The sequence below is a fragment of the Roseibium sp. genome, assembly GCF_965233565.1.
Lineage (GTDB): Bacteria > Pseudomonadota > Alphaproteobacteria > Rhizobiales > Stappiaceae > Roseibium.
Window position 1 is genome coordinate 1992918 of the sequence record NZ_OZ247494.1, and the last position, 57316, is coordinate 2050233.

At 60.6% G+C, this 57316-nt stretch carries 52 protein-coding genes (2 of these 52 only partly in view); 33 read left to right on the forward strand and 19 right to left on the reverse strand.

From position 1 onward, the window contains the following. A protein-coding gene (locus ACO6TG_RS09195) for an aminotransferase class III-fold pyridoxal phosphate-dependent enzyme (protein WP_422377899.1) crosses the window boundary here: on the forward strand, positions 1-776 show its 3' portion. The gene continues 580 nt to the left of window position 1, outside the view; only the last 776 of its 1356 coding nucleotides appear in the window; the start codon falls outside the window, past its left edge; it ends in the stop codon at positions 774-776. Between the two features lie 292 nt (positions 777-1068). Here ACO6TG_RS09195 and hpaR read toward each other — a convergent pair whose 3' ends face one another. Next, entirely contained in the window at positions 1069-1521 is a 453-nt protein-coding gene (hpaR, locus tag ACO6TG_RS09200) for a homoprotocatechuate degradation operon regulator HpaR (protein WP_422377900.1), read from the reverse strand. Positions 1522-1623: 102 nt separating this feature from the next. Here hpaR and ACO6TG_RS09205 point away from each other — a divergent pair, with 102 nt between their 5' ends. From ACO6TG_RS09205 to ACO6TG_RS09245, 9 genes are all read left to right on the forward strand, one after another. Further along, entirely contained in the window at positions 1624-2010 is a 387-nt protein-coding gene (locus tag ACO6TG_RS09205; RefSeq protein WP_422377901.1) for a 5-carboxymethyl-2-hydroxymuconate isomerase, read from the forward strand. Positions 2011-2013: 3 nt separating this feature from the next. After that, positions 2014-3528: a 5-carboxymethyl-2-hydroxymuconate semialdehyde dehydrogenase gene (gene hpaE, locus ACO6TG_RS09210; protein ID WP_422377902.1), complete on the forward strand. Its 1515-nt coding sequence runs from the start codon at positions 2014-2016 to the stop codon at positions 3526-3528. Positions 3529-3552: 24 nt separating this feature from the next. After that, positions 3553-4407, forward strand: a complete 855-nt coding sequence (gene hpaD / locus ACO6TG_RS09215; RefSeq protein WP_422377903.1) for a 3,4-dihydroxyphenylacetate 2,3-dioxygenase — start codon at positions 3553-3555, stop codon at positions 4405-4407. A gap of 17 nt (positions 4408-4424) precedes the next feature. Further along, the gene (gene hpaD / locus ACO6TG_RS09220) at positions 4425-5405 is read left to right on the forward strand and encodes a 3,4-dihydroxyphenylacetate 2,3-dioxygenase (RefSeq protein WP_422377904.1); all 981 of its coding nucleotides are present in this window, start codon (positions 4425-4427) and stop codon (positions 5403-5405) included. A gap of 8 nt (positions 5406-5413) precedes the next feature. Next, positions 5414-6832 (forward strand): pyridoxal phosphate-dependent decarboxylase family protein, encoded by a 1419-nt coding sequence (locus ACO6TG_RS09225; protein ID WP_422377905.1) that lies wholly within the window; start codon positions 5414-5416, stop codon positions 6830-6832. Further along, complete coding sequence (locus ACO6TG_RS09230) at positions 6829-7683, forward strand: fumarylacetoacetate hydrolase family protein (RefSeq protein ID WP_422377906.1); 855 nt, start codon at positions 6829-6831, stop codon at positions 7681-7683. The genes ACO6TG_RS09225 and ACO6TG_RS09230 overlap by 4 nt, the downstream gene beginning before the upstream one ends. Further along, a complete protein-coding gene (hpaH, locus tag ACO6TG_RS09235) occupies positions 7680-8486 on the forward strand; it encodes a 2-oxo-hept-4-ene-1,7-dioate hydratase (protein ID WP_422377907.1) in 807 nt (268 codons plus the stop codon). The genes ACO6TG_RS09230 and hpaH overlap by 4 nt, the downstream gene beginning before the upstream one ends. 9 nt (positions 8487-8495) lie before the next feature. Then, on the forward strand, positions 8496-9287 hold the full coding sequence (gene hpaI, locus ACO6TG_RS09240; protein WP_422377908.1) for a 4-hydroxy-2-oxoheptanedioate aldolase: 792 nt from the start codon (positions 8496-8498) through the stop codon (positions 9285-9287). 184 nt (positions 9288-9471) lie between these two features. Further along, positions 9472-9594 carry a hypothetical protein gene (locus ACO6TG_RS09245; protein WP_422377909.1) on the forward strand — a complete coding sequence of 41 codons (123 nt, stop codon included), beginning with the start codon at positions 9472-9474 and terminating at the stop codon, positions 9592-9594. An 82-nt stretch (positions 9595-9676) separates the two neighbouring features. Here ACO6TG_RS09245 and ACO6TG_RS09250 read toward each other — a convergent pair whose 3' ends face one another. The 4 genes from ACO6TG_RS09250 to ACO6TG_RS09265 form a co-directional block, all read right to left on the reverse strand. Beyond that, positions 9677-11329 (reverse strand): ABC transporter ATP-binding protein, encoded by a 1653-nt coding sequence (locus ACO6TG_RS09250; RefSeq protein WP_422377910.1) that lies wholly within the window; start codon positions 11327-11329, stop codon positions 9677-9679. A gap of 2 nt (positions 11330-11331) precedes the next feature. Further along, positions 11332-12396: an ABC transporter permease gene (locus ACO6TG_RS09255; RefSeq protein WP_422377911.1), complete on the reverse strand. Its 1065-nt coding sequence runs from the start codon at positions 12394-12396 to the stop codon at positions 11332-11334. Between the two features lie 10 nt (positions 12397-12406). Continuing rightward, positions 12407-13363: an ABC transporter permease gene (locus ACO6TG_RS09260; RefSeq protein ID WP_094072135.1), complete on the reverse strand. Its 957-nt coding sequence runs from the start codon at positions 13361-13363 to the stop codon at positions 12407-12409. Between the two features lie 179 nt (positions 13364-13542). Continuing rightward, positions 13543-15153 carry an ABC transporter substrate-binding protein gene (locus tag ACO6TG_RS09265; RefSeq protein WP_422377912.1) on the reverse strand — a complete coding sequence of 537 codons (1611 nt, stop codon included), beginning with the start codon at positions 15151-15153 and terminating at the stop codon, positions 13543-13545. Positions 15154-15572: 419 nt separating this feature from the next. Between ACO6TG_RS09265 and ACO6TG_RS09270 the strand changes: the two genes are divergently transcribed. From ACO6TG_RS09270 to ACO6TG_RS09285, 4 genes are read left to right on the forward strand one after another with little or no spacing between them, the layout of a single operon-like run. Further along, positions 15573-17120 carry a trimethylamine methyltransferase family protein gene (locus ACO6TG_RS09270; RefSeq protein ID WP_422377913.1) on the forward strand — a complete coding sequence of 516 codons (1548 nt, stop codon included), beginning with the start codon at positions 15573-15575 and terminating at the stop codon, positions 17118-17120. Positions 17121-17158: 38 nt separating this feature from the next. Then, the gene (locus ACO6TG_RS09275; RefSeq protein WP_422377914.1) at positions 17159-18262 is read left to right on the forward strand and encodes a mandelate racemase/muconate lactonizing enzyme family protein; all 1104 of its coding nucleotides are present in this window, start codon (positions 17159-17161) and stop codon (positions 18260-18262) included. Between the two features lie 15 nt (positions 18263-18277). Further along, positions 18278-19009 carry an SDR family NAD(P)-dependent oxidoreductase gene (locus tag ACO6TG_RS09280; protein ID WP_422377915.1) on the forward strand — a complete coding sequence of 244 codons (732 nt, stop codon included), beginning with the start codon at positions 18278-18280 and terminating at the stop codon, positions 19007-19009. Further along, a complete protein-coding gene (locus tag ACO6TG_RS09285) occupies positions 19006-19740 on the forward strand; it encodes an SDR family NAD(P)-dependent oxidoreductase (RefSeq protein WP_422377916.1) in 735 nt (244 codons plus the stop codon). The genes ACO6TG_RS09280 and ACO6TG_RS09285 overlap by 4 nt, the downstream gene beginning before the upstream one ends. Here the strand turns inward: ACO6TG_RS09285 and ACO6TG_RS09290 are convergent. Then, entirely contained in the window at positions 19695-20594 is a 900-nt protein-coding gene (locus tag ACO6TG_RS09290) for a LysR substrate-binding domain-containing protein (RefSeq protein WP_422377917.1), read from the reverse strand. The genes ACO6TG_RS09285 and ACO6TG_RS09290 overlap by 46 nt on opposite strands. A 138-nt stretch (positions 20595-20732) precedes the next feature. Between ACO6TG_RS09290 and ACO6TG_RS09295 the strand changes: the two genes are divergently transcribed. Further along, entirely contained in the window at positions 20733-21707 is a 975-nt protein-coding gene (locus tag ACO6TG_RS09295; protein ID WP_422377918.1) for a permease, read from the forward strand. Between the two features lie 70 nt (positions 21708-21777). Here the strand turns inward: ACO6TG_RS09295 and ACO6TG_RS09300 are convergent, their stop codons facing one another. Genes ACO6TG_RS09300 through ACO6TG_RS09315 form a run of 4 tightly spaced genes read right to left on the reverse strand, consistent with a single transcriptional unit; the run spans position 21778 to position 26262 of the window. Then, positions 21778-23118, reverse strand: coding sequence for an NAD(P)/FAD-dependent oxidoreductase (locus ACO6TG_RS09300; RefSeq protein WP_422377919.1), 1341 nt, complete (start codon positions 23116-23118; stop codon positions 21778-21780). Continuing rightward, entirely contained in the window at positions 23115-24614 is a 1500-nt protein-coding gene (locus ACO6TG_RS09305) for an aldehyde dehydrogenase (RefSeq protein WP_422377920.1), read from the reverse strand. The genes ACO6TG_RS09300 and ACO6TG_RS09305 overlap by 4 nt, the downstream gene beginning before the upstream one ends. 2 nt (positions 24615-24616) lie before the next feature. Next, a complete protein-coding gene (locus tag ACO6TG_RS09310) occupies positions 24617-25522 on the reverse strand; it encodes a dihydrodipicolinate synthase family protein (protein WP_422378859.1) in 906 nt (301 codons plus the stop codon). Between the two features lie 29 nt (positions 25523-25551). Next, on the reverse strand, positions 25552-26262 hold the full coding sequence (locus ACO6TG_RS09315; RefSeq protein ID WP_422377921.1) for a GntR family transcriptional regulator: 711 nt from the start codon (positions 26260-26262) through the stop codon (positions 25552-25554). 129 nt (positions 26263-26391) lie between these two features. Between ACO6TG_RS09315 and ACO6TG_RS09320 the strand changes: the two genes are divergently transcribed. Next, positions 26392-27369, forward strand: a complete 978-nt coding sequence (locus tag ACO6TG_RS09320; RefSeq protein ID WP_422377922.1) for a GlxA family transcriptional regulator — start codon at positions 26392-26394, stop codon at positions 27367-27369. A 144-nt stretch (positions 27370-27513) separates the two neighbouring features. Here the strand turns inward: ACO6TG_RS09320 and ACO6TG_RS09325 are convergent, their stop codons facing one another. Further along, positions 27514-28176, reverse strand: a complete 663-nt coding sequence (locus ACO6TG_RS09325) for a L,D-transpeptidase (protein WP_422377923.1) — start codon at positions 28174-28176, stop codon at positions 27514-27516. 155 nt (positions 28177-28331) lie between these two features. Next, positions 28332-29024 carry a GntR family transcriptional regulator gene (locus tag ACO6TG_RS09330; protein WP_422377924.1) on the reverse strand — a complete coding sequence of 231 codons (693 nt, stop codon included), beginning with the start codon at positions 29022-29024 and terminating at the stop codon, positions 28332-28334. An 89-nt stretch (positions 29025-29113) separates the two neighbouring features. Between ACO6TG_RS09330 and uxaC the strand changes: the two genes are divergently transcribed. The 3 genes from uxaC (at position 29114) to ACO6TG_RS09345 (ending at position 35810) form a co-directional block, all read left to right on the forward strand. Beyond that, positions 29114-30556 (forward strand): glucuronate isomerase, encoded by a 1443-nt coding sequence (gene uxaC, locus ACO6TG_RS09335; RefSeq protein ID WP_422377925.1) that lies wholly within the window; start codon positions 29114-29116, stop codon positions 30554-30556. A gap of 210 nt (positions 30557-30766) precedes the next feature. Then, on the forward strand, positions 30767-35017 hold the full coding sequence (locus ACO6TG_RS09340) for an Ig-like domain-containing protein (RefSeq protein WP_422377926.1): 4251 nt from the start codon (positions 30767-30769) through the stop codon (positions 35015-35017). 166 nt (positions 35018-35183) lie between these two features. Next, positions 35184-35810 (forward strand): LysE family translocator, encoded by a 627-nt coding sequence (locus tag ACO6TG_RS09345; protein ID WP_422377927.1) that lies wholly within the window; start codon positions 35184-35186, stop codon positions 35808-35810. An 18-nt stretch (positions 35811-35828) separates the two neighbouring features. Here the strand turns inward: ACO6TG_RS09345 and ACO6TG_RS09350 are convergent, their stop codons facing one another. Continuing rightward, positions 35829-36920, reverse strand: coding sequence for a YeeE/YedE family protein (locus ACO6TG_RS09350; RefSeq protein ID WP_422377928.1), 1092 nt, complete (start codon positions 36918-36920; stop codon positions 35829-35831). A 115-nt stretch (positions 36921-37035) separates the two neighbouring features. Here ACO6TG_RS09350 and ACO6TG_RS09355 point away from each other — a divergent pair, with 115 nt between their 5' ends. Continuing rightward, positions 37036-37971, forward strand: a complete 936-nt coding sequence (locus ACO6TG_RS09355; protein ID WP_422377929.1) for an MBL fold metallo-hydrolase — start codon at positions 37036-37038, stop codon at positions 37969-37971. A 17-nt stretch (positions 37972-37988) separates the two neighbouring features. Here the strand turns inward: ACO6TG_RS09355 and ACO6TG_RS09360 are convergent, their stop codons facing one another. The 3 genes from ACO6TG_RS09360 to ACO6TG_RS09370 all read right to left on the reverse strand — a co-directional run bounded on the left by ACO6TG_RS09360 (position 37989) and on the right by ACO6TG_RS09370 (position 40033). Next, positions 37989-39083: a YeeE/YedE family protein gene (locus ACO6TG_RS09360; protein ID WP_422377930.1), complete on the reverse strand. Its 1095-nt coding sequence runs from the start codon at positions 39081-39083 to the stop codon at positions 37989-37991. Between the two features lie 134 nt (positions 39084-39217). Continuing rightward, the gene (locus ACO6TG_RS09365; protein ID WP_422377931.1) at positions 39218-39568 is read right to left on the reverse strand and encodes an ArsR/SmtB family transcription factor; all 351 of its coding nucleotides are present in this window, start codon (positions 39566-39568) and stop codon (positions 39218-39220) included. A 93-nt stretch (positions 39569-39661) separates the two neighbouring features. Beyond that, on the reverse strand, positions 39662-40033 hold the full coding sequence (locus ACO6TG_RS09370; RefSeq protein ID WP_422377932.1) for a transcriptional regulator: 372 nt from the start codon (positions 40031-40033) through the stop codon (positions 39662-39664). 92 nt (positions 40034-40125) lie between these two features. Here ACO6TG_RS09370 and ACO6TG_RS09375 point away from each other — a divergent pair, with 92 nt between their 5' ends. The 11 genes from ACO6TG_RS09375 to ACO6TG_RS09425 all read left to right on the forward strand — a co-directional run bounded on the left by ACO6TG_RS09375 (position 40126) and on the right by ACO6TG_RS09425 (position 50275). Beyond that, positions 40126-40860: a cytochrome c biogenesis CcdA family protein gene (locus ACO6TG_RS09375; protein WP_422377933.1), complete on the forward strand. Its 735-nt coding sequence runs from the start codon at positions 40126-40128 to the stop codon at positions 40858-40860. 20 nt (positions 40861-40880) lie between these two features. Next, positions 40881-41474: a thioredoxin family protein gene (locus ACO6TG_RS09380; RefSeq protein WP_422377934.1), complete on the forward strand. Its 594-nt coding sequence runs from the start codon at positions 40881-40883 to the stop codon at positions 41472-41474. Between the two features lie 178 nt (positions 41475-41652). Beyond that, the gene (soxX, locus tag ACO6TG_RS09385; protein WP_422377935.1) at positions 41653-42132 is read left to right on the forward strand and encodes a sulfur oxidation c-type cytochrome SoxX; all 480 of its coding nucleotides are present in this window, start codon (positions 41653-41655) and stop codon (positions 42130-42132) included. A gap of 22 nt (positions 42133-42154) precedes the next feature. Then, complete coding sequence (soxY, locus tag ACO6TG_RS09390; RefSeq protein ID WP_422377936.1) at positions 42155-42604, forward strand: thiosulfate oxidation carrier protein SoxY; 450 nt, start codon at positions 42155-42157, stop codon at positions 42602-42604. A gap of 30 nt (positions 42605-42634) precedes the next feature. Then, complete coding sequence (soxZ, locus tag ACO6TG_RS09395; protein WP_422377937.1) at positions 42635-42964, forward strand: thiosulfate oxidation carrier complex protein SoxZ; 330 nt, start codon at positions 42635-42637, stop codon at positions 42962-42964. Between the two features lie 47 nt (positions 42965-43011). After that, positions 43012-43872 carry a sulfur oxidation c-type cytochrome SoxA gene (soxA, locus tag ACO6TG_RS09400; RefSeq protein ID WP_422377938.1) on the forward strand — a complete coding sequence of 287 codons (861 nt, stop codon included), beginning with the start codon at positions 43012-43014 and terminating at the stop codon, positions 43870-43872. A 207-nt stretch (positions 43873-44079) separates the two neighbouring features. Next, positions 44080-45774 (forward strand): thiosulfohydrolase SoxB, encoded by a 1695-nt coding sequence (soxB, locus tag ACO6TG_RS09405; protein WP_422377939.1) that lies wholly within the window; start codon positions 44080-44082, stop codon positions 45772-45774. Between the two features lie 32 nt (positions 45775-45806). Continuing rightward, positions 45807-47081 (forward strand): sulfite dehydrogenase, encoded by a 1275-nt coding sequence (gene soxC, locus ACO6TG_RS09410; protein WP_422377940.1) that lies wholly within the window; start codon positions 45807-45809, stop codon positions 47079-47081. After that, the gene (locus tag ACO6TG_RS09415) at positions 47065-48168 is read left to right on the forward strand and encodes a c-type cytochrome (protein ID WP_422377941.1); all 1104 of its coding nucleotides are present in this window, start codon (positions 47065-47067) and stop codon (positions 48166-48168) included. Before soxC ends, ACO6TG_RS09415 begins: the two co-directional genes overlap by 17 nt. Before the next feature lie 124 nt (positions 48169-48292). Beyond that, positions 48293-48946, forward strand: coding sequence for a c-type cytochrome (locus tag ACO6TG_RS09420; protein ID WP_422378860.1), 654 nt, complete (start codon positions 48293-48295; stop codon positions 48944-48946). A 51-nt stretch (positions 48947-48997) separates the two neighbouring features. Beyond that, on the forward strand, positions 48998-50275 hold the full coding sequence (locus ACO6TG_RS09425; RefSeq protein WP_422377942.1) for an FCSD flavin-binding domain-containing protein: 1278 nt from the start codon (positions 48998-49000) through the stop codon (positions 50273-50275). A gap of 49 nt (positions 50276-50324) precedes the next feature. On the opposite strand, the gene ACO6TG_RS09430 is transcribed toward ACO6TG_RS09425, so the two are convergent. After that, complete coding sequence (locus ACO6TG_RS09430; RefSeq protein WP_422377943.1) at positions 50325-51023, reverse strand: FkbM family methyltransferase; 699 nt, start codon at positions 51021-51023, stop codon at positions 50325-50327. 465 nt (positions 51024-51488) lie between these two features. Here ACO6TG_RS09430 and ACO6TG_RS09435 point away from each other — a divergent pair, with 465 nt between their 5' ends. Then, on the forward strand, positions 51489-53222 hold the full coding sequence (locus ACO6TG_RS09435; RefSeq protein ID WP_422377944.1) for a tetratricopeptide repeat protein: 1734 nt from the start codon (positions 51489-51491) through the stop codon (positions 53220-53222). Between the two features lie 8 nt (positions 53223-53230). After that, complete coding sequence (locus ACO6TG_RS09440; RefSeq protein ID WP_422377945.1) at positions 53231-55420, forward strand: hypothetical protein; 2190 nt, start codon at positions 53231-53233, stop codon at positions 55418-55420. A gap of 79 nt (positions 55421-55499) precedes the next feature. Here the strand turns inward: ACO6TG_RS09440 and ACO6TG_RS09445 are convergent, their stop codons facing one another. Both ACO6TG_RS09445 and ACO6TG_RS09450 read right to left on the reverse strand, forming a co-directional pair. After that, positions 55500-56783 (reverse strand): TRAP transporter large permease, encoded by a 1284-nt coding sequence (locus ACO6TG_RS09445; RefSeq protein ID WP_422377946.1) that lies wholly within the window; start codon positions 56781-56783, stop codon positions 55500-55502. Then, on the reverse strand, positions 56783-57316 hold the 3' portion of the coding sequence (locus ACO6TG_RS09450; protein ID WP_094072168.1) for a TRAP transporter small permease subunit. The gene runs 15 nt beyond the window's last position; 534 of the gene's 549 nt are visible here — the last part of the coding sequence; its start codon lies beyond the right edge, outside the window — the gene reads right to left on this strand; it ends in the stop codon at positions 56783-56785. Before ACO6TG_RS09450 ends, ACO6TG_RS09445 begins: the two co-directional genes overlap by 1 nt.

A 57316-nucleotide genomic window follows, 5' to 3' on the forward strand; every position in this document is an offset into this window, starting at 1 on the left:
GCGACCCGGCCAGGCTCGCCCAGCTTTGCGCCGCGGCGCTCGAGGACGAAATCGCCTTCCAGGGCGCCAACACGATCGCCGCCTTCATCATGGAGCCTGTGCTGGGTGCCGGCGGTGTCATGCCGCCCCATCCGAGCTTCATGCCGATGGTGCGCGAGATCTGCGACAGGAACGGCATTCTGCTGATCTCCGACGAGGTCATCACCGCATTCGGCCGCACAGGGTCTGAAAGCGGCGCCCGTCACTGGGGCGTCAAACCGGACCTGATGTGCACCGCCAAGGCGATCACCAATGGCTATTTCCCCTTTGGGGCGGTGATGATTTCCGGACAGGTCGCCGAGGTCTTCGAGAGCGATGCCTCTGGCGTCGCTTCCATCGACAGCGGCTATACCTATTCCGGACATCCGGTCGGTGCGGCAGCTGCGCTCGCCGCCCTTGCTGAAATCAAGCGCCTCAAGGTGCATGAAAATGCCGCCGCCCGCGGCCCGGAGCTGCTGGGCGGCCTGAAAGGGTTGCAGGAACGATACGAACTCATTGGCGACGTGCGCGGTGAAGGCCTGATGTGCGCCATCGAACTGGTTTCGGACCGTGCCACCAAGAAGCCTGTCGGCAAGGATATCCCGCTGAAACTGCAACAGGCCGCCTATGAAGACGGCGTCATGATCCGCGTCTCCGGCAACAACGCCATCTTCTCACCACCCCTCATCCTGACCGCAGAGCATGTCTCGAAGATCCTGTCGGCTGTGGAAACGGGACTCAAGGCCCTGTCGGACTGAACGGCGACGGAGCGGACGATTGCTCTGCCTCCCCACCGGTGGCGGTCCCCGACAAGCGAAGCGCGATCGGGGACCCAATCCTGTCCGCAGCGCTCCGGAGTGGCTAACGATGCGGTGCACCCTGACACTCCTGCTGCCGGCACAAACACCATCGTCATCCTGAGGAGGGCCAAAAGGCCCGTCTCGAAGGAGCGGCAACGTGTTCGGGAGTGTGCAACCGATCCTTCGAGACGCGCGCAGGCGCGCTCCTCAGGAGGACGCTGGGTTGGAAATCGCACCCGGGAAAATCCACCTAAAGCTTCTGAAAGTCCTCCAGAATATCCAGTAGCTGTGCCAGTTTTTCCTTGCCGATGACCTCTTCGATCCTTGCGGCAATCGCCTTCGCATCATCGAGCTTCTCCTCGATGATAGCGCGGCCGGCATCGGTGATGGCCACCGTCTGTTTGCGCCGGTCTTTCTCATCCGCCTGACGCGTGACCAATCCCTTTTCCAGAAGCGTCTGCACGATCCGTGTCTGGCTCGGCAAAAGCAGGCAGGCACGCTCGGCCAGGGTGGACGCGTCCTGCGGCCCGAATTCCTCCAGCACCCGCAGGATCCGCCATTGCTGCTCGGTAATGCCACTGTCGGCCAGCATTTCGCGGATCGGCGTCATCACCTTTTCGCGGGCACGGATCAGCGCAATCGGAATGGAGCGCCGCGTGGAAGGCAGCGCCTGGCCACCCATGGGATTTTCGTTTTCAGTCATGCAAGGTCCATAGCGAGTCTGCCGATTATTTAACATAATAAGTTTGACAAGCCTGCCGGAATATATTTAACATAGCAAATATTGCACTGTTAAGGAAATCCGATGCCGCATATCACGCTGGACTATTCCGCCAATCTGGAAGAGCGGCTCGATATGCAGGCTCTGTGCAATCATTTGCGTGCCGAGGCCGCCTTGATCGACGTCTTTCCAATGCCGGGTCTGCGGGTCCGCGCCATCCGGTGCGAGCACTTTTCCATCGCCGATGGCGACCCGAAACACGGCTTCATCGACATTTCCGTACGCCTGCGCGCCGGGCGGTCGGATGCTGTCAAACAGGAAGCGGCCCAGCGCCTGTTTCAGGCTGCAAAAGCGTTTCTGACCCCCGTTTTGTCCACCAGTTCGCTCGCGCTTTCCCTGGAGATGCGTGACATCGATCCGAACCTTTCGCCCAAGACGGGCACCATTCGCGACCATTTGGGAACTGTCTGAACCATGTCCGACCTTGAGACCAATCTCGGCAAACTGACCGGCTACCTGGCTCGTTTCCAGGAAAGCGGCATCCTCAATCAGATCGGCGGAAAAGCGCTTGCCGCAGCCTCCGGAGAAACCTTTCAGACCCGTTCGCCCGTCGATGAGAGCCTGATCTGCGAGGTCGCAAAGGGCGGCGCAGCCGACATCGACGCGGCCGCTAAAGCGGCAAAAAACGCCTTCCCCGCCTGGCGCGACATGGCAGCTTCGGAGCGCAAGAAGATCCTGCACAGGATTGCTGACGGCATTGTCGAGCGGGCGGAAGAAATCGCGCTGTGTGAATGCTGGGACACCGGCCAGGCGCTCCGCTTCATGTCCAAGGCCGCCTTGCGCGGTGCAGAAAATTTCCGCTTCTTTGCCGACAAGGCACCGGGCGCCCGGGACGGCCAGGCTCTGCCATCTCCGACCCTCATGAACATAACAACACGTGTCCCCATCGGCCCGGTGGGTGTGATCACCCCGTGGAACACACCCTTCATGCTGTCCACCTGGAAGATCGCACCGGCGCTCGCCGCCGGATGTACGGTGGTCCACAAGCCGGCAGAGTTTTCTCCCCTGACCGCGCGCATACTTATGGAAATCGCGGAAGAGGCCGGCCTGCCGAAAGGTGTCTGGAACCTGGTCAACGGTTTCGGAGAGGACGCCGGCAAGGCGCTGACCGAACATCCCGACATCAAGGCAATCGCCTTTGTGGGTGAGAGCCGGACCGGTTCGATGATCATGAAACAGGGAGCGGAGACACTGAAGCGTGTCCACTTTGAACTGGGCGGCAAGAACCCGGTGATCGTGTTCGAAGATGCCGATCTCGACCGCGCACTGGATGCGGCCATCTTCATGATCTATTCGCTGAACGGCGAGCGCTGCACATCGTCTTCCCGCCTCCTGGTGCAGGACACCATTGCCGATGCGTTCGAGGCAAGGTTGGTCGAACGTGTCAACAGGATCAAGGTCGGCCACCCGCTCGACCCGAAGACCGAAATCGGCCCTCTGATCCACAAGACCCACTTCGACAAGGTCACCAGCTACTTCGGCATTGCCAAGGAAAATGGCGCGACCATCGCTGCCGGCGGCGAGCGTCACGGCGATCAGGGCTGGTTCGTCCGCCCGACCCTCTTTACCGGTGCCGACAATTCCATGCAGATCGCCCAGGAGGAGATCTTCGGTCCGGTCCTGACCAGCATCCGGTTTTCTTCCGAAGACGAAGCGCTCCAGATCGCCAATGACATACCCTATGGCCTCACCGGCTATGTCTGGACCAATGACCTGACGCGCGCCCTGCGTTTCACTCACCAGCTGGAAGCCGGCATGATCTGGGTGAATTCGGAAAATGTCCGCCACCTGCCGACCCCCTTCGGCGGGGTCAAGGCCAGCGGCATCGGCCGCGACGGTGGCGACTGGTCCTTCGACTTCTACATGGAACAAAAACACATCGGCCTGGCCACCGGCCAGCATGCCATACCGCGCCTCGGCGCCAACTGACAAACGCCGTTCTGGGAGGACAAAATGGGAGAAATCGTTCTTGCGGCCAAGGTAACGCATGTGCCGACCATGCTCATGTCGGAACAGCCCGGCCCAGTTGAAGGCAAGCGCCAGCCGGCCATTGACGGCCACGCAGAAATTGCCCGTCGCGCCAAGGCACTCGGTGCCACCACGGCCATCGTCTGCGACACCCACTGGGTGATCAATGCGGGGTTCCATATCAACGCTAACAACCGCTTCGAGGGTCTGTTCACCTCGAACGAATTTCCGCATTTCATTCAGAACCTGCCTTACGATTATGAAGGCAATCCGGCCCTGGGCGATGCCATCGCCAAAGAGGCGTCGGACCGGGGCGCCCACACGCTCGCCCATCACCTCGACAGCCTGGAACTGGAATACGGCACCCTGGTGCCGATGCGGTTCATGAGCCGGGAACACAAGATGAAGGTGGTGTCGGTTGCCGCCTGGTGCACGGTCCATGGCCATGATGAAAGCCGGCTCGTCGGCGAAGCGATCCGCGCCGCTGTCGAGGCAAGCGACGAAAAGGTGCTGCTGGTCGCCTCAGGCTCGCTCAGCCACAAGATCTGGGCAAACAGGGACTACGCCGCCAACAACGGCACTTTCACGATCTCGTCGGAATTCAATCGCCAGGTCGATCTGCATGTGCTCGACATGTGGCAACGCGGTGATCACGCCACCTTCCTGAAGATGCTTCCCGAATACGCAGAACATTGCTGCGGCGAAGGATCCATGCACGATACGGCTATGCTTTACGGTGCGCTCGGCTGGGATAGCTATACCGCCGAATGCGAGGTCGTGACAGACTATTTCCCAAGTTCCGGCACCGGCCAGACCAACGTCATCTTCCCGGTACAGTAAGCTTTTCAGGACAGCCCATGCCCATCCCCGCCCCCAATCTCTATCCACCCTTCAACGTTGTCCGTCTGAGCCATGTCGAACTCGCCGTCACGGACCTTCAGAAGAGCCGTGCCTTTTATGTCGACACGCTTGGCCTGCAGGTGACCGACGAAAGCAGCGACGTGATTTACCTGCGCGCCATGGAAGAACGCGGTCATCACTGTCTGGTCCTGCGGAAGGAAGAGGCCGCCTGTGCCCGCGATCTCGGCTTCAAGGTCTTCAGCGAAGAAGATCTCGACAAGGCGGAACATTTCTTCAAGGCAAAGGGACTTCCTGTGGACTGGGTCGAGCGCCCCTATCAGTCGCGGACCTTCCGCACACGCGATCCGCACGGCATCCCGCTGGAATTCTATTCCAGGATGGACCGCCTGCCGCCGATCCATCAGCAATACGCGCTCTACAAAGGCGTGAAGCCGCTCCGGATAGATCACTTCAACTGTTTCTCGCCCGATGTCGATGCGTCGGTTGCCTTTTACAACGAGCTCGGTTTCCGCGTGACCGAATACACCGAAGACGAGGAGAGCGGCCGGCTCTGGGCCGCCTGGACCCATCGCAAGGGCGGCGTCCATGACATCGCCTTTACCAATGGCCGCGGACCGCGCCTGCACCACACCGCCTTCTGGGTGCCGACCCCGCTCAACATCATCGACCTGCTCGACCTGATGGCAACCACCGGATGGGTTGCCAATATTGAACGCGGCCCGGGCCGTCACGGCATTTCCAATGCCTTCTTTCTGTATATCCGCGACCCGGATGGCCATCGAATCGAGATCTACTGTTCCGACTACCAGACGGTCGATCCGGACCTGGAGCCGATCAGATGGGATCTGAAAGACCCGCAGCGCCAGACCCTCTGGGGTGCACCTGCCCCCAAAAGCTGGTTCGAGGAAGGTTCGGTTTTTGAAGGAACCGACGTCAGGGCACCAAGCCTTGCGGCCCAGCCCATCGTTGCGCCATAGGTGGTCATATGAACTGGACCGATTTTGCTTCGTGGAGCCGTCGTTTTGCCGATTGGACGGCGGGCTACCACCGCTCTCTCCGTACCCGGCCCGTCCGCGCACAGGTTGCGCCGGGCCAGATCCTGAATGCGCTGCCGGAGGCACCACCTGAACTCGCCGAAGAAATGGAGCGGATTTTCGCCGATTTCGAAAAGATCGTGCTGCCAGGCATGACCCACTGGCAGCATCCGCGATTCTTTGCCTATTTCCCGGCCAACGCTTCGCCGCCGTCCATTCTCGCCGAGCAGCTGGTCACCGCGATGGCCGCCCAATGCATGCTCTGGCAGACCTCACCGGCGGCAACGGAAATGGAAACGAAGATGATGGACTGGCTGCGCCAGGCCGTCGGTCTTCCGGACAATTTCACCGGCGTGATCCAGGACAGCGCCTCCACCGCAACGCTCGCCGCCGTCCTGACCATGCGCGAAAAGGCCCTCAACTGGGATGGCAATACATCCGGCCTGTCCGGCCAGAAGACGCTGCGTGTTTATGCCTCCAACGAAGTGCACACGTCGATCGACCGTGCCATCTGGATTTCCGGCATCGGTGCAGACAATCTGGTGCGGATCCCCGTCAAGGGACAGAACCGCTCCATGGATCCGGAGGCGCTCCGGGACGCCATCGAAGCTGACCTTGCAGAAGGGTACCTGCCGGCCGGCATCATTGCCTGTACCGGCGGCACCGGCGTTGGCGCGTCAGACGACGTTACCGCCGTAGTCAAGGTGGCCAGGGAACATGGCCTTTATGTCCATCTCGATGCCGCCTGGGCGGGAGCGGCCATGATCGTGCCGGAGTACCGGGAGCTCTGGACCGGTGTCGACGGTGTTGATTCCATGGTCTTCAATCCGCACAAGTGGATGGGCGCCCAGTTCGACTGCTCGGCGCATTTTGTCCGCGATCCGGAAGACCTGGTGCGCACGCTGGCGATCCGGCCGGAATATCTGAAGACACATGGCCATGACGGTGTCATCAACTATTCCGAATGGTCGATCCCGCTAGGCCGCCGCTTCCGGGCTCTCAAACTCTGGTTCCTGATCCGCTCCTACGGACTGGAAGACCTGCGTCAGCGCATCCGCAACCATGTTGCCTGGTCCGGAAAACTTGCCGAGCGCCTGCGCGCCGAACCGGACTTCGAAATCACTTCCGAACCGGTCCTCTCGCTCTTTAGCTTTCGCCATGCACCCGCTGGCGCGGCGGATCTCGACACCCTCAATCAACGCCTTGTCGATGCCATCAACGACGATGGCCGGATCTATCTGACCCAGACTCTCCTCGAGGGCGCCAAGGTCATCCGGTTTCAGGTCGGCCAGTTCGACTGCACCGAAGAGGACGTTGCCTATGCCTTTGACGTCATCACGGATGTTGCCCGCAACCTGGAGCCCTCATGAACCGCCTTGCGACCTACAGCGTCAATGGTGAGACCTTTTACGGCGCGGTGACCGACGATGGCATGATCGCGCTGTCGCCCCAGTTCCTCCATTGGCCGACGCTCTACGACGCCCTGCGTGCAGGCGGCCTACAGGACCTCATCGACGCAGCAGCTGACAAACCTGTCACGCATGCGGACGTCATCTATGAGATGGTTCTGCCCAATGCACCGCGAATCCTGTGTGTCGGCGTCAACTTCCCTTACCGGAATGCGGAATACAAGGACGGCAGCAGCCAGCCGAAATACATGTCCCTGTTTCCGCGCTTTGCCAGCGGGTTCACCGGACATGACCGGCCGCTGATCCGGCCGCCCGAAAATCACACACTCGACTACGAAGGCGAAGTTGCCATCGTCATCGGCAAGGCCGGACGGCGCATCAGGCCCGAAGACGCCTATGACCACATTAGTGCCCTGACACTCTGCAATGAGGGCACCATCCGCGACTGGGTGCGTCACGCAAAATTCAATGTCACCCAGGGCAAGAACTGGGACAAATCCGGTGCCATGGGTCCCTGGCTGGTGCCTTTCGAAAGGGCAGAACAGCTGGACGAGGCGCGCCTCGTCACCCGCGTCAACGGCGAGGTCCGACAGGACGACTATCTGAAGCGCATGACGTTCCCGATCCGGGAAGAGATCGCCTATATCTCGACCTTCATGACCCTTCAGCCCGGCGACATCATCGTGACCGGCACACCGACGGGTGCGGGCGCCCGCTTCGACCCGCCCCGATATCTGAAACCCGGCGACGTGGTCGAGATCGAAGTGGACGGGATCGGTCTTCTGAGGAACGGTGTGGAGGACGAACAATGAGGCTCTCCGACACGGATATCTCACAGGCGGCTGCAGACCTGCTCACCGCAGAGCAGTCTCTGACGCAAATCGGCCTTCTGACGAAACGCCACCCGGATCTCGACATGGACGGCGCCTATGCCATCCAGAATGCCTTTGCCAGGGCCAAGCTGGATGCCGGGCGCAAGGTCATCGGCTGGAAGATCGGCCTGACGTCGAAGGCCATGCAGGATGCGCTCAAGATCGACATTCCCGACAGCGGCGTTCTCTTTGACGACATGCTGTTTGAAAACGCTGGCGCCATACCGAAAACCCGCTTCATCCAGCCACGCATCGAAGCGGAGATCGCCTTCGTGATGAAGGCACCTTTGGGCGGCGACACGGTCACCAGAGGCCAGGTTCTGGCGGCAACCGACTACGTCTGTCCGAGCCTTGAAATTCTGGATACACGCATCCAGCGGGTCGATCCGGAAACCGGTCAGGCCCGCAGGATTTTCGACACGATCGCCGACAACGCCGCCAATGCGGGCCTTGTACTCGGCACGGAAAAACATGATCCGGACACGCTCGACCTCCGCTGGGTCGGAGCAATTGTCTCCCGCAACGGCGAGGTCGAGGAGACCGGCCTCGGCGCCGGCGTTCTCAACGATCCGGTGGAAAGTGTGGTCTGGCTGGCCCGGCGCATGGCAGGATACGGCCAGACGATTGAAGCCGGCCAGGTCATTCTGTCCGGCTCTTTCATCCGGCCGGTAGAATGCCCGTCCGGTACTGAAATCCACGCCGATTTCGGCCTCTTCGGCTCGGTCTCCTGCTCTTTTGCCTGAGGAAAGATAATGCCTGCACCGGTGAACACATTCAAAGCCGCCTTGAAGAACAACGATGTCCAGATGGGATGCTGGGTCGGTCTCGCCGATCCTTATGTCGCGGAAATCACGGCGAGCGCAGGTTTCGACTGGCTGCTGATCGACTGTGAACACGCGCCCAACGACCTGCGTTCCATGATGGCCCAGCTCAGGGTCGTGGAGGCCTCGGACAGCAAGCCCGTCGTTCGGCTGCCGATCGGCGACACCACCTTGATCAAGCAGTTTCTGGATGCCGGCGCCCAGACCTTGCTGATCCCGATAGTGGAAAGCAAGGCTCAGGCCGAAGAACTTGTGCGCGCGGTCCGCTATCCGCCGCAGGGCATGCGCGGTGTTGGGTCAGCCCTTGCCCGTGCTTCGGGATTTTCGGCCATTCCGGACTACCTGAAGACGGCCGACGCCGAAATCTGCCTGCTTCTCCAGGTCGAAAACCGCGCAGGCCTGGCCGAACTGGACGGCATTCTCTCCGTTGAGGGCGTCGATGGTGTCTTCATTGGTCCGGCGGATCTCGCTGCCGACATGGGCCATATCGGTGAGCCCATGCACCCGGACGTCGTCGCCACGATCACGGACGCGCTCACGCGGATCAGCTCGGCCGGCAAGGCGCCGGGCATCCTGACCACCAATGCCGATTTTGCCGCCACCTGCCTGAAACTCGGCTCCCTGTTTGTTGCAACAAGCATCGACGTCACGCTCTATGCTGCGGCAATCCGCAAGGCTGCCGAAGCATCGCGGGAGCTGCGAATAACCCTATCGGCAGAATAGACAGGTTAACCCAACACCCGTTTTGTGCTCTGCAAAAAAGCAGAGCTTTGCAGGGCTGTTATGCGAAATTAGGGGTGAGATTCGCCGAATCCCGCATTGAATTCTTAACTTGTCTCGCTTAAGTGTCGCGAAAGATCAAACAGCCATCATCCTGCACAATCGGCAGGCAGAAGAGGAGATCGGCATGACACGTGATGATCTCATTCGCGAGTACAAGGAGCACAGCGGGACCTGGCCGGCGCTGGTCGGTATCTATGCGCTTATTGTCGGTGCGATGGTTGTTTCCGGCTATCTGATGGTCGGCTGAACCGTCCTGCCACACGCGTGGTTCCGAGTTTTGAACACCCCCGGATCAGCTGATCCGGGGGTGTTTGTTTTTCCGGCCTGCTTCAAACGTCAGCCGCCTCACCAATGGCATCCGTGCCCCGTTCATCGAGCAACGTTGTCAGCCAGTTCGGATCCATCTCGGGAACCGATGACAACAGCAGGTCGGTGTATGGGTGATGCGGCGGCGTGAACATCTTGTCCTTCGGCCCCTGTTCAACCACCTTGCCCTTCTGCATCACCACCACTTCATCGGCGATGGAACGAACCGTCGCCAGATCATGGGTGATGAACATGTAGGCCAGATTGAACTCCTCCTGCAGCCTGTCGAGCAGTTTCAGGATGCCTTCCGCCACCAGCTGATCGAGGGCGCTGGTCACCTCGTCGCAGATGATGAAGGCTGGGTCTGCCGCCAGCGCGCGGGCGATGCCGACACGCTGTTTCTGGCCACCTGACAGTTCGGGCGGATAACGATTGTAGAACTTGGCCGGATCAAGCTCGATCAGGTCCAGAAGCTCGTCCACCCGGTTCTTCAGCTCCGCGCCGTGCAATCCGCTATAGAACTGCGCCGGCCGGCCGATAATGTCGCTGATCCGGATCTTCGGATTGAGCGCGGTGTCGGCCATCTGGTAGATCATCTGCGCCTGGCGCAGCTGATCCTTGCTCCGGTCCTGATAGCGCGGCGGCAATTCCTCACCGTTGAAGAGGATCTTGCCCTTTGTGGGCGGAAGCAGACCCGTGATGCAGCGGGCCGTGGTCGACTTGCCCGAGCCGGAATCGCCCACGACGGCGACCGTCATGCCCGGATAGATGTCGAAGGAGACATCGTCCAGCACCTTGACCTTGCCATAGGCCGCATCAATGCCCTGGACCGAGACGATCGGCACCGCATTTGCTTCCGCCGGACGCGATTTCTGCGGGCGCTTGAAGCTGCGCACCGCCCACAGGCTCTTGGTGTAATCCTGCTGGGGCGTATCGAGCATCTGCGCGGTTGGTGCTTCCTCGACTTCTTCCCCCTTCAGCAGCACCTTGATCGTATCCGCCATCTGCGCCACCACCGCCAGGTCGTGGGTGATGTAGATCGCCGCCGTGTTGAACTGGTCGACAATATCGCGGATCGCGGCCAGAACCTCGATCTGGGTGGTCACGTCCAGCGCGGTTGTCGGCTCGTCGAAGATGATCAGGTCCGGGCGGCAGGCCATGGCCATGGCCGTCATGGCACGCTGCAGCTGGCCACCGGACACCTGGTGCGGATAGCGGAACCCGATCTCCCCCGGATTGGGCAGGCGAAGCCGCTCATAGAGCTCCATGGCATCTTCCTGCGCCTCGACACGTTTCTGGATCCGGTACTGGATCGGTGCCTCGGTATGCTGGTCAATGATCTTGTGCGCCGGATTGAACGACGCCGCCGCCGATTGTGCCACATAGGCAATCCGCGACCCGCGCAGGGCCCGCAGGGCGGATTCCGGCGTTGTCGTCAGCTCCATGCCGTCAAACTCGATCGAACCACCGGAAATCCGGCAGCCGTCGCGCGCAAAGCCCATCGACGCAAGACCAATGGTCGATTTGCCGGCACCGGACTCGCCGATCAGGCCGAGCACTTCACCTTTATGCAGGGTGAGATCGACCCCGTGGACGATCTCGACCCATTTTTCGTCCGAGTAGCCTTCGATGCGCAGATCCTTGATCTGCAGGAGCACGTCTTTCTTCGGAACCATGCTCAAACCTCCTTCAGGCCGGAGGACCGGAACAGCATCCAGTCGACGACAAAGTTGACCGCGACCGTCAGAAGCGCAATCGCGGCGGCCGGGATCAGCGGCGTCAGTTCTCCGAACGAGATCAGGGTCGCGTTTTCACGCACCATGGAGCCCCAGTCCGCGGTGGGCGGTTGAATGCCCAGGCCCAGGAACGAAAGACCTGCGATCAAGAGGAACACGAAGCAGAATTCCAGACCGAACTCGGCAATCAGTGGCGCTGTCGAGTTCGGCAGGATTTCCTTGCGGATCAGGTACCAGGTGCCCTCCCCGCGCAGCTTTGCCGCTTCGATATAGTCCATCACCACAACGTTGCCCGCGACGGCTCGGGTCAGACGGAAAACACGCGGCGCATAGATCACCGCGACCACGATCACGATCACGACGAGGTTCGTGCCGAAGATGCTGAGCATCAGCAGCGAGAAGATCAGCGACGGCACGGACATGATCACATCCGCGAACCGACCCATGAACTGGTCGAACCAGCCGCCCTTGGTGGCGGCCAGCAATCCGGCCATGGCCCCCATGACGAAGGCCAGGGTCGTCGCCATGAGCGCCAGGCCAACGGAGTTGCGTGCTCCGTAGATGATCCGGCTGAACATGTCTCGGCCAAGCTGATCGGCTCCGAGCAGCATGTTTTCATCTGGTGGCGCAAAGGCCGAGGAAATCACTTCCGCCTCGCCGAAAGGAGCGATGACCGGCGCGAATATCCCGGCAATGGCATAGGTGAAGATCACGAACATGCCGAAGGCCGCCGTGAGCGGAGCGGTCCGGAGTTCCTTGGCAACGCCTACCGGCGTGATCAGGATCAGGAATTCGCGGAACGCATAGGACGTTCCGGCGGCAAGCGCCAGAAGGCCCGCCGCCGTGGTGATGAACCGCAGCGCCGGCACGCCGCCGATGATCCCCATCACGAAGGAGATCAGGGTGAGAGAAAAGATCAGCAGGAAGATTTCCCGCCGCTTGTAATAGGCTGCAAGACAGGAGGCCCCGATCAGCAGCGCATAATATCCGATGACGAATGTGCTCATGTCGCTGCCCTCACTTCGGATGCCGCAAGCGCGGATTGGTCAGGATCGCCCCGACATCGGCTGCCAGGTTCAGCAGGATGAAGGTTGCAGCGAAGATGAGGCAGCAGGCCTGCACGATCGGGAAATCGCGTTTGGCCACCGCGTCCACCAGAAGCTGGCCGATGCCTGGATAGACAAAGACCACTTCCACCAGGACCACACCGGTGATGAGGTAGGCAAGATTGAGCGCAACCACGTTGATGATCGGTGCCCAGGCATTGGGAAGGGCGTGTTTGACGATCACCTTCCAGGGCGGCACGCCCTTCAGCCGGGCCATTTCGATATAGGGCGACGCCAAAAGGTTGATGATCGCCGCCCGCGTCATGCGCATCATGTGCGCCGTCACCACCAGGACCAGCGTCAGTGCCGGCAGGAAGGTGCGATGCAGCAGCTCGCCGAAGGTCATGTCGGCGCTGAGGCTGGCAATGGCCGGGAAGTAGTTGGTCTTCACGGCCAGATAGAGGATCAGGATGTAACCGAGGAAGAATTCCGGCGAGGAGATGGAGGTCAGGGTCACGACGTTGGCGACGCGGTCGAACAGCGTGTTGCGCAGGAGCGCGACGATGATGCCGAGAATGATGGAGATCGGAACGGCGATCACCGCGGCATAGGTCGCCAGGAACAGCGTCTGTATGAACCGGTCGCTGATGGCTGCGCTGACCCGTTCGCCGGAAACCAGCGACACACCGAAATCGCCCGTCAGGGCGCCGCCGAGCCATTGGAAGTAGCGCAAAATGGCCGGTTGATCGAGGCCGAGTTTTTCACGAAGCGCCGCAACGGTCTCGGGCGTTGCCCCCTGGCCGAGAACGGCCTGCGCGATGTCGCCCGGCAGAAGCTCGACCGCAAAGAAAATCAGGATTGAAACCACGAAAAGCGTGATCACACCCAAGCCAAGTCTCTTCAAGACCAGCCGTAGGATGTCCCCCATTTGTCCCTCCAGAATAGAAAGCCCGGCACCCCTCTGATTGGCCGGACATCTATCGGGAACACCCTGTCAGCGATTTGAAGTTTGCTTTGGCAGAGGCCCCGACATGAAAACGGTTTTCCTCCTTCAGGAGGTAAAACCAGATCAGGGGCGGCGGTTTCCCGCCACCCCTGTCATCAGGATCAGGACTCGAACCACCAGCGGCTGGCGGCACGGGCGCCGTCATTTTCCCAGCTGGCCGCCAGTTGCTCCGGTGTACCCACCTTTGTGCTGTTGGCGTAGACGAAGTTGTTGAAGAACGGGATCAGCGTACCGCCGTCATCGCGGGCGAGCACAGCCATCTCCCGGTACATCTCCGCGCGCCTGGTGTCGTCCAGCTCGGCTTTGGCCTGCAGGAGCAACTCGTTGAAACGCGGGTTCTTCCAGCGCGACTCGTTCCACGCCGCGTCGTCCTTGTAGGCCAGCGTATACATCACATCCGGGGTCGGACGTGCGCCCCAGGACACCAGGCAGAAGGGCTTCTTCAGCCAGACATCCGAGTAGTAGCCGTCATTGGGCTCACGCACGACATTGATGTTGATGCCCGCCGCCTTGGCCTGCTGCGCGTAGAGCACCGCCATATCGACCGCACCGGCGTAGACGCTGTCGGCAACGCTGAGATTGATCGACAGACCTTCCGCACCTGCCTTTTTCAGAAGCGACTTGGCCTTGTCCGGATCATAGCTGTTCTGCTCGAGCCCTTCCGGGAAATAGGGCTGTGCCGGCGAATGGTGGAAGTCGTTGCCCTTGGTGGCCGCGTTATAGGCAATCTTGAGAATGACCTCATCCCGGTCCATCGCGTGTTTCAGCGCGTTGCGGACGTCGACATTGTCGAACGGCGCCGTGTCGCAATGCATCGGCATGGTGATCGCACCAGCCGACGGAATGTTGTGGATCTTGATGTTCGGATTGCGCTGCAACAGCGCCATCGTCTTGAGTTCGATCAGCGAAACCGCATCCACGTCACCGGTCACAAGCGCGGCCTGACGCGCATTCGGGTCATTCAGGGTGATGATCTCGACCTTGTCGAAATAGGCCCCTTCGCGGTGCCAGCCGTCATGCCGGCTGAGACTGAACTGAACGCCGAAATCGCCACTGTCGATCTTGTAGGGGCCTGAACCATCGCCGGATTCCCAGTCGATCGAACCGTCTTCCTGGGCCGGGCAGATCGCCAGATGGTAGTCGGTCATCAGCCACGGGAAGTCGGCGTTGCCACCGGACAATTTCACGACAACCGTATAGTCGCCGTCCTTGGTGATGTCGGTGACATCCGCCAGAAGGGCTTTTGCCGCTGAGGTGCTCTTGTCGCCGCGGTGATGGTTCAGCGACGCGATGACATCGTCTGCGGTCAGTTTCTTGCCGCTGTGGAACGACGCGTTCTCGGTCAGCTTGAAGGTCCATTCAGACGCGTCCGCGCTGGCTTCCCAGCTGTCCGCAAGGTCCGGACCGAGCGAGCCGTCACCCATAATCATCGTCAGGTAGGACCGGTGAGTGTGGGCCAGGAAGATCATCACGCGGGTCAGATAGGTGCCCGGGTCATGGCTGTCGGAGGTGTTGCCGTCGTGAACGCCCCAGCGGAACGTGCCACCGGATTTCGGCTGCGCCTTGGCCTTGGTGGACCAAAGGCCCGTCGCCGTTGTCGCTGTCAGACCGGCCACGATGGAATAGCGGATGAAGTCTCGTTTGGTGATGCCGCCGGTGCGTGCCGCCTCTTCAAGGCGCTTGATCATGTCTTTGTCGTCGGATTTTGTCATCTGTCTCCCCATCTGGATTATTAAAAGTTGTCGACAGTAGAATTCCCAAACGTAGCATCGGACTTTTTTCGGTATCCGCGATGCTCATTTGCGACATGTAACTAGCAAAACACGAACTCCCCCGCCTCGGCCACCCCTGACGCAAAATTCGTCATTTAAAATAATTAATGTTGACCCAGCGCCCCTTGATTGTGCAGAGCAGCATTATTTTGAAGCATTTTTGAATTTTGACTGATCGGCCAAAAAGCACAGCGCCTATATTTTCATCTGCTTTCAGATTGCTGCAGAAATTCTGTATTCCGGCGAACGAATATTCTCCGCCCATGTCGGAAAATGCTGCTCAAGTTCGGTTTCCGGCACGCTGTTTCTCCCGATGCGCCGCATTCTGGAGGAAAGAAACCTGCATTCCGGAGACCCCCATGAGTGTCGCAACGCGCAACCGCAGCGGCGGTCGTGCCGGCCGCCGCGCCATCCGCACCGCCCCTGATCACGACATGCTGCCGGGCCTGACCCGCAAGCTGCCCTTGTGCGAGCCTCTGGACCAGGACCAGATCGAACGCCTGGACGATGCCTCCATGAAAATCCTGGAAGAGGTGGGCATCGTCTTTCGCGATCCGATTGCGCTGGACGACTGGACAAGGGCCGGAGCCAGGGTCGATGGCGAACGGGTCTATCTTGACCGCGGTCTGGTGCGCGAGCTGATCAGCACCATTCCGTCCAGCTTCACCTACCACGCCCGGAACCCCGACAAGAACGTGCCCCTTGGCGGCAATCGGTCGATCTTCGTGCCCATGACCGGCGCCCCGTTCATCCGCGATCTGAACGACGAACGCCGCAACCCGACGCTCGCCGATCTGGCGATGTTTCACAAGCTCAGCCACATGCTGCCGGCGATGCATTCCAGCGCGCATCACATCGTCGAACCCTATGACCACCCCATCAGCCACCGTCACCTGCGCATCACCTATTCGTCGATGAAGCATTCGGACAAGACCTTCATGGGCATGACGACAAGCCCGAAGAATGCCGAAGACGTCATGGAGATGTGCGCAATTCTCTTCGGAGAAGACTATCTGGAAGATCATCCGGTCACGACCGGCAACTGCAACGGCAACTCTCCCCTAGTCTGGGACGAGACCATGCTGGGTGCCATGCGCGCCTTTTCCAGGCGCAACCAGCCGGTTCTGTGCTCGCCATTCGTGCTTGGCGGCGCCAACACACCGGCGTCTGTTGTTCCGGCCGTTGCCCAGCTCAATGCCGAGGCCCTGAGTGCGCTCGCCTACACCCAGGTGATCCGCAAGGGCACTCCGGCAATCTACGGCCACTACCTGTCGACCGTCTCGATGAAATCCGGTGCACCGATGGCCGGCACACCCGAGATCAGCCTGATGAATTTCCTGATCGGCCAGATGGCCCGCTATTACGGCGTGCCCTGGCGCACCTCCGGCTCTCTCGGCGGCGCCAAGACTTTCGACGCCCAGGCCGGCTATGAAAGCGCTGCGACCCTGAGTGCGGTCATGCATGCGGGCGCCAACTACATCTGGCATGCAGCCGGCTGGAACGAAGCGGGCATGCATTGCTCGGTCGCAAAATTCATCGTCGACGCCGAGCAATGCGCCATGGCTTACCGCATGGCCGAGGGACCCCGCTGGGACGATTTCGACGAAGCCCTGGCAGCAGTTCGCGACGTCGGTCCGGGCAGTCACTATCTTGGCCATCCGCACACCCAGGAGAATTTCCAGCGTGCCTTTTTCATGCCGGACATGTTCGACAACAACTCGATCGAGCAATGGAAGGCGGAAGGCGAAGTGGAAATCACCGAGCGTGCGCTCAAACAGGCCCGCAAGCTCCTGTCGGAATACCAGGAGCCGAAGCTGGACGAAGCAAGGAACGAGGCGCTGCTGGACTATATCGCCCGCCGCGAGCGCGAAATCCCGGCCGAAGATGCCTTGAACCAGGAATACTGACACCACTTGCCATTGCATCTTCCCAGTCAGGACCTTGCATGAAAGTCGCTTCCGTCGAGATTTTCCGGCACGATCTGCCGGTGAAAAACGGCCCCTACAAGATGGCCAATGCCGAGGTCTGGTCGCTGCAAACCACCCTCGTCAAGCTGACCTCGGACACGGGCCTGACCGGCTGGGGGGAAACCTGCCCGGTCGGGCCGACCTATGCGGAGGCTCATGCGGCCGGCGCGCAGGCGGCGTTGCAGCAAATCGCGCCCGCACTGATCGGCAAGCCTATGCAACCGTTGACAATCAACCGGCTCATGCAGGGCCAGCTCAATGGCCACACCTATGCCAAGGCCGCCATCGACATTGCCGTTCACGACCTGCTTGGCAAACATCTTGGCCTTGGTGTCGCAGAGCTTCTCGGCGGCGGCGCCACCGACAGCGTGCCGTCCTACTTTGCCACCGGTGTCGGCGCACCGGACGAGATCGCCCGCATTGCCGCTGAAAAGCAGCAGGAAGGCTATCCGCGCCTGCAGGTCAAGCTGGGCGGACGGCCGGTGGAACTCGACATTGAAACCATCCACAAGGTCTGGGAGAAGATCAGGGGATCGGGCATGCGCCTTGCCGTTGACGGCAATCGTGGCTGGACAACTCGCGATGCGCTTCGCATCTGCCGCGAGTGTCCTGACGTCCCCTTTGTCCTGGAACAGCCCTGTAACCGGCTCGAGGATCTGGAAAAGATCCGCCCGCAGATCCAGCACGCCCTCTACATGGACGAGAACGGCACCGACCTTGCGACCATAATCCGGGCAGTAGGAACGGGGCTGGTCGACGGTTTCGGCATGAAGGTGACCCGGATCGGCGGGCTGCAACAGATGGCCGCCTTCCGGGATATCTGCGAAGCCGTCAACCTGCCGCATACCTGCGACGACGCCTGGGGCGGTGATGTCATCGCTGCGGCCTGCACGCATATTGCGGCCACCGTCAAACCCTCATTGCTGGAAGGTGTCTGGCTGGCCGAACCGATGATCGAGGGCAGTTATTCGCTCGGTGAAGGCGTCCGGATCAGGGACGGCCATATCCGCCTGCCGCAAGGCCCCGGACTTGGCGTTGAACCGGATGCAAGCCTGTTCGGTTCTCCCGTCGCCGCTTTTTGATCAGGAGACTTTGAAATGCGTTTCTCAGGCAAGAAGGCTCTTGTCACCGGCGCGGCCGGCGGCATGGGCCGGGTGATCACGCAGATGCTGCGCGCGGAAGGCGCGGTTACCGCCGTTGCCGACATGAATTGCGACGACCTGGAGACAGATGTCGATCTGCCCGGCGACCTCCTGGACAGATCCTACAGCGACGGACTTGCACAGGCGGCCGCTGATGCGCTCGGCGGCCTCGACATCATCATCAACAATGCCGGCGTGATCACGCGCGGCCCTGTCACGGATACAAGCGACCGCGACTGGGATCTTTCGGTGGGCGTCAATGTCGAGGCGCCTTTCCGGATCTGCCGGGCTGGCATTCAGATCCTGGCGGCAGGCGGCGGTGGCGCCATCGTCAACCTCGCCTCCTGCTGGGGCGTGCATCCAGGGCCCAATCACGCGCTCTATTGCATGACCAAGGCAGCGATTGCCTCGCTCACCCAGTGCATGGGCCGGGACCATGCTCACCAGGGGGTCCGCATCAACGCGGTCTGCCCGAACGAGGTCGATACGCCGATGCTGCGCACCGGTTTCGAAAAGCGGGGATTCGATCCGGAAACCGCGATAGACGCGCTCGGCAAGACAGTCCCGCTCGGCCGGGTTGCGAAGCCGGACGATATAGCCGATGTGGTCCTGTTTCTCGCCTCCGATGCGGCCCGCTACATGTGCGGCGCGCTGGTCGAGGTCAATGGCGGAAAGTCGGTCGCATGAAACGGTTCGAGGGCAAGGTCGCGCTGGTCACCGGCGGTCGCAGTGGCATCGGCCGAGCCATCGCAGTCCGCCTGCGCGAAGAAGGGGCCCGGGTGTTCACCGCACAACGCGGCGCGGATCCTGACTTTGATCATGTTGTGGCGGATTTCACCGATCCGAAAGCTCCGGCAAAAGTTGTCGGCGAAATCATGTCCAGAGCGAAGCAGCTGGATGTGCTGGTCAACAATGCCGGCGTAATGCAGGAAGCTTCGATCGAGGCCATGAGCCTTGCCGACTGGCAGCGCTCGCTTGCAGTCAATCTCACAGCGCCCTTCCTGACCATCAAATGCGCCCTGCCGCATCTGCGCGCCTCCAGGGGCGCCATCGTGAATATCGGCTCCATCGAAGGCATTGGCTGCAATCCGAACCATGCTGCCTACTCTGCCTCGAAGGCCGGGCTGCACGGCCTGACCCGGGCCATTGCCGTCGATCACGGCCCTGACGGCATCCGCTGCAACGCGGTGGCGCCCGGTTGGATCGATACGGATCTCAACCTCGACTTCATCGAGACCATGCCGGACCCGGACGCCTTCCGGCGCGGTGTCGGTGCGATCCACCCGGTCAAGCGCACGGGCAAACCGGAAGAGGTCGCAGCGCTTGTGGCTTTCCTGGCAGCAGAAGAAAGCGGGTTCATCACGGGTCAGGTCTATACCGTTGACGGCGGCCGCATGACCCGGCTCAGCCTGCCATGACCCTGGGCCCGAAACGCCTTGCGGATGGCCGCTTTCATTGTCTCGGCCAACGGTTCTTCCACCGCTTCGGCCGTGCCAATGACAAGACGCGATATGGGCATTGCCGGGAACCCCTGCTCCGCGCCCAGCACGGTCAGGTGCGGCTCGACAGAAGATCTGCCCAGGAGACCGATGGCGATGCCTGCTTCCACGGCCGAGGTCACACCGGACACGCTCTGGCTGGAAAACACGATCCGGTAGGGCTTGCCCCGGCGCTCCAGTGCCTCGATGGCCGCATCCCGCCACCAGCAGGCCCGATCAAACAGCGCTACGGGAACTGGTTCTTTTGGGTCCAGTTTCAAATGGCCTGAGGCGACCCAGCAGGTCGGGTCCTCGTGGACCACTTCCTCGCCTGTTTCCGGACTTTCAACCTCGTAGACAGCCAGATCGAGCTGGCCCTTTCGCAGCATTCCGGGAAACTCCGTGCTCAACGAACAGGTGACGTCCAGATCCACCTGCGGATGAGACTGGGCGAAGGCCCCAAGGATCTCGGCCAGTTTGGCCCGGCCATGATCATCCGGAATGGCCAGGCGTAATTTTCCCCGCAGACCATCGGAGGTGATCTCCCGCAAGGCGGCGTCCAGCCGTCCGGTCACTTCCCTGGCAACCGGCAAGAGTTTCTGCCCGGTCTCCGTCAGGCTGACGCCTCGCCCGGTCCGGTCGAACACCTCACGCCCGAGCACCTCTTCCAGCCGCATGATCTGCAGGCTGGTCGCCGATTGCGAGCGGCCGATCAACCCGGCGCCTTCGGTGATGCTGCCGCTTCCGGCAACGGCAAGGAAAGTCCGGAGCAGGTCGCTATCAAGTGACGTCATCCGTTTTCTCAATATCCGATATTCAAGATATTCGTTTTCCGAATGATTTCACCACAGCTATCATTCGAGCGTCAACCACAGGAGGTTCCCTTGCAAGACCGGACGGTTTCATCAAAGCCCTTCAGGATCCGCCCCATCTTGTTTGGGAGCGTGTTGCTTTGCGCTGTCGTTTCGGCCTGGCTCTGGCCCAGCCTGCTCCGGGAGGGCCTGCTGTTCACCGGCGAGGGACTTGTCGATGTCGCACCGCTTGTCCTTCCAGGCATCGCCCTGACAGCCTGGATCATGGCCAGCGGTGCGGACAGACTGATCGGCAAAGCCTTTGAAGGCCGCCTGCTTCCGGCCGTTCTGGCCGCCGCGGCCATCGGGGCCATTACCCCTGTCTGCGGCGTCACCGTGTTACCGCTGATGGTCGGGTTGCTTGCTGCCGGGGTTCCCCTCGCCCCGGTGATGGCGTTCTGGCTGTCCTCTCCCGTCACCGACCCGGCAATGCTGGCGACGACGGCGGCTACGCTCGGTCTGGCCTTTGCCATCGGCAAGACCGTCTCCGCCTTTGGCCTGGGACTTCTCGGCGGCATGGTGACGGCTGCGTTGACCGGTAGCGAGGGCGGTCAGTCGGCTTTGCGCAAAGGCGGATTGACCAACTCCCTGACGACGTCCTGCAGCTGCGGATCGGCCATTTTCGAGCCGCGGATCTGGCAAACCAGGGAACGCCGCCGCACCTTTGCCAAACAGGCCTTGGCCACAACACGGCTGATCCTGATCTGCCTGATCCCCGCATTCTTTGCAGAATATGCACTCAACGCCGCACTGACCCCCGGCGCGCTGGCCGCCTATGTCGGCGAAGACACATGGTGGGCAATCCCGGCTGCCGTCTTTGTCGGCGCCCCCGCCTATATCGACGGGTACGCCGCCCTCCCCTTAACGCGCGGTCTCATCGATAATGGCATGTCTCCGGGTGCCGCAATGGCCTTTCTCGTCTCCGGCGGCGTCGTCAGCATCTGGGGCGCTCTTGCGATCTTCCCCGTGCTGCGGCTGCGCCCGTTCCTGCTCTATCTGGGACTGGCTGTCACCGGCTCTCTGCTGGCCGGTTACGGCTTTGGCTGGGTGGTCTGAGGCTTCTGACACCCGCCCGGGAGTTTCCAGCCCGTCCTCCGAGCCGCCGGGCAGGCGAAAATGCGGGAATTCACTCTTCGGCAGCCCGCCATTCCTTCCAGCGCAGAACCGCATTGGCGCCGATCTCGCGAAAAGGCTGCGGCGGCAGTTTTTTTGGCCTCGTCTCCGCACCGAAATGCCGAGTGATATCGCTTGTCACACCCAGGGCGAGCTCGGCTGCCCCAATCCCGGTCAATGTTCCGCGCGCCGTGCCGAGGCCGTTCTGGACGCAGCCGGAATAGACCCCGTCCTCCAGTTCGCGCAGAACAGCAACACCGTTGAGAGACAGGCAGAGATGGCCGGCCCACTTGTATTCCATTTCAAGACCGGTCAGCTGCGGAAACCGTCGATCAAATTTTCGCTGCATCACGGCGGCGGCCCGGGCCACATGCCTGCCGGAAAGGCGCATGTCAGGCTTCAGAACCGCACAGGTACGCGTGACGATGCGGTTGCCGCCCTGGCCGGTGTCGATCCGGCGCAGGGTCGTGCCCATCGGATCGGACGGCGTGATCCCCCAACGCGGCGCACCGCCCAGTTTCCCGAGTGCCTCCGCATCCAGTTCAGGTGTCATCACCGCAAACAGGAACAGCTGCATCAGCCGGTCCCGCTCAAAACCAAAACTTTCAAGGTGGCCGTTGACGGTCAGAATGACCTTTCCGGTGCTCACACGCCCCTTGGGCGTGGTGACCTGCCAGTCGGCACCTCGCCTTGAGAACGCCATTGCCGGGCTCATTTCGAAAATGCGGACGCCCTGACGGCGCAAGCCGGTGGCAAGTCCGCGAATGTAGCCGGCCGGCTGCAGCATCACCGTTCCGGGCGTGTAGAGCCCCGCCGCATAATGCGCACTTCCGGTCAGTTCGCGCATCTGCGTCCGGTCCAGCAGTTCAAAATCCTCGCCGAGGCTGGCCAGATGTTCGGCATAGCTGCGGTTATGCGCCTCCGCCTTGGCACTGGCCGCGCCGTTGATCTTGCCCGCCGGATCGAAATAGTTCGCATCGATCTGGTAATCGGCAACGGCCTCCCCCGCGAAGGCGATGGCCTGGCGATTAAGCCCGATGAGCGACCTGTCGTCCCCTGCGCCCGCATAATCCTCCGATGTCAGTTCATGCGGCAGGTCGATCATGAAGCCGGAATTGCGCCCGGCTGAACTGTCGGCAATCGCCATGGCATCCAGCACCACGACGCTCAGCGTGCTATCAATCTGTTTGAGACGCCGTGCGGCACTTAGGCCGGCAAACCCCGCGCCGATGATGGTGACATCGGCACGAATGTCGCCGCATAGCACATCAACCGCCGGAGCCTCCGGCAGGATCCTGTTCCAGGCCGCCGGTCCTTGCAGGCAAGGCAGAGAGCTGGCGGCCCGCTTCGTCATCCGACAGCCTCGTCCTCGTCGTCCGACAGATCCAGCCAGATGGTCTTCAGCTGGGTATACTGGTCATGGGCGGCCAGGCTGTTGTCGCGCCCGCCGAAACCGGACTGTTTGAAGCCGCCAAACGGCGTGGTGATGTCACCTTCGCCAAAGCAATTGACCGTGACCGTGCCCGCCCGGATGGCGCGCGCACCGCGCAGGGCTTTCTTGGCATTGGACGTGAAGATCGACGCCGCCAGGCCATAGTCCGTGGCATTGGCCATGTCGATCGCTTCGTCGAACCCGCGCACGGTCAGAACACTCAGGACCGGACCGAAGATCTCTTCCCTGGCAAGCGTCGAAGACGCATCGACCTCCAGCACGGTCGGTTCCACATATGCGCCGTCATGGCTCTTGCCCCCCATCAGCACCGCTGCACCGGTGTCGAGATAGGAACAGACCTTGTTGAAATGGGCGCTTGAAACAAGCGCGCCGACCCGATGTTCCGGATCAAGCGGGTCACCCAGGGTCCACTCCCGGGCATGGGCCAGGATCCGCTCCATCAGCGCGTCCTTGATTTCCTCTTCCACGATCAGACGGGAGCTTGCCGAACAGTTTTCGCCCATGTTCCAGAACGCTCCATTGACCACATGGGCGGCCACTCGGTCGAGATTGTCGGCGTCCTTCAGAACGACGCTCGGATTCTTGCCGCCCATTTCCAGGACGACTTCCTTCAGGTTGCTGTCGGCGGCGTAGCGCAGGAATAGGCGACCGGTTTCAGTCGAGCCCGTGAAGGACACCATGTCGACATCCATGTGCCGGCCAAGTGGCTCACCAACCTCCGGACCGGTTCCCGGCACCACATTGAAGACACCGCGCGGAATGCCGGCCTCCACGGCAAGTTCGGCAACACGCAAGGCCGTCAGCGAGGTTTCTTCCGCCGGCTTGACGATCACCGAACAGCCGGCGGCAAGCGCCGGACCGATCTTCCAGGCCAGCATCAGAAGCGGGAAGTTCCAGGGCAGCACCAGCCCGACCACGCCGATCGGCTCCCGCACCAGCATCGCGATATGATCGTCGGAGGCCGGCGACACCTGATCATAGATCTTGTCGATCGCCTCGGCATGCCATTTCAGGCAGTGAATAGTCTCCGGAACATCGACGGTTTCGCAATCGAAGATGGTCTTGCCGCTGTCGAGGCTTTCCATCACCGCCAGTTCCCGCCGGTTGCGGGTCAGCAGCTTGGCAAATCGGATCAGGACGTCCTTGCGCTCTGCGGGATGCAGCTTCGACCAGCGTCCGTCGTCAAACGCCTCACGCGCCTTCAGGACAGCGAAGTCGACGTCCTCAGCGCCGCAGGCCGCGATTTCGGCCAGGGCCTCGCCGGTTGCCGGATTGACGGTGGCGAAAGTCTTGCCGGACGCCGCCGGCCGGTAACCACCGTCGATAAAGGCACTGGTCGGCAGGCTAAGCTTGGCGGCCAGGGCCTTGTATTCGTCACGTGTCAGAAGATCGGTCATGGTCACGCCCCCGCCGTGATGTCTTCGATAGTGGATTTCAGAACGCGGACGACCTGGTCCAGCTGGCGTTTGTCGTCCTTGTTGAGCGCCTTCAACGGTGGCCGCGGCGGACCGGCATAAAGCCCGCTCATCTCGACGCCATGCTTGACGCACTGGATGAACTTGCCGCCCTGCTCAAGGACCCGCATCAACGGCATCATCGCGGACATGATCCGGCGGCCCTTGTCAAAATCCCCGTCAACCGCACAGGCCTGGTAGAGCGCGACATGTTCCTTTGGCAGAAAATTGGAACCGGCACAGACCCAGCTGCGCGCACCCCAGGCAAAAAACTCAAGCGCCTGGTCGTCCATGCCGCAGGACATCTGGATATGCGGATAGTCGCGGGCCAGCAGATGCACCCGGTTGATGTCGCCCGAGCTTTCCTTGATGGCGCAGACATTGCGCGAGCGCCCGACCCGATCAAGGAATTCCTCGCCCATGTTGACGCCCATCCGGCCCGGATAGTTGTAGAGCATGATCGGCAGGTCGGCGGCCCGGTCGATGGTCAGGACGTTGAGTGCGTTTTCCCGTTCCGTCGGCACCGCATAGGGAGGTGTTGCGACCAGGATCGCTTCGGCCCCCATCTTTGCCGCGCCTTCGGCAAGCGCGATGGAATCCGGTGTCCGCATGGTCCCGGTGCCGACGATGAGCGGCAGACGTCCATCGAGCCTGTCCTTGGTAAATTGCGCCAGCTCCAGCCGCTCTTCCACGGTCTGGGTGTAGTTTTCACCCGTGGAGCCGCCGGAAATCACACCGTGGACGCCGCTGTCGACAAGGTGATCAATCACCTTTCCAAGCGCGTCCCAAACAACGTTGCCCTCGGCATCATAGGGCGTCACGGCAGGCGTATAGATGCCCTCAAAGGTCAGTCTTGGTGTCATCCAGATGGTCTCCGGCTTCAGGCGGATTTGAGATTGGGCGGCTGGCCGAGCGGGGCTTCCAGCCCGGCAGGCATGACAAAGAGTTCGATCTGGTCCCGCGACAGGGCCCAGTGCTCGAGTGCCAGTTCGGCGGCGCGCTCTTCATTGCCCTCCTCTATGGCAACGATCATCGCGTCATGCTGCTCGCTGGCCAGTTTGAGCCGATCATCCTTGGCCCCGTTTTTCGGACGGAAGAAAGTCATGCCGATGCGGGTGTGGTCGATCAGCAGACGGTCAAGGCTGGCCATCAGGTAGCTGTTGCCGGCCATCAGTCCGGTGATGCGGTGGAAGCGGTCGTTGGTCAGCGCGCGTGCCGTCACATCGCCCGTTTCCATGGCCTCCCGGAACGCATCCTGCGCCGCCTTCAGCTCATCGATCTGCGTCGGCGTCGCGTTCTGGGCGGCCAGACGCAAAATGGCGCTGTAGATGAGCGGCGCCGCCAGGAAGAAATCGCGCAAGGTGAAATGGGTCATGTCCGACACGCGCGCACCGCGATTGAGCTGCAGTGTAACGTAGCCTTCGCCGGACAGTTGCTGCAGCACTTCCCTCAAGGGGGTACGCGACAGGCCGTAGAGATCGCACAGCTCCGTCTCCTCCAGCGCGCTGCCGGGCTTGCGCTCCAGGGTCAGGATCGCGCGCTTCAGGTCTTCATAGGCAACCGTTTTTGCCGTTCCGCGCTGAGGGGGCATCGGTTCACTCCGTTTCGAATTTGGTTGACTGACTTGTATACAGTGTGAATACAATAGCAACACAATAATTATACAAAGACGCCGCATGCCCGAAACGGGCCAAGGCGACAGGCTCCGGAGAAAAGCGACATGTCCAGAACGCGCGACGTCACCTTCCTGCTGCTCGATGATTTTTCCCACATCGCCTTTGCCTGTGCCGTTGAACCCCTGCGCATCGCCAACCTTTTGCACGGGGAAGAGCTTTACAGCTGGCGCCTGGCGTCCGAGGACGGTGAACGGGCCGTCTGCTCCAACAGGACCGTCACCTTGGTCGATCAGGGTCTGACCGACCTGCCCCCGCGCAGCAGCCTGTTTCTGATTTCCGGACAGAATGTCGGCGACCGGGCATCCCCCGAAGTGCTCTCATTCCTGCGGCGGGAGCGGGCTCGCGGCACAAAGATCGGCGCCATCTGCTCCGGTGCCTACGTGCTGGCCAAGGCGGGCCTGTTGCAGGACCGCCGCGCCGCCATTCACTGGTCGTTTCACGACAGTTTTCAGGAAAATTTTCCGGAGGTGGACCTGTGCCGCAACGTCTTTGTCGCCGACGAGACCTTTGTGACTGCCTCGGGCGGCACCGCGGCGACCGATCTGATGCTGCATCTGATTGGCGAGACCCATGGTGAGGACCTTGCCGCTGCGATCGCAGACATGATGGTCTATTCCGGCGTCCGCCCGGCCGATGCAGCCCAGCAGATTTCACTGCAGGCCCGGCACGGCATCCGCAATCCGCACATCGCCGAAGCCATCCGCCTGCTCAACGAAAGCGCACCTTATTATCTGCCGACGTCGGAAATCGCTCGCAAGATCGGCATCTCCACCCGGCAGCTGGAGCGCCTGTTCCAGAAACATCTGAAAGTGTCGCCGAAGAAATTCGCCATCCAGCAGAAATTGACCAAGGCGCGCAACCTGCTCCTGCAGACCGAGCAGTCGATCTCGGAGATCGCCCTTGCCTGCGGATACGAGTCCCCCTCGCACTTTATCCGCACCTACCAGAACCGCTTCGGAGTGACCCCGCATACCCAGCGGGTCTGTGCCGCACGCGCGGAGCCTCTACGGGAAAGTGCGTGAGGGAAAGCAGTCGCCCGGAAGGCCTCGCGCTTCAGGTGCCAATGCGTTTCAAATCCACCAATGCCATCAACTCATTGCGTTGATACCAACAGAACGGGCGCCGGAACCTGAATCATTTTCACCGGCACGTTCACTGGCGCGCCGCTAGCTCAGAACAACAACCTTGGTGCCGACCTCGACACGGTTGTAGAGATCGATCACATCCTGGTGCCACATGCGGATGCAGCCGCTGGAGGCGTTGGTGCCGATGCTGCTCGGCTGGTTGGTGCTGTGGATCCGGTAGAGTGTGTCGACATTGCCCTGCCAGAGATAAAGCCCGCGCGCGCCGATCGGATTGCTGAGCCCGCCTTCCTGACCGTCCCGGTATTTCTCCAGCTTGGGATCCCGCTCGATCATTTCGTCGGGCGGGAACCATTTCGGCCATTCGCGCTTGAACCGGATGACCGCCTCGCCGCTCCAGGCAAAGCCGGCACGGCCGACACCGATGCCATAACGGATCGCACGGCCTCCGGGCTGGACCAGGTAGAGAAACTTGTTCTTCGGATCGACCACGATCGTACCGGCCGGATACTTGCTCGGATAGAACACGACCTGGCGCAGGAATTTCGGATCGAAATTCTGATACTGGATGGCCGGCAACGGAAAGCCGTTATCGGTTCTCGCCGCATAGGCGATGGCATAATCCGGCGTCCCGTCGGAAAGCGGCGTCAATCCGGCATCGATGGTCGACTGCTGCTTGCTCTGGCAGGCTGCGAGCAACAGCGGAATTCCGGCGACAAATGCGCGTCGGCTCATTTTCAGCGCCATTTCGCGTCCTTTCAGCAGCCACCCGCGAGCGGCATCTACAGATCAAAAAATCAGGGAACTAAACACGCTATCCTGAAAAGAAGGCAACAGGATTATGGTAAACAGATCCTTAATCTCACGCCACTGTGACCCATGGCCACCGGCTTCTCTGGGGATCAATCATCAAAATACTCAGGGTGCTCGCCCCGGATGGTCTGAAGCACGGCGGCGATCCTGCCGAGATGCGTGCCCAGGATCGCTTCCGCACCAGCAGCATCTTTCCGGCGAAGCGCATCGACAAGATCAACATGATCAGCGAAGGCGGTTTGCGCGCTGGAGGCGAGCGACAGGAACCGCACCCGGTCCATATGCGCCTTCTGGTCCCGGATCAGGGACCAGACATGGCCCTGCCCCGCCATCTCGCACAATCTGCGATGAAACTCATCATCCAGCTCGTGAAAGCCGGGCCGGTCATCTGCGGCAACCGCCGCTTCCTGATCCGCCAGCAGGCGTTCAAGCTCCCGGATGTCAGGCTCTGAAATCGTCTGGATCACCGCTTTGAGGCAGGCGAGCTCCAGAGCTGTTCGCACAAATCTGGCACGCAACACAGCGGCCTCGGAAATACGCGTGATGACGGTGGCGCGCTGCGGCCGGATTTCAAGAAACCCGAGTTGCGACAATCTGAAAAACGCGTCGCGCACAGGCTGCCGCGACACCTCGAATGCCCGGGCGACATCGATCTCGGACACCTTCGTCCCGGGCGCAAGGTCAAGCGACAGGATCTGCCGGTGAAGAGCCTCGAACACCTGATCGGTTACACTTGGCGACCTGACCGGCTCCAGTCGTCTCAGTCCATCTCTGCCAGGCATTGCGCTCCTCTTCGTTGACGCCCACAAGCAACTAGCATATTAGCATATCCTCATCAACACTGTCCGCTTTGAGCGATGTGGAGGACGCCATGACATCGAATATTGACGGAGAGGCCATTCCCGGATCCCGGATGCTTGACCCGCATCGGCTGTTTCCTGTCGATCCGGCCAGCCGGTCCCTTGCGGCAGATCTTTATGACAGCATCAGGCACCTGCCGATCGTCAGTCCCCATGGCCACACCGATCCGCGCTGGTTTGCGGAAAACAAGCCGTTTCCCGATCCCGCGCAGCTCTTCGTGGTGCCGGATCACTATGTCTTCCGCATGCTGCGTTCTCAGGGCATCGAACTCGCCGATCTGGGCGTGCCGCGCATCGACGGCGGCCTGAGCGAGACCGACAGCCGCCGGATCTGGCGGGTCTTTGCGGAGAATTTCCATCTCTTCCGGGCGACGCCGTCCCGACTCTGGCTGGAGCATTCCTTTCAGGAAGTGTTCGGCTGGACCAGGCGTCTGTCCGCCGAGACTGCAGATGAAGCCTATGATCACATCGCCGAGTGCCTCACCCGGACGGAATTCAGGCCACGAGCCCTCTTTGAACGTTTCAACATCGAGGTGATTGCCACAACGGAATCGCCCCTGGACGATCTCGCCTGGCACCGGCAGATCCGCGACAGTGACTGGACAGGCCGTGTCCTCACCGCCTACCGGCCGGACCCGGTCATCGATCCAGAATTCGAGGGCTTTGCGGCCAATGTCGAGCAATTCGGCGCTTTGGCGGGCGAAGATGCCACCACCTGGCAGGGGTATCTCAACGCCCACCTGGTCCGCCGCGCCTATTTCAAATCGTTTGGCGCAACGTCGTCCGATCACGGCCACCCGACCGCCCGGACCGAGAATCTTTCACCGGCCGACGCCGAGACCCTGTTTCAAAAAGCGCTCAAAGGCACCTGCTCGGCTGAAGAGGCAGACGCCTTCCGGGGCCACATGCTGACCGAAATGGCCCGCATGAGCCTTCAGGACGGACTGGTCATGCAGATCCATCCCGGCAGCTTCCGGAACCATTCCCTGAAAACCTTCCGGGAATTCGGACGCGACAAGGGTTTCGACATTCCCACCCGAACCGACTATGTCCGCGCGCTCAAGCCGCTGCTGGATGCCGTCGGGCTGGAGAGGGAGCTCTCCATCATCCTCTTCACGCTGGATGAAAGCGTCTATGCCCGCGAACTGGCACCACTGGCGGGAGCCTACCCGACCCTGAAGCTGGGACCCGCCTGGTGGTTCCACGACAGCGCGGAAGGCATGCGCCGCTACCGGGAGATGACAACGGAGACAGCCGGTTTCTACAACACGGTCGGTTTCAATGACGACACGCGCGCCTTCTGTTCCATTCCCGCCCGCCATGACGTCGCCCGGCGGGTCGACTGTGCCTATCTTGCCGGTCTTGTCATCACCGGACGCCTAGACGAGGACGAAGCACACGAGGTCGCGCAAGACCTCACCTACCGGCTGGCAAAACAGGCCTACAAACTCTGATCTCACCTGCGGCTCAAGCACAGCCTCTCAGGCCGAACCCGGCTGCGAGGCAAGACTACACGCGCGATACCGCGCGCGCCGAACAGGAATTTCTGGATATACTTATCCTGCAATTAAAAATGTCAAACTATATGTTTACCCTCTTTGTTTGAATCATATCACACTCGGATTGAGTCGATTCGCATTCACAACCGAATTTCAGAGGATCAGATGGGGCTTTCCAATATTTATTATTCCGACTGGCTCGGCGGGCTGGTTGTCAACGGCAGCTCTGCCAACACCACCATCACCAGTACAACGATCAAGGACCTTGCCGAACAATTGCCTTGGTATCCGGTCCATTGGCAAAAAGAACAATTGGATCAGTTGCTTTCGAGCAGTGATCCGTTCGCAGGAAATGACCTGATCTTCGGCGGCCAGGGAGACGATTTCATTGAGTCTTCCTCAGGCAATGATCGGATATTTGCCGGCGGTGGAGATGACACGATCGATGGCGGAACAGGAACGGACTGGGTTTTTGCCGGCTCCGGCAATGACACCGGGATTTTTTCCGACACGAACACCGATGGCTACGATCTTTATAGCGGTGGCAGCGGCTACGACACGCTTGTTCTGAACCTTTCACTTGAGGACTACCAGAATTCGAAATCAGACATTGAAGATTTTATTTCGAACCTGAATACATTCTGGAGTTATATTCCTTTCACGTTTCAAGATCTTGGACTCGTTGCCTATGGCTGGGAAGAATTAAAAGTCATTGTTGATCCAATAATTCAATCTTCAGATGCAAAAACTATTTCTGAAACAGAGAATGTAACGGGATCATCCGAAACGGTCTCTACGACAGGCAGCCTGCAATTCGCCGACGATGCTTTCTCCGAACACACGGTATCCGCCAACCTGCACAGCGCAACCTGGTCGGGCGGGGATCTTTCCGCTGCTGTCATCGAACAGCTCAGCCTCGGCTTTGCAGCCGATCTCGGCAACGTCGTTGACGGAGAGGGTGCGATCAACTGGTCCTTCTCGATCGAGGACGCCCGGCTAGATTTCCTTGCCGCGGACCAGCATCTGGAAGTGGTTTTCCAAGTCAGCATCGACGATGGCCAGGCGACCGACAGCGGGTTTGTCACCGTAACGATCTCTGGCGCAAACGACGCTCCGACGGCCCAGAACATCACTGCTGTGATGGATGAAGATAGCGGCAGCGTGGTGCTGACACCGCAGTTTACCGACCCGGATCTAGACGATGTTCATGTTGTCTCGTTCGAGGATTTCGGAGTGTCGCCGAGCGCTGGCCTCAGCGACATCACGGACAACGGTGACGGCACATTCACGTATGTTGCGAGCGACAGCTACGACAGCCTTGCCCTCGGTGACAGTGCGACGGAAACGCTCTCTTACACCGTCATCGATAGCTCGGGTGCCACATCGACCGCGTCCGTCACCATCACGATTGAGGGCCGCAACGACGACCCGACGCTCCAGGCCGGCGCCCTCGCCGCTGCCGAGCGCGGTGACGCCGTCGATCTCGACCTGTCCACGCTCGGGTCCGACATTGACGGCGACGACGATGGCAGCTCGCTCACCTATACGGTCAGCGGAGCACCCGACAAGGGCCAGGTCATTATCGACGGGACCGTCTTGTCCTTCGACCCGGCCGGAGACTTTGCCTATCTGAATGCCGGCGAAACCGAGGACATCACAATTGAGGTGACCGCAACCGACTCCCATGGGGCCACAGCGGTGAATACCGTCACTGTGACGGTTAGCGGCACGGGCGGCGATCCGCTGTTTTCTCCGGAAGACTTCAGCACCGGACGGATCGAATTTGAGTTCCAGGCGTTCGACCTGGAGACCGGGCAGGTGGCCCTTCCCGACTTCCCGGGAGGTCCCGACGGCCCGGATGCGGACTTCAAGTTTGCCTATAACGGCAACTATCCGTCAGATGAAGTCAATGCGGTCCTGTTCCAGAACCAGTACGGAGGCACTCCGGTCGAGATTGCGTTCCTTGACGAAATAGCGCTTGGCAGCCTCACGCAGGCCGATGTCGACGGAGCCGTGTTCACCTCGGATCTGATCGACATGCCGTTCGAGTCGGATGACACCATCCTTCTGAAAACCCGTGACGGCAATGTCTTTGCCATCGGCAATACGATGGAGCATGACGCGCCGGGAGAGGACAACTCCGTTTCCTTCGAGTACGCGCAGGTAGGTGGAACGACCGGCGGCGATCCGCTGTTTTCTCCGGAGGATCTCAGCACCGGCCGCATCGAATATGAATTCCAGGGCTTTGACCTGGAGACCGGCGAAGTGAAGATACCCGACTTCCCGGGAATGCCGGAAATCCCGGGATCAGATTTCACCTTTGCCTATAACGGCAACACCCCGCCAGAGGGCATCAACGCGGTCCTGTTCCAGAACCAGACGCCTGATAACCCGGTCGAGATTGCCTTCCTGGACGAGATTGCGCTCGGCAGCCTTACCCAGGCCGACGTCGACGGCGCCTTTTTTACATCGCAGCTTGTCGACCTGCCATTCGAGGCGGATGACACCATCCTTCTGAGAACCGCCGACGGCAACGTCTTCGCGATTGGCAATACGATGGAGCATGACGCGCCGGGAGAGGACTTCACCGTCTCCTTCGATTATGCGCAGGTAGGTGGAACGACCGGCGGCGATCCGCTGTTTTCTCCGGAGGATCTCAGCACCGGCCGTATCGAATTTGAATTCCAGGCGTTCGACCTGGAGACCGGGCAGGTGGCCCTTCCCGACTTCCCGGGAGGCCCCGACAGCCCGGATGCGGACTTCAAATTTGCCTATAACGGCAACTATCCGTCAGATGGAGTCAACGCGGTCCTGTTCCAGTACCAGTACGGAGACACTCCGGTCGAGATTGCTTTCCTGGACGAAATAGCGCTTGGCAGCCTCACCCAGGCCGATGTCGACGGAGCCGTGTTCACTTCGGATCTGATCGACATGCCGTTCGAATCGGATGACACCATCCTTCTGAAAACCGGTGACGGCAATGTCTTTGCAATCGGCAATACGATGGAGCATGACGCGCCGGGAGAAGACAATTCCGTTTCCTTCGACTACGCGCTGGTCGAAGGCATCACCCCGCCGCCGGATGGTGTCCTTTCGGCGGAAGATCTCAGCACGGGCGAAGTGGAGTTCATGTTCGAGGGCTTCGATCTGGAAACCGGTACGGCCCAGTTCGGCACCTTTCCGGTCGACTTCGACTTTCTGGACGCCGACTTCATGTTCGACTACGACCAGACGACGCCCTCCGATGGCACCAATGCCATTTTCGTGCAAAACGGTTCACCACTCAACGAGGCCCAGATCGCCTTCTTTGACGAGTCATCGCTCCTGAACCTGACCCAGGCTCAGATCGACTCGGCCGTTTTCTCCAGCGAGCAGCTTCAGCAGCCGTTTGAATCCGACGACACGGTTCTGATCAAGACCTGGGACGGCAATGTCTACGCCCTCGGCAACGCGGTGGAACGTGATCAGCCGGGGGGCGACTACAAGGTCTCCTTCGATTATGCCCTCATTGAAAGCGATCCCAGTGATCCCCTGTTTTCGCCCGAGGACTTCAGCAATGGCCGCATCCAGTTCGAGTCTCAAGGGTTCGACCTGGAAACCGGCGAAGTGAAAGATGCGCAGTTCCCGGGTGATCTCAACATCCCGGGTTCGGATTTCAACTTTGCCTACAATGGCAACCCGCCAAGAGAGAACACGAATGCGGTTCTCTTCCAGAACCAGTCTCCGGACAATCCGGTCGAGATCGCCTTTCTCGACGGGATCGATCTGGACGAGCTCACGCAGCGCGACGTCGACAATGCGTTTTTCACCACCTCCCTGGTCAGCGATCTGTTCGAGGCCGATGACACCGTTCTCCTGAGGACCGGTGACGGAAATGTCTTTGCCATCGGCAATGCCGTGGAATACGACCTGCCCGGTGAAGATTTCACAGTGTCCTTCGACTACGCCCAGATCAACGCACCGGTCAGCTCCGATCCGGTCATTGCACCGGAAGACCTGAGCTCCGGACGGATCGGCTATGAGTTTGAGGCCTTCGATCTGGAGACCGGCACCAAGCAGCATGGCACCTTCCCGAGTGATTTCGATTTTTCGGATAACGATTTCATTTTTGCCTATGACAGCCGCCCGGGCGCAGAGGGCACCAACGCGGCAATGTTGCAAAGCACATCGCCTCTCAACCAGGTCGAGATCGCCTTTATCGACGAAGTCGACCTGGACGATCTGAGCCAGGCGGATCTGGACGCGGCTGTCTTTACCTTCGATGCGATTGCCGAACCGTTTGAATCGGATGACACGATCCTCGTCAAAACCAAGGAGGGCAACATCTTTGCCGTCGGCAACTCGGTTGAACATGACTTGCCGGGTGAGGACTTCTCCGTTTCATTCGACTACGCCAATCTCACCGATCTGTTCTAGGATCCGCACACTAGTACGCCGGAACCTGCGGTGAATGGAAAAGGGCGCGCCTCGGCGCGCCCTTTTTCGTTATGCCGTCACGCATTGTTTGCGCCTGGATGTGAACGCTCTTGTTCCAGCGACAAAAGCCATTCTTAATGGGACAGTCCCTTGCGCCGGAGCCCCCATGATCGATACCACCACCCTTCTGACCTTTATTGCCATCGTGCTCGGTTTTGTCTTCATCCCCGGCCCGGCAACGCTTTTGACCATCGCCAGGGCGACAGGCTCCGGCACGAAGGTCGGCATCGCAACCGGCGCAGGCATTGCCTGTGGCGATGTGGTTCACACAGTGATGGCAATCGTCGGACTGTCTGCGATCATCGCAACATCCGCCCTGTTGTTTAGCCTGATCAAATATGCCGGCGCGGCCTATCTGATCTATCTCGGCCTGCGCGCGATCCTCGCAAAAGCCCCTGGCGTCCCCGGCCAGGCCGCCCTGCCGGTCACCGCCGGCAAGGCCTTTCGCCAGGCGATCCTGGCCGAAGTGCTCAACCCCAAGACGGCCCTGTTTTTCCTTGCGTTCCTGCCGCAATTCGTGCAGTTGGAAAACGGCTCGGTGGCCCTGCAGCTGGCGATACTCGGTACGGTTTTCGTGCTGCTTGGCCTTCTCAGCACCGTGGTCTTCGCTCTGGGGGCAGGTCAGCTCGGCAATCTTCTCCGCCGCAATGCCGCTGTCCTGAAATGGCAGGGCAAGGTCATCGGAACGCTCTATTGCGCACTGGGCCTGCGCCTGGCGCTTCAGGAACGCTGACCGGTCGGTCACCGCTGATCACGCTGGCTGGCCGGCCTTGTCTGCGTCCGGCGCGCGTGACTTGCCGTTTCTTGTCAGAAGCCGATCGGTAACACCGGCTGACAGCCAGATCGCCGTCAGCGTGATCCAGGCCGTCACCGCAAAGATCGACGCGCCGGTGATGCCCGCGCCGACGGCGCAGCCACCGGCCAGCATGCCGCCGAAGCCCATCAAGGTTGCACCGGTCAGATACCGTGCCATTGACCGGCCACCTTCAAAGCCCTGCAGCGCCAGCTCCCTCGTCAGGAGCGCCGCCAGGAACGAGCCCAGAAACACGCCCGGCACCAGGCCGATGTCGAAATCGAGAACATTGCCGGGCGGGGACAGAACCAGCATCAGCGTGTCGGCCGACGGTCCGGTAAAGGTCACGCCTTCAACCTGAACGGGGTCAAACGCCTGCCGGGCCATGGCGGAGGTAAACCACCAGGCTAACGGGATCGCCAGACCGGCACCCGCAGCCGCAAGGAGTTGCCAGATCCGAACCCTTACGCGCCAGGCAAATACCAGACCTGCCAGCAGCCAGACAGCAGCAAATGAAATGGTGATGGCCGGTGTCAGGCCGAGATGCGCGGTCAGGTCATTGCCGCCAATCTCGCCCGTTGTCCAGAGGCCGGCGAGACCTTCACGAACAGGTGCCAGCACGCCGCGCAGGCTCGCCTGGGCAACGACCGCAAACACCAGCCCGGACAGGAGCGCCCTGAGGTTGCCCGTTGCCGACAGAACCAGGAGCCGGCTGGCGCAGCCCCGAGCCAGAACCATACCGGTCCCGAACATCACGCCGCCGAGTAAAGCACCCGAAAGGCTTTGGGGTGACGCCAGCTGGCGGGCCTCGCTCGCCTGAACCTCGCCCAGAAGCATCAGAACCTGCGTTCCGATCAGGGCCGCCGAAAAGGCCAGCAACCAGACAGGCAAACGGTCCTTCGGAGCACCTCTGGAAAACTCCAGGCTCGCCGCGCGCAGGCAGAACCGGCTTTGCTGTGCGAAGGCGCCAAAAAGAACCCCGACAACAAGCCCACCAGTTGCCAGCAGCCAGGGTTCGGATATGCGGTCCAGCAGATAGGTCAGGTCCATTATGCGCTCCTTCGCGCGTCTTTCCTGCCATTGCGCAGAAGTTTCGAGGGGGAGGCATTGACCAATCTCAAGGAAACATAGATAAATTCAAAAGTTTGAATATGTGGAGGACAAGATGGCCCGATCGAAGCGCAATTGCCTGTCGAGAAGATCAATCCTTGCAGGCGGGCTCGCTGCGGCGGGCGTCAGTCTGACCGGTTTGCCAAAGGCATTCGCGGAAGCCAGCCTCACGCTCGGCGATCATGACATAACGGTCTTTTCCGACGGCAACCTGACCCTGCCGATGAATTTTGTCCTTCCCGACAGAAGCGAAACCGAGATCGCGGCCCTTATGGCGCCGCATGGTTTGGCCGCAGATACGCTGACCCCTGATTGCAACATCACGCTGCTGAAATCAGGCGACCGGCTGGTCCTGTTCGATGTCGGCGCGGGCCCCAACTTTCAGGCAAGTGCCGGCCTGTTGCCAAGCAAGCTGGACGAGGCCGGTATCGATGCCGCAGAGATTACCGATGTAGTCCTGACCCATGCCCATCCGGACCATCTCTGGGGCATTCTGGACGATTTCGACGATCCGCTTTATCCCGAAGCCAGCATCTGGGTACCGGAAGCTGAGTGGAACTACTGGCGCGCGGACGACACGCTTGCCAAGACCCCCGAGGCTCGCAAGAGTTTCGTGGTCGGTGCCCAGTCCAGGTTCGAAATTATCGAGGACCAGGTCTCCATGGTCCGGCCGGGACAGGAGGTCCTGCCCGGTGTGGAAGCAGTCGACACGTCTGGCCACACGCCGGGCCACATGTCCTATGTGCTTCACGGAGGTGGCGACAGTGTCATGGTCCTCGGCGATGCGATCACAAATGCGGTCATCTCGTTCGAGAAACCGGGCTGGACGTCCGGTTCGGACCAGGATCCGGACAAGGGCATTTCAACACGCAAGGCGTTGCTGGATCGGCTTTCCCGGGAACAGACACGTCTGATCGGTTTTCATTTTCCGCATCCGGGCAGCGGACGGGTGGAAAGATCCGGTGAAGCCTATCGATATTTAGCCGGATAAATTTATAGACTTCCGGACTATTCCGCCGCAACACCATCGCTGCGGCGGAAGGCGGCCAGAACCGAGCCTTCCAGCAGCCAGGCAAGCCCGACACGTGCGCCAAACGCCATGGACAGCATGACAATGGGTGCTGAAATGGCGAGGGTGGAAAAGCCCGTGATCCCCTGCCCGACCGTACAGCCCATGGAAAAGACGCCACCAATCCCCATCAGCATGCCGCCCAGAATATGCCGGCCAAGCTCCCTCGCATCGTCGCAGGCTTCCCAGCGGATATCCCGGTTCCAGAGCGCTGCAGCAACGGCCCCTAAAAGCGTGCCGGCGATCAGGCCGACGCCATAATCGGGCCAGGTGCCTGTATAGGTGATGAGCTGCATGATCGTGTCGCCTACGGGCACCACAAAGGACCCGGCTTCGATCTGCACCGGTTCGAAGGAATGCGCTGCCACAAACGTCGTCGCCCACCAGCCGAAGGTGATGACGCTGCCGATGAGGATACCTGCCCCGATCCGGGTAAGCTGGGACCGGTAGCCGGCCGAGCGGAAGATCCAGGCCAGACCGGCGATCGCGATCAGACCCGCAGCCACGCCGGCCAGATCGAGGCCGAACAGACTGGATGCGATATCGCCCATGGACTGACTGCCGCTGCCGGCAAAGGAGACGGCAAGGTCATCTACCAGAGGCACACGCAGGATCCCGACAATGCCGCGCTGTGCTGCAAGTGCAGACAGGCCGATCACGGTCAGGACCACCAGCGCTCTCAGACTGCCGCCGCCCAGGCGCAACACGGCGCCGAACCCGCAGGTGCCGACCAGCGCCATGCCGATCCCGAACATGAAACCGCCAATGATGGCACCGGTCCACGGAAAGGCTGACTCGAGATAAAAGGAGGCATGGGTGTCCGCAAGACCAATGGCCACGAGGACCTGCGTGCCGATCAGGGCGGAGACCGCTGCCAGAACCCAGGTCCTCAGACCGCTGCTGTCACCGGCATACCAGTGGCGCTCAAGGGCAGACAGGGTGCAGAAATGCGTCGCCCGGGCGACAAAACCCAGGAAGCAGCCGGCCAGTACACCCAGAAGCGGCAGCAGCACCACCGGCTCGAAAACAATCATGTCGGCACCATCCTCCGCAGCATTGCACCGCGTCTCCTCCCGTCCGCCCTTTTTTGAACCCATGCGGTCCGGCGGTTATGCAAAGCGTAACAGGCAGCGATTTCGGCAGCAATCCTGGAGGGTGCTGCAGCGCATCAGGCGTCTGATGATCGCACGTCCTTGCAGAATAATTCGTAGAGGCTGGCGATGATCGAACTGACTTCGTCGTCCATGAGACGATAATAGATCATGCGCCCTTCGCGCCGGGACTGAACCAGCCCTTCCAGTCGCAGCCGTGCCAGCTGCTGCGAAACGGCAGCCTGCGGCATGGTCAGGATCTCTTCCAGTTCGGAGACCGACTTCTCGCCTTCCGACAACAGGCAAAGAATAACGAGGCGCACTTCATGGGACAGGGCCTTGAGCAGGTCGCTGGCCTTGCGCGCCTGCTGCATCAGCAGGTCGAGATCCTTTGGGTCCATGTCCTTTGAGAAGACCGGCAGGTTCATGAAAGCCTGATATCCCTATTCTTCAGCCTTGTGCGTCGCACACTACACATGTTTCCCGGCGCATGTCCGATGTTTTTAACCGGATTACCATTCTCAATTGACCTTGGCCGGCAGCTTTTCAAGCATTGCCGACAAAAGTGGCCAGAAAAAATGCTCGCCCGGATACCCCCGAAGCCGGTCGATCTCCTTCCCGTCCGACACGAGGATGAAAGTCGGTGTCAGCCGCTCTCTGGGCACGCCTTCCAGATCTTCGGGCCAACCTTCCGTGATGTCGACCCGCCGCAGCGGTGCAGCCTTGCCTTCTTCGGTTTTCGGATAGGCGACCCCGATTTCCTCGTTCCAGCGCTGGCACCAGCTGCAGCCGGGCTGCTCCACCATGATCAGCTCTGCCGCCGTTGCCGGCAGTATCCACAACAGGCCGAGCATCGCGATAACCGCCTGAAAAACCGTGTTTTTACGAAGCATCACGCCAACTCCGAATTTCTATGATTGCAATATATAGGAACTTTTGAATATTTTAAAGCAACCCAAGCTCGAGATTCACAGGGAGGAGCGAATTGCTCGATGTTACTCTGGGCGCCGCCTTTCTGGCGGGGCTGTTGTCCTTCGTCTCGCCCTGCGTTTTGCCAATCGTGCCGCCTTACCTGTGTTACCTTGCCGGCGTCAGTGTTGACGAGCTGAAGGGCGACGCTGCCACGGCGGAAACCGGCCGGCGTGTCGTGCTGGCCGCAATCGCCTTTGTGCTCGGGTTTTCCGTTGTTTTCGTGGCCCTTGGCGCAACAGCAAGCGTCATCGGGCAGTCGATCGCACGGTATTACGACATTCTCACCTATGTCGCCGGCGGCATCATCATCCTGATGGGCCTGCATTTTCTTGGCGTGTTCCGGATCGGGCTGCTGTTCCGCGAAGCCCGCATACATGTGGAGAGCAAACCGGCGGGGCTGATCGGCGCGTTTCTCATGGGTCTTGCCTTTGCGTTCGGCTGGACACCCTGCGTCGGTCCGGTGCTCGCCTCGATCCTGTTTGTTGCCGGTTCCTCGGACACGATCTGGAGCGGTGCCGGCCTCCTGGCGGTCTATGCGCTCGGCATCGGTCTGCCCTTTATCCTGGCCGCCGCTTTTGCAAGCCAGTTCCTGAAATTTGCCGGGCGTTTTCGCAAGCATATGGGCACGGTGGAAAAAATCATGGGAGCCCTGCTGGTTCTGACTGGTCTGCTGTTCGTCACCGGACAGATGTCGGCCATCGCCCTCTGGCTGCTGGACACTTTCCCGATCTTTTCGCAGATCGGCTGACACTTTTGGGAGGATTTGACATGCGCAGTCTCACAGTTCCGATCACAGCTCTTTGCCTTGTGATTGCGTCTTGTCTGCCGGGCCTGGCCGCCACCGTCGGCGAGGACGGTCTTCACAAGCAGGACTGGTTCACCATCACCTTCAAGGACATGGCGGAAGACATCCAGACAGCCGCCGATGAGGGCAAACGACTGGTCATCGTGTTTGAACAGCGCGGTTGCATCTATTGCCGCCAGATGCACGAAAGGATCCTCTCCGACCCGGAGGTCGCCGACTACATCAAGGACCATTTCATGGTCGTCCAGTACAACATGTTCGGCGACGAGGAAGTCATTGACCTGGACGGAGAGGAGCTGACCGAGAAGACCGCGGCCCGCAAGTGGGGCTATGTTTTCACGCCGACCCTCGTCTTCCTGCCAGAGGACGTCCCGGCGGACACGACGGCGGCAAAGGCGGCCGTTGCCACCATGCCGGGATCCTTCGGCAAGTGGACTTTTTTGAACATGTTCCGCTGGGTCCAGGAAAAGGGCTACGAGGGAGACGAGCATTTCCAGAAATATCATGCCCGCATAATCAATGAGTTACGGGAACAGGGCCGCCTTGCCGAAGACTGAAGGTTGATCAAAATCCGGGTCTGAAGCAGCCTTCGCAAAAAGGCCTATTGCATAACATATGCAAAAAATCATATCTTTTAATATGAGGAGACCAGGCAGGCTGGGGATTCGCACCTGCCGCAGAAACGGAAAACGGTATCAAGCCGGACGTTTCGCACTGAGGAGGAAAGCCGACACAATGACCAAGGGCGCGACATTCAAAGTCTTGCCGGCCGCACTGGCCGGTCTGGCTCTCATGGCCGCATCGGTGGCGACAGCCGGGACGGTGGCACCGGACAGCGTGCCGATCGAGGACATGGAGCTGAAACAGTCGCTGACAGGCACGCCGGGCGATGCCGTTGCAGGACGAGAAACCTTTGCGGACAGGAAGAAGGGCAACTGCCTCGCCTGTCACGTCAACGCCGAACTGGACGAGCTGCTGTTTCACGGCGAAGTCGGCCCCCCGCTGGACGGTGTTGCCGATCGGTGGAGCGAAGCGCAGCTGCGCGCGATCATCGTCAATTCGAAGGACGTTTTCGGCGAGCAGACCATCATGCCGGGCTTCTACACGACAAAGGCCGGCGCCCGCGTGGCCGACAAATTCACCGGAAAGACCATCCTGAGCGCGCAGGAGGTGGAAGACGTGATCGCCTACCTCCAGACGCTGAAAGAAAACTGATCCCGGGTTCAAGGAGCAGCAAATGAACATCACACGACGCCACTTGTTCGGGCTGACGGCGGGTGCCGCCACGGTCCTGGCATTCCATCCGCAGGTGTCCCTTGCGGCAACAGACGACACCGAAGCCGCGATCAAGGCCTTCACCGGCGGCGCAACCCCGGCCGAGGGCAGCGTCTCGCTCGACACGCCGGAAATCGCTGAAAACGGCAACACGGTTCCGGTCGGCGTATCGGTCGACAGCCCGATGACCGCCGACAACTATGTCGAATCCGTACTCATCCTGGCGGACGGCAACCCGAACCCCGCAGTTGCCACGTTCCACTTCACGGCTATGAGCGGGGCGGCCGAAGCCAAGACACGCATCCGCCTGGCCAAGACACAGAATGTCATTGCCGTTGCGAAGATGAATGACGGCTCGACCTTCATCGACCGCAAGGAAGTCAAGGTCACAATCGGCGGCTGCGGCGGCTAAGCGACACGATCCGGATACGAGGAAACTACCATGGCCAAGCCAAAACCCCGCGTAAAAGTGCCCAAGAAGGCTGCACAGGGTGAAGTCATCACGATCAAGACCCTGATCAGTCACCCGATGGAGTCCGGTCAGCGCAAGGACAAGAAGACCGGCGAACTGATCCCGCGCAAGATCATCAACAAGTTCACCTGTGAGTTCAACGGACAGGTCGTCTTCAGCTGCGACCTCGATCCGGCCGTTTCCGCGAACCCCTACATGGAGTTCAGTGCGAAGGTGAACGAGCCGGGAACCTTCAAGTTTATCTGGGTGGACGATGACGGCAGCGTCTACGAGACGGAGAAGAAGATTTCGGTCGAATAGGTCCGAGACACGCCGGATCACGCAAATCGGGAGGAGACGATTTGACAATGAAAACAAGATTTGGCCGGACTGCGGCTTCGATAACGGCCGCGACCCTGCTGATAACGGTTGCAGCCAACCAGCCCTTTGCAGACGAGAACGCGGAACTGACCATTGAGGGCCAGGACATCGTCACCAAGGTCGCCGCGCCGGAGGGCCATCCGCTGGATGAAATCCTGTCCGGCTGGCGTTTCCGTTCGAAGGAAACCCAGGCGCTGCAGATGGATGATTTCGACAACCCGGCTTTTGTCGCCGTGGACTATGGCGCAGAGCTTTGGGAGACCGCCGAAGGGTCGTCTGAAAAATCCTGTGCGTCCTGTCACGGCGACGCCTCTGAAAGCATGAAGGGCCTGCGCGCCGCCATGCCGAAATGGCATGAAGGCAAAGGCACCCTGTTGACCCTGGAAGACCACATCAACTGGTCGAGGGAAGAACATCAGGGCGCGGAGCCCTGGAAATGGGAAAGCCCGGAAATGCTGGCCATGACCGCCTTTATCGGCGTCCAGTCCCGCGGCATGCCGGTCAATGTCAAGGTCGACGGACCGGCAGAGGAGTGGTTCAACAAGGGCAAGGACCTCTATTACACGCGTGTCGGTCAGCTCAACATGGCCTGCGCCAACTGCCACGAGGACAATTGGGGCAACATGATCCGCGCAGATCATCTCAGCCAGGGTCAGGCCAACGGCTTTCCGACCTATCGCCTGAAGTGGCAGGGCCTCGGCTCGCTGCATCGCCGCTTCAAGGGATGTATGGAAAACATCCGCGCCGTCGCATTCAAACGCGGCTCCGATGAATTCACCGCGCTGGAACTCTATCTTGCCTGGCGTGGCACCGGCCTCAGCGTCGAAACACCTTCGGTGCGTCAGTAACGGACAGCACCCTTCCGGCGCGGCCGCAGCCGCCGCGCCGGACTTTCGCCGCAAGAGCGGCAACGAAACAACAAACCCGACTTCCAGACATGGAGGCGCGCGGCCAACTGTGCGCCAACGGGTTTACTGTGCCTTATGAACGGCACCCGAAACGCTCCGGTCAAAATCTCGGAGCGGCGTGCCTTGAACGGAGTGGAGTGACCGGGAATGTTCTCAAGACGTGAGTTCCTGATGGCGGCAACCGCGACAAGCGCCCTTTTGGGCTCCGGCATGGCCGGGTCCTGGTCGCGGCTGATGGCGCAGCAGACGCTGACCGAAGACCAGCTGCTGGCGATGGAACCGACGGGCCAGCTGACGCTGATCCACATCACCGACATCCACGCCCAGTTGAAGCCGCTCTATTTCCGCGAGCCGTCCATCAATCTCGGCATTGGCGATGTCACCGGCAAACCGCCGCATGTGACAGGTGCTGATTTCCTGAAACTCTACAACATCCAGCCGGGCACGCCTGATGCCTATGCCCTGACGTCTGAAGACTTCGTGTCTCTGGCCAGGACCTACGGCAGGATGGGCGGCATGGACCGCGTCGCCACCGTCATCAAGCGCATCCGGGCCGAGCGCGGTGCAGACAATTGCCTCCTCCTGGACGGCGGTGACACCTGGCAGGGCAGCTACACCTCCAACAAGACGCTTGGCCAGGACATGGTCACGGTGATGAACGCCCTCGAACCGGATGCCATGACAGGGCACTGGGAATTCACCTATGGCACGGACCGGGTCAACGAGTTGATCGAAGAACTGCCCTTCGCCTTTCTGGGCTCCAACATCTATGACAATGAATGGGACGAACCGGCCTTCGACGCCTGGAAGATGTTCGAGCGCGGCGGTTCCAGAGTCGCGGTGATCGGCCAGGCCTTCCCCTATACGCCGATCGCCAATCCGCGCTGGATGATCCCCGGCTGGTCCTTCGGCATCCGCGAGGAAGACATCGCCACCCATGTCGAGGAAGCCCGCGGCGAAGGCGCCGACGTGGTGGTGCTGCTCTCCCATAACGGCTTCGACGTCGACCGCAAGCTGGCTTCCCGCGTCGACGGCATTGACGTCATCCTGACCGGCCACACCCATGACGCCCTGCCCGAACCGGTGATCGTCAACGACACGCTGGTGATAGCCTCCGGCTCCAACGGCAAGTTCGTCTCGCGGGTGGATCTGGATGTGCAGGACGGCAAGGTCTCAGGCTATGCCTACCGCCTGATCCCGATCTTCTCCGAAGTCATCACGCCGGACGCCGACATGACCGGGCTGATCGACGAGGTGCGCGCGCCCTATGAGGCCGATCTTGCCCGCGTGCTCGGCAGGACCGAGAGCCTTCTCTACCGGCGTGGCAATTTCAACGGCACGTTCGACGACCTGATCTGCCAGGCGCTGCTTTCAGAGCGCGACGCCCAGATCGCGCTGTCTCCGGGTTTCAGATGGGGCACCTCGCTGCTGCCGGGCCAGGACATCACCTTCGAGGACCTGCACAACGCCTGCGCGATGACCTACCCGGCCGCCTATCGCTCCTCCATGAGCGGCCAGATGCTGAAGGACATCCTGGAAGATGTCGGCGACAACCTCTTCAACAAGGACCCCTATTACCAGCAGGGCGGCGACATGGTGCGCGTCGGCGGCATGGGCTACACGATCGACCCCAATGCCGATATCGGCTCCCGCATTTCCGGCATGACGCTGCTGGCAACGGGCGAGACCATTGACCCCGCAAAAGACTATGTCGTCACCGGCTGGGCCTCGGTCAATGAAGAAACAGAAGGCCCGCCCATCGACGAAGTCGTCGAGAGCTACATCCTGAAAAACCCAGTTGTGAAGCTGCCGGACAACCAGTCCGTCAAGCTGGCCGGCTGACTTGAATAACGTGAAATCCTAAGGACACACCCATGAGTGATACCAAGGGTTCCAAGCCCCAATCCCTCTCCCGCAGGTCTCTTCTCAAGGCCGGTCTTGCGGCCGGCGCCGTTGCCGGGTCCGCCGGAGCGGCGAAGGCCGCGGGTGATCCGCTGATTACCGAGATCCAGGACTGGAACCGCTATCTCGGTGACGGCGTTCAGGCCCGCCCCTATGGCACGCCGTCGGAATTCGAGGCTCATGTCGTACGGCGCGATGTGGAATGGCTGACGGCTTCGACCGAAAGCTCGGTCAACTTTACCCCTCTGCACGAGCTCGACGGCATCATCACACCCAACGGTCTCTGTTTCGAGCGCCATCACGGCGGCATTGCCGAAATCAACCCGGCCGACCACCGGCTGATGATCAACGGCCTCGTCGACACGCCCCTGGTTTTCACCATGGAGGATTTGAAACGGTTCCCGCGCGAGAACCGGGTTTACTTCCTGGAATGTGCCGCCAATTCCGGCATGGAATGGCGCGGTTCACAGCTGAACGGCTGCCAGTACACCCACGGCATGGTTCACTGCGTCATGTATACCGGCGTGCCGCTGAAGCTGATCCTGGAAGAAGCGGGCATCAAGACCAGCGCCAAGTGGGTCATGCCCGAAGGCGCCGACGCGTCGGCCATGACGCGCTCCATCCCGATGGAAAAGGCGCTTGATGACTGCCTGGTGGCCTTCAAGATGAACGGCGAGGCCCTGCGCCCCGAGCAGGGCTATCCGCTGCGCCTTGTTGTGCCCGGCTGGGAAGGCAACATGTGGGTCAAGTGGCTGCGCCGCATCGAGGTTGGCGACGAGCCCTGGCACCAGCGGGAAGAGACCTCCAAATACACCGACCTCCTGGAGACCGGCAAGGCACGGCGCTTCACCTGGGTCATGGATGCCAAATCCGTCATCACCAGTCCGAGCCCGCAAGCGCCCGTCGCTCACGGCAAGGGGCCGATGGTGATTTCTGGCGTTGCCTGGTCCGGCAACGGCCGCATCACCCGCGTCGACGTGTCGCTCGACGGCGGCCGCAACTGGAAGACCGCGCGTCTTGATGGCCCGAGCCTGCCCAAGGCCCTGCACCGTTTCTATCTCGACATCGACTGGGACGGATCCGACCTTTTGATCCAGTCCCGCGCCATGGACGAGAACGGCTTTTACCAGCCGACCAAGAACGAATTGCGGGCCGCCCGCGGCGAAAACTCGATCTACCACAACAACGGCATCCAGACCTGGCATGTCAAAGCAGACGGAACGGTGGAAAATGTCGAAGTTTCTTAAAGCACTGTTCCTTGGTACCGCGCTGGCCGCCCTTCCTGGCCTGGCCCTGGCAGGCGATGCCGACAAAGGCAAAAAGGTCTTCAAGAAATGCGCCGCCTGCCATGCGGTCGGAGACGGCGCGAAGAACAAGGTTGGCCCGCAATTGAACGAACTGTTCGGCCGGACAGCCGGCGGGCTTGAGGGCTACAAATATTCCAAGGCCATGGTCAAGGCCGGAGAGGAAGGCCTGGTCTGGGACGCAACCACGATGGCCACCTATCTGGAAAAGCCCAAGGCCATGATCAAGGGCACCAAGATGGCCTTTGCCGGTCTGAGGAAACAGGAAGACCTGGACAATGTGATCGCCTATCTGGCGACCTTCTCCAGCGCCGCCCCTTCTGGTGAAGAGCAAAGCTCTGCCGAACCTCCTGCGGAAGGCGACACCCGGACGGCCGCCGCAGCACCAGCGGCAACCCCTGTTTCCACGACCCGGGACGGAGGTGTCCTTGGCCTCGGCCGAAAGGCCACGGCCGACGAGATCGCCGCCTGGGACATCGACATCCGCCCGGATGGTCAGGGCCTGCCGGTCGGCTCCGGTACGGTTGCCGAGGGCGAACCGCTTTACACCGACAATTGCGCCGTCTGCCATGGCGATTTCGGCGAGGGAGTCGGCCGCTGGCCGGTTCTGGCTGGCGGTCACGATACGCTGACCGAGGAACGCCCGGAGAAGACGATAGGCTCCTACTGGCCTTATCTGTCGACGGTCTATGACTACGTCCGAAGAGCCATGCCCTATGGCAATGCACGCTCACTCTCCGATGACGACGTCTATGCCATCACCGCCTATCTCCTTTATCTGAACGACATTGTCGATGACGAGGACTTCGAGCTCTCCAACGAGAACTTCCTGGAAATGCGGTTGCCGAATGAGGCAAACTTCACCGCCGACGATCGCCCGGACGAGACACATTACGCCAGCCAGGGTGAACCATGCATGACGGATTGCAAACCGGACGCCGTCGAAATCACCATGCGGGCCCGTATTCTGGACGTCACCCCGGGCTCGGTGGATGACGATGCGGCCGCCGGCGTTGGAGGGGTCGACTGAGACCGGGTTGGGAGGCCCCGCAATGGACGGAGCAAACGCAAAAGCAAACGCGCACCGGTTGTCTGGAGGGGCAAACCGCTGGCGCAGTAGGCTTGCGGGTGGGGCTGCGGTAAGTTTGCTGCTTGTGCTTCCCGCCGGAGCCCAGGAGGGAGATCCGGAGCGCGGCGAGCAGGTCTACAAGGCCTGCAAGGCGTGCCACCAGATCGGGGCCGGTGCACGCAATGGTGTGGGGCCGCATCTTGACGGCCTGTTCGAGCGCACGGCAGGCACCATTGAGGGTTTCAAATATTCAAGCGCCATGAAGAAACTCGGCGCGGAAGGTCTCGTCTGGAACGAGTTCACACTGGATCAGTATCTGGAAAAACCGCGCGCCTACGTGCCCGGCACGCGCATGTCCTATCTGGGCATGGGCGATAGCCGCGACCGCACGGATGTGATCGCCTATCTGAAGGCCCTGTCGCAGGAAGCACCGGCGGAGGACCCGACGAAGGCAAACGGTGACCGGCCGGAAATCGGCTCGGTTGCGATGCAACTTGAAGGCGATCCGGAATATGGCGAATATCTCTCCAGCGAATGTGTCACCTGCCACCAGATCTCCGGCCGTGCCGACGGCATTCCGTCGATCATCGGCTGGCCCAAGGAGCCCTTTATACGGGCCCTGTTCGATTACAAGACCAATGTCCGGTCACATCAGGTCATGCAGAACATGACCGTCAATCTCGGCAACGAGGAAATCGCAGCACTTGCGGCTTACTTCGGCTCTCTCGATCCGCAATGACGCGGGTCTGACGGAACCCTCCTGCCGCGCTGCCTGTTTGGGAGGAAGGAAATGCCAAATCTGTCACGTCGCGGCTTCGGACTGCTGCTCGGCGCCGGTGCCACCACCCTGGCAATGCCCTATTACGCCCGCGCGCAGGGCAAGCCGCGCGCGGTTGTCATAGGTGGCGGGGCCGGCGGGGCCACGGCCGCCCGTTACATGGCCAAGGATGCCGGCGACGACATGGATGTCACGCTGATCGAGGCGAACCCGCTCTACACCACCTGTTTTTTCTCCAATCTCTATCTCGGTGGCTACCGGGATTTCGATTCCATCACGCATGGCTATGACAAGCTGGCCTCGAACTATGGCATCTCCATCGTCAATGGCATGGCCGACGCGGTCGACCGCGACGCCAAGGTCGTAGTGATGGCCGACGGCTCGAAAGTGCCCTACGACCGTCTGCTCGTCGCGCCCGGCATTGATCTGATCTATGACAGCGTCCCCGGTTATTCCGAAGAAGCTGCGGAAATCATGCCTCACTCCTGGAAGGCCGGCCCGCAGACTCAGCTTTTGAAGGCCAAGCTGGATGCCATCGAAAACGGTCAGCAGATCGTGATGGTGGCGCCGCCGAACCCTTATCGCTGCCCGCCGGGACCTTACGAGCGCGTCTCCATGATGGCCCATATCCTGAAGGAAAAGGGCTACAGCGACTCCAAGATCGTGATCCTGGACCCGAAACCGAAATTCTCCAAACAGGCGCTTTTCACCGAAGGCTGGGAAAAACACTATCCGGGCATGATCGAATGGTACGGACCGGACGTGCATGGCGGCATCAAGAGCGTCAATCCTTCGACCGGTGAAGTCGAGACGGATTTTGACACGTTCAAGGGCGACCTGGTCAATGTCATTCCGGCCCAGAAGGCCGGCATGATCGCCACCAGGACGGGCCTTGCGAACGACAGCGGGTTCTGTCCGATCGACCCGAAATCCATGCGCTCCAGGGCCGACGAGAACATCTTCGTCATTGGCGATGCCTCGATTGCCGGTGACATGCCGAAATCCGGCTTCTCCGCCAACAGCCAGGCCAAGGTTGCGGCCATGGCGATCCGCGGCGACCTGACCGGATCAAAGGTGTTCCCGGCGAAATACTCCAATACCTGCTGGAGCCTGATAGAGACCAATGACGGCGTGAAAGTCGGTGCCCAATACGCACCGAACGAGGAAAAGATCGCCTCGACGTCGAAATTCATCTCCCAGACCGGCGAGGACGCCGCGCTGCGCCAGGCGACCTATGAGGAATCTGTCGGCTGGTACAACGGCATCACCGCCGATATTTTCGGCGCCTGATTATGAAATCACCCTGCGGCCGGCTCTCCCGGCCGCAGCGGTCAGCGCGTTACTTTGCGAGATAGTAGCTTTTGCCAAGCCGGTTCTTGATGGAAAACCCCTTGCCGGCAAGATAGGCAACCAGATCCTCGATCTTGTCTTCGCCGACGATGTGCGGATGCATCTCGATGATGATTTTTCCGATGCCATCAAGATCGCAGCCGCGCAGCAGATCGATCTCGGCCCCTTCCACGTCGATAACCAGCGCCGTCGGACCGTAGGCTTCGACCACGTCGGCAATGGCATCCGACTGGACCCTGGTGGCGCCACCATGCTTGCGGTCGACCAGGGAGGAGGACAAAACACCTTCGGAAAAGAAGAACTCGACCTCGCCCGCCGTGGTCGACAGCACCTTGCTTCTGAGGTTTGCCTGCATGCCGTTCAAGGCATAGTTCTTTTCGATCACCGGCTTCATCGCCGGATTGGGCTCATAGGACAGAATACTGTCCTGGCCACAGATCCTGGCACAGGCAATGCCGATAAATCCGATGCCGGCGCCGGCCTCCAGCACCTTGTCATCGGGCGAGAGCGCCTCGCGTACCAGCACAAATTCCTGGTCTTCATATTGTTTCTGCAGCAGCTGCTTGCGCACACCGAGCGGAACCTCCTGCGGATCGGTGGTCAGCTTGATGCCGTTGAGGACGATCGTCTTGAGGCCAAGTTTGCGCCTGATCTTGTAGGCAATCCGCCGTCCGAATTTCGCGAGCATTCGCTTTAACACCTTTGTTCCGTCATTCGATGCGGCGTGGACCGGCCGCGTGCCCCCGCTATGACCGCTTTTGAAGCGACAATCAACGCCCGAGTGAACCACCCCCGGCTGAAAACGTCGGAATCCGGAGCATTGTGAAAAAGGAGGCGGTGTGAGAACGGGCCGGCAGATCCGTGTGAGACATCGACAGAAGCTCTCCCTGGATCGGCCCGACACCATCCAGAGCACTCAGTTTTTCAAAACACAACACATGCTCACATCCGCGGGGGCACTTGTTACAATTCCCTCACCGCCTGTCGAAGGTTATACTGTCAGGGCACAAAGTTCATCTGGTCGGGAGCGGGCATTCCTGCCTGTCTGACTATGACGCGACATTCTGTTGAAAGCTTTCTGAACATCTCCCCTCACCAGGCGGTGATGGGCAGGACAGATCCGCGCAAAAATCAGGGATACTCTTTCGCAAACGTGCTTCGGCATATGGGCCTGACGGCGGCCGTGATCTTCGCCTGGTCCTTGCCCGCATGGGCTCAGGTTCCGGATGTTGGCGGCGGGGTCTGCGTCGCCTTTTGCGACACCTACACACCTCCGACCTATGACGACTATGACTACAGCGGTGGCGGCTCCTACAGCTATCAGCACGAAGAGATGAAGCGCTCCAAGACGCAGCCCAGCACCGGGCCGCGCAAGATGCGCCCAAGCGCCAGCCAGAGGAAGAAGATCCGGCGGCAGAAGCAGATTGCAAACTGGCGCCGCAAGGCCACGCAGGAAAACGAAAAGTGCCTGGAAGCCTTCGACGTTCTCTATTTCAACGATGAGCGCATCAAGACGCTGATCAACCATTGCTCGGCTGCACTGGATTATTGCCAGAAGGCAGGCGGCAGCTGCAAGGTTCATCGCTGGAACATGGCGCTTGCCAATGCCGACAAGGCCGAGGCGGACAAGGACTACGCCGCTGCGGTCAGCTACTATGACGAAGCGCTGGAACTCTGCGGCTATGACGATGATTGCACCGATGTCGGATCGGACACCTCGCTCAGCGGCATGCGGTCGAACCTGGAATCAAGCCGCAGCAAATTCTCGGCGCTTGCCGAACTGCAAAGGGAGGCTGGGCAGAGCCAGAGCAGGATCGAAGCCGCCGCGACAAAAGCCTCCTCTGATGCGCGGGCCCTCTCCTCCGACACGGGACTGAGTTTTCTTGACGCCGACGCCATCATGCCCAGCCGGAAGGCCAACCATCTCCTGGATGCGCTGGAGGCCGGCCGGGGCGACTGGGCGGAGAGCATCAGGGAACTGGAAAAAACACTTCGGGACAACCCGGATGACAGAGCCGCACGCGATGCGCTGCTCTATCTGAAAGGATTGCACCAGGGTCATCTGGCCATCTCCAAACTGGGCAATGCCCGTTACAAGAAGGGCATCAATGCCTGGATGGAAGGTGACTACCAGACGGCAGCCGATTTTCTCGCGGCAAGTTACCAGATAGATCCCGATGATCCGTCCGCGCTGGAAGCCTACGGCATTGTCTCCGGTCTCGCCCAGGCAGACCTCTATCTCGACTGGAACCAGAATTGCGGCAAGCTGATCTGTCCGCCGCCGGATCCCCTGCATTATGTCGGAGAATATGCCTCGCTCCTGAACAGCGAAGCTTATGATCTTCTGAGCGACGACGACCGCGAACGATTGATGCAGGCCCGTTCGCTCTATTCCGATCCAGGCGCCGACCCCGACCGGCGTGCAGCGCTGCAATATGTCGAGGGCCTCGCAGCCTGGGACGACTTCAGGGAACGGGTCCTGGAACGGGCCGACACCGGCTCCGACATACAGACCTTGACCGAGGCCTTTATCAAGATGGGCACGGGCGACTATCAAGGCGCCATCGACCATCTAAGCCCAAGCGCACTGCTGGACGACGATGCCGCAACCTTTGCCTATTATCACGCGATCGGCCTGGCCGGAGAGTACACGCCGACAGGTGAGGTCTTTCTTCTGTCGGAATTTGAAAACCGTCTGGAAGACACCTGGCGCAACCTGAAGGAGACCCGCCACGACGCGAATGTTCTGGTCCGCCACGACCCGAACCTTCGCCCGCCCTGGAAGATCATCCGGGACCGGCTGAATGCGGCGGAATATGCCGCCTGGGCGGAATTCATGACTGATCCGTTCGAGACTGCAGAGGAAATCGTCCAGGCCCAACAATAGGTGTCGTGATGAAACGGTTCTTGATCCTGTTTGCGGCGGCTTGTGCCGCTTTTTGCCAGCCGGCTTGGGCGGACCTCAGGGACTGGAAGGCGGAATATCAAAGAGGCCTGGACGCCGCCAGGGCTGGCGATTTCGAAAAAGCGGTTGAAGTGATCGGCCTGGTCAATTCGGAAACGGAAGCCAATCCGGGCGTTGTCTTCAACTACGCATTGGCCAACGCCCGAAACGGCAACACCATCAAGGCAGCCCTGCTGTTCCGGCTTTATCTGGTCATGGTGCCGGAGGCCACGAACGCAGATGCCATTGCCAAGGAAATCTCCCGGCTGGACGAACAACTGCTTGCAAACGAGACGGATCTCTTTCGCAGGGCAATCGCAGCGGCCCGGGAGTTCCCGGATGTGCCGCCTGAAAACGACTATTCGGAACCGAAAAAGACGGACCTCTTCGATACGATCGCCAGAAACGCGGATCAGGTGGGGAACGAGGAGATCGCGGCTGAGGCCAGGGAACTCGCGCGCCAGAACAGCGAAACACATTCCTATGACTATGATCCCGGCAGCGCTTCGGAAAGACTGCGTGATAACCTTGCCGATGTCGGCGACCTCGTCGGGCTTGTCGAGGCCTATTCCGACTTTGACGATCCGGAGGACTATCTCGACGACCTTGTCGCAGCACTGGATGTGCTGGCTGACTTTTTTCCGGCAGCCACCCTGACCATGCTGGAGAAGCTGCCGAAGGAGCTCTTGACCGACGACAAATACACCGTCTCCGATCTGGTCCGCCTGTCCCTGGCCGAGAACAGTAAGGATCCCTATTTCGCTCACCGGCAATGGAACAGCGACTATCTCTACTTCAAGGAAATCGAGCTTCGGGAGGCGATACTCACCTTCCGTCCCCCCGAAGACTGGCAACCCCTTGCCAGGCAGATCCTGCGGCGCAAACCGGACAGCCATGAAGCCCTGGCGGCACTTTCCCAATCCAGGAAGGCTTTGAAAGTCATACGCGACAATGGCGGCAACCCGTTCAATCCGCTTGGCGAATGGAACAATTCGGTCGCCGTGGCCAGGCTTTCACTGCCAATCGGCAACCGCGACGGTATCAGCCGTGCCCGGAAACAGGTGATCAACCTGTCCAACGACGAAACCGACTACAGCCGCATGACCGATCTTATGCTGCACATCCTGTCCGGCAATACCAGCAAGGCGCTGGCCACGCTGGAAACGCGTGACGACGAAGAATGGGACACCTGGTACCAGTCCATCGACAACCATTTCAGCCGAACCGTCAAGGTCGCTGCACGGCATCTGATGCGCCAGAACAAGTTTGCAGACGCAGAAAACCTGATCCTGAAAGGCACGGTGGCCACTGACCTGCCTCCGATGCTGCGGGAACTGGCCGTTCAGCTGGAGGAGGCTGGCGAAACCGAGGAGGCTGCGCGGGTGCGAGAGATCGCATCTTCCAGGGACCACAAAACCCGGGGTGGCTGGCAACCGGCCTCCGAGGACCACAAACGGTTGGTCGAAGAGTGGCGCAAGGCGGCCGGCAGCTACAAATTCGGCTGGGGCGCGACGGAAAGCGTCGCCAAAGCCGTCGAAAATGCTTTGAACACGGAATACTGCAGCTCGGACACCAACGCGGAATGCATCATCGACTCGCTCGCTTATTCAGCCGCGCAATGGGGAGAAGCGCGGCTGGCGATCAAATCCCTTGATCGCATTCTGCCCGAAGACGCGGTCTGGCTCTCGCCGGAAACGCGCAAGCGGCTGGCAAGGGCACGCGATGATGCTCTCGGCAAGATCGGCCCGACCGCCCGCGAAGCCCTGTCGAAATGGCTCGCGGAAGAAGAACTGGATGACAGCGAAAAACGCTTCAGGGAGATCAACGGTCACAGGATGGCTGCCAGCACCGGCAACGCCAATTCCGTGCGTATGCTGATCGGGCTCTACGATCCGGAGGAAAAAGGACTGGAAGCACCCGAAGTGGCTGCCTTCCTGGCAGCTGGCCTCCGCCGGGGAGACCGCTACCTGCACGATCACGTAACCACGTCCTTCAAGGACTGGCCCAAACCGCTTCGTCTTGAGTTCCAACGGGTGCTTGCAGACGAGGGCCTTTACCAGAGCGGCATTGACGGCGTCATCGGTCCGGGGACCCGCAAGGCCATCGATGCCCTCATTGCCAGCGCGGCACCGGCCAATTGACATGCCTGGCCTGAAAAAGGACCGGCCGGGCAGAGGGCTGCGCGGCCGGCAAGGGTCTGGGGAGAAAGGGTGATGTTCGCTAACGCATGGCAGCTGGCAGATAGAGCGCGATTTCCGGCGCTGCGATCAGTGCGACCACCATGGCCAGCATGGCCAGCACATAAGGCGTTGCCCCCAGCATGACCTCGGCGATGGATCCGCCCCGGCGCGCGCCCTGGACCACGAACAGGTTGAGGCCGACCGGCGGTGTGATCAGCGCCATCTCGATCAGCACGATCATCAGGATGCCAAACCAGATCGGGTCGTAACCAAGGGCGATGACGATCGGCACGACGATCGGGATCGTGATCACCATCAGCGACAGCGTCTCGATGAAGAAGCCGAGCACGATATACATCGCGACGATGACAAGCAGCGTTGCCAGCGGATTGAGCCCGAGCCCTTCCAGGAACCCGCGCAACTCACCGGACAGGCCAGCGGCGGACAGTGTGAAGTTGAGGAAGGACGCGCCGATCACCACCAGCATGATCATCGAGGTGACCTTCACCGTGCCCAGAATCGCTTCATAGATCATGCGCAGGTTGAGGCCGCCGAACAGGGCCGCGATCCCCAGCGCCCCGGCGACCCCGACGGAGGCTGCTTCGGTCGGGGTCGCCCATCCCTTGTAGATCGAGCCGATGATGGCACTGAACAGGAGGATGATCGGCAGCAGGTCCGCCAGGCCGCGCAGCATTTCCACGATCGGAAAGGTGCGCCGTGCCCCACCAAGTTGCGGCCGGACCATGCACACAAGGGCCGTCACCACGATGAAGCCGAGTGCCAGCAATATCCCCGGCACCAGTCCGGCGAGGAACAGCTGCGGGATCGAGGTCTGGGTGAGAAAGCCGTAGACGATCAGGTTGATCGACGGCGGGATCATGATGCCGAGCGTGCCACCGGCGGCAATGGCGCCGGAGAAGAGTTTCGGATCGTAGCCGAGCCGGTCGGCCTGCGGCATGGCAACCGTTGCCACCGTGGCTGCCGTTGCCACGGACGAGCCGGACGTTGCGGAGAACATGGTGGCTGTTGCCACATTGGCATGCACAAGCCCGCCCGGCAGCCAGGATACCCAGCGATCCAGCGCGGAATAGGTCCGGGCCGCAATCCCTGTGCGCACCAGGATTTCACCCAAGAGCACAAAGAACGGAATGGCGATCAGCGCCGCGTTTTCCGAGGTCGACCAGACCATGGACCCGAGACCGCGCGTCAGCGGAAAGGGGCTGAAGAACTGGTCGACGCCAAAGCCGAGCAGGAAAAGCACGATGCCGACCGGGATGGACAGGGTCAAAAGGCCGAGCAGGCCGATGGAGACAAAGGACAGCATCAGGCGACCTCCCCTTCCGGAAATGCACCAATGGCCTGTTCGGACTTGGTGAATTCGCCTTTCACGATCAGGGCCAGCGCGGCAACGAAGGTGAGCCAGGCCGCAGTCGCAAACCACACCCAACCGGCAAACCAGGGCAGTTGCACCAGCATCAGCGGGGTTTCCAGGGGTGTGTTTGCCGTGGAATTGTTGCGCAAGGTGGTTTCCACCACCGGCCAGCATTTCAGTGCGACCACGGAGATCGTGCTCGCGAGTGTAAAGATCGACAGAAGATCCAGCACCGCCCGCCATTTCGGCAGACCGACCGATCGGCGCAGGAAATCGATCCGGATATGAGACAGTTCCGTCAGACCGTAGGCCATGCCCCAGGCTGTGCCGATCGCCATCACATAACCGGAAATCTCGTCGGTTCCGCCGATGGATGCGCCGAGCTGGCGGAGCACGATATCAATGAGAACAAGCCCCGCGCAGGTGAGAAACACCACACCGACGGCAATCGCGATTGCCCGGTTGATCCGCGCCAGGATTGATAA

Bases quoted from the DNA above. Each gene is read 5' to 3' on its own strand.
- hpaR (WP_422377900.1), bottom strand. From the start codon at position 1,521: ATGACTGAAAACGAAAATCCCATGGGTGGCCAGGCGCTGCCTTCCACG.
- ACO6TG_RS09205 (WP_422377901.1), top strand. From the start codon at position 1,624: ATGCCGCATATCACGCTGGACTATTCCGCCAATCTGGAAGAGCGGCTC.
- hpaE (WP_422377902.1), top strand. From the start codon at position 2,014: ATGTCCGACCTTGAGACCAATCTCGGCAAACTGACCGGCTACCTGGCT.
- hpaD (WP_422377903.1), top strand. From the start codon at position 3,553: ATGGGAGAAATCGTTCTTGCGGCCAAGGTAACGCATGTGCCGACCATG.
- hpaD (WP_422377904.1), top strand. From the start codon at position 4,425: ATGCCCATCCCCGCCCCCAATCTCTATCCACCCTTCAACGTTGTCCGT.
- ACO6TG_RS09225 (WP_422377905.1), top strand. From the start codon at position 5,414: ATGAACTGGACCGATTTTGCTTCGTGGAGCCGTCGTTTTGCCGATTGG.
- ACO6TG_RS09230 (WP_422377906.1), top strand. From the start codon at position 6,829: ATGAACCGCCTTGCGACCTACAGCGTCAATGGTGAGACCTTTTACGGC.
- hpaH (WP_422377907.1), top strand. From the start codon at position 7,680: ATGAGGCTCTCCGACACGGATATCTCACAGGCGGCTGCAGACCTGCTC.
- hpaI (WP_422377908.1), top strand. From the start codon at position 8,496: ATGCCTGCACCGGTGAACACATTCAAAGCCGCCTTGAAGAACAACGAT.
- ACO6TG_RS09245 (WP_422377909.1), top strand. From the start codon at position 9,472: ATGACACGTGATGATCTCATTCGCGAGTACAAGGAGCACAGCGGGACC.
- ACO6TG_RS09250 (WP_422377910.1), bottom strand. From the start codon at position 11,329: ATGGTTCCGAAGAAAGACGTGCTCCTGCAGATCAAGGATCTGCGCATC.
- ACO6TG_RS09255 (WP_422377911.1), bottom strand. From the start codon at position 12,396: ATGAGCACATTCGTCATCGGATATTATGCGCTGCTGATCGGGGCCTCC.
- ACO6TG_RS09260 (WP_094072135.1), bottom strand. From the start codon at position 13,363: ATGGGGGACATCCTACGGCTGGTCTTGAAGAGACTTGGCTTGGGTGTG.
- ACO6TG_RS09265 (WP_422377912.1), bottom strand. From the start codon at position 15,153: ATGACAAAATCCGACGACAAAGACATGATCAAGCGCCTTGAAGAGGCG.
- ACO6TG_RS09270 (WP_422377913.1), top strand. From the start codon at position 15,573: ATGAGTGTCGCAACGCGCAACCGCAGCGGCGGTCGTGCCGGCCGCCGC.
- ACO6TG_RS09275 (WP_422377914.1), top strand. From the start codon at position 17,159: ATGAAAGTCGCTTCCGTCGAGATTTTCCGGCACGATCTGCCGGTGAAA.
- ACO6TG_RS09280 (WP_422377915.1), top strand. From the start codon at position 18,278: ATGCGTTTCTCAGGCAAGAAGGCTCTTGTCACCGGCGCGGCCGGCGGC.
- ACO6TG_RS09285 (WP_422377916.1), top strand. From the start codon at position 19,006: ATGAAACGGTTCGAGGGCAAGGTCGCGCTGGTCACCGGCGGTCGCAGT.
- ACO6TG_RS09290 (WP_422377917.1), bottom strand. From the start codon at position 20,594: ATGACGTCACTTGATAGCGACCTGCTCCGGACTTTCCTTGCCGTTGCC.
- ACO6TG_RS09300 (WP_422377919.1), bottom strand. From the start codon at position 23,118: ATGACGAAGCGGGCCGCCAGCTCTCTGCCTTGCCTGCAAGGACCGGCG.
- ACO6TG_RS09305 (WP_422377920.1), bottom strand. From the start codon at position 24,614: ATGACCGATCTTCTGACACGTGACGAATACAAGGCCCTGGCCGCCAAG.
- ACO6TG_RS09315 (WP_422377921.1), bottom strand. From the start codon at position 26,262: ATGCCCCCTCAGCGCGGAACGGCAAAAACGGTTGCCTATGAAGACCTG.
- ACO6TG_RS09320 (WP_422377922.1), top strand. From the start codon at position 26,392: ATGTCCAGAACGCGCGACGTCACCTTCCTGCTGCTCGATGATTTTTCC.
- ACO6TG_RS09325 (WP_422377923.1), bottom strand. From the start codon at position 28,176: ATGGCGCTGAAAATGAGCCGACGCGCATTTGTCGCCGGAATTCCGCTG.
- ACO6TG_RS09330 (WP_422377924.1), bottom strand. From the start codon at position 29,024: ATGCCTGGCAGAGATGGACTGAGACGACTGGAGCCGGTCAGGTCGCCA.
- uxaC (WP_422377925.1), top strand. From the start codon at position 29,114: ATGACATCGAATATTGACGGAGAGGCCATTCCCGGATCCCGGATGCTT.
- ACO6TG_RS09340 (WP_422377926.1), top strand. From the start codon at position 30,767: ATGGGGCTTTCCAATATTTATTATTCCGACTGGCTCGGCGGGCTGGTT.
- ACO6TG_RS09345 (WP_422377927.1), top strand. From the start codon at position 35,184: ATGATCGATACCACCACCCTTCTGACCTTTATTGCCATCGTGCTCGGT.
- ACO6TG_RS09350 (WP_422377928.1), bottom strand. From the start codon at position 36,920: ATGGACCTGACCTATCTGCTGGACCGCATATCCGAACCCTGGCTGCTG.
- ACO6TG_RS09355 (WP_422377929.1), top strand. From the start codon at position 37,036: ATGGCCCGATCGAAGCGCAATTGCCTGTCGAGAAGATCAATCCTTGCA.
- ACO6TG_RS09360 (WP_422377930.1), bottom strand. From the start codon at position 39,083: ATGATTGTTTTCGAGCCGGTGGTGCTGCTGCCGCTTCTGGGTGTACTG.
- ACO6TG_RS09365 (WP_422377931.1), bottom strand. From the start codon at position 39,568: ATGAACCTGCCGGTCTTCTCAAAGGACATGGACCCAAAGGATCTCGAC.
- ACO6TG_RS09370 (WP_422377932.1), bottom strand. From the start codon at position 40,033: ATGCTTCGTAAAAACACGGTTTTTCAGGCGGTTATCGCGATGCTCGGC.
- ACO6TG_RS09380 (WP_422377934.1), top strand. From the start codon at position 40,881: ATGCGCAGTCTCACAGTTCCGATCACAGCTCTTTGCCTTGTGATTGCG.
- soxX (WP_422377935.1), top strand. From the start codon at position 41,653: ATGACCAAGGGCGCGACATTCAAAGTCTTGCCGGCCGCACTGGCCGGT.
- soxY (WP_422377936.1), top strand. From the start codon at position 42,155: ATGAACATCACACGACGCCACTTGTTCGGGCTGACGGCGGGTGCCGCC.
- soxZ (WP_422377937.1), top strand. From the start codon at position 42,635: ATGGCCAAGCCAAAACCCCGCGTAAAAGTGCCCAAGAAGGCTGCACAG.
- soxA (WP_422377938.1), top strand. From the start codon at position 43,012: ATGAAAACAAGATTTGGCCGGACTGCGGCTTCGATAACGGCCGCGACC.
- soxB (WP_422377939.1), top strand. From the start codon at position 44,080: ATGTTCTCAAGACGTGAGTTCCTGATGGCGGCAACCGCGACAAGCGCC.
- soxC (WP_422377940.1), top strand. From the start codon at position 45,807: ATGAGTGATACCAAGGGTTCCAAGCCCCAATCCCTCTCCCGCAGGTCT.
- ACO6TG_RS09415 (WP_422377941.1), top strand. From the start codon at position 47,065: ATGTCGAAGTTTCTTAAAGCACTGTTCCTTGGTACCGCGCTGGCCGCC.
- ACO6TG_RS09425 (WP_422377942.1), top strand. From the start codon at position 48,998: ATGCCAAATCTGTCACGTCGCGGCTTCGGACTGCTGCTCGGCGCCGGT.
- ACO6TG_RS09430 (WP_422377943.1), bottom strand. From the start codon at position 51,023: ATGCTCGCGAAATTCGGACGGCGGATTGCCTACAAGATCAGGCGCAAA.
- ACO6TG_RS09440 (WP_422377945.1), top strand. From the start codon at position 53,231: ATGAAACGGTTCTTGATCCTGTTTGCGGCGGCTTGTGCCGCTTTTTGC.
- ACO6TG_RS09445 (WP_422377946.1), bottom strand. From the start codon at position 56,783: ATGCTGTCCTTTGTCTCCATCGGCCTGCTCGGCCTTTTGACCCTGTCC.